Annotated in this window: 52 protein-coding genes and 1 other RNA gene (1 of these 53 running past the window's edge); 32 read left to right on the top strand and 21 right to left on the bottom strand. The window is 70.6% G+C overall.

The genetic code is table 11. The annotated features are described in order from the left end of the window. Window positions 1–759, top strand: the 3' portion of a protein-coding gene (locus EV193_RS00265) for a right-handed parallel beta-helix repeat-containing protein (protein ID WP_165401152.1). The gene continues 450 nt to the left of window position 1, outside the view; 759 of the gene's 1,209 nt are visible here — the last part of the coding sequence; its start codon lies off the left edge, out of view; the stop codon is at window positions 757–759. 57 nt (window positions 760–816) lie between these two features. After that, window positions 817–2,643: a serine/threonine-protein kinase gene (locus tag EV193_RS00260; protein WP_130341897.1), complete on the top strand. Its 1,827-nt coding sequence runs from the start codon at window positions 817–819 to the stop codon at window positions 2,641–2,643. 396 nt (window positions 2,644–3,039) lie between these two features. On the opposite strand, the gene EV193_RS00255 is transcribed toward EV193_RS00260, so the two are convergent. The 3 genes from EV193_RS00255 to EV193_RS00245 are packed head-to-tail and all read right to left on the bottom strand — an operon-like array spanning window position 3,040 to window position 9,919. After that, entirely contained in the window at window positions 3,040–7,131 is a 4,092-nt protein-coding gene (locus tag EV193_RS00255) for a TIGR02680 family protein (protein ID WP_242613061.1), read from the bottom strand. After that, a complete protein-coding gene (locus EV193_RS00250) occupies window positions 7,128–8,375 on the bottom strand; it encodes a TIGR02678 family protein (protein ID WP_130341896.1) in 1,248 nt (415 codons plus the stop codon). The genes EV193_RS00255 and EV193_RS00250 overlap by 4 nt, the downstream gene beginning before the upstream one ends. Further along, a complete protein-coding gene (locus tag EV193_RS00245; protein ID WP_130341895.1) occupies window positions 8,375–9,919 on the bottom strand; it encodes a DUF2397 domain-containing protein in 1,545 nt (514 codons plus the stop codon). Before EV193_RS00245 ends, EV193_RS00250 begins: the two co-directional genes overlap by 1 nt. A gap of 68 nt (window positions 9,920–9,987) precedes the next feature. Here EV193_RS00245 and EV193_RS00240 point away from each other — a divergent pair, with 68 nt between their 5' ends. Continuing rightward, window positions 9,988–10,941, top strand: a complete 954-nt coding sequence (locus tag EV193_RS00240; protein ID WP_130341894.1) for a cobalamin biosynthesis protein — start codon at window positions 9,988–9,990, stop codon at window positions 10,939–10,941. 150 nt (window positions 10,942–11,091) lie between these two features. Here EV193_RS00240 and EV193_RS00235 read toward each other — a convergent pair whose 3' ends face one another. Together EV193_RS00235 and EV193_RS00230 are read right to left on the bottom strand one after the other, a co-directional pair. After that, window positions 11,092–11,481, bottom strand: coding sequence for a hypothetical protein (locus EV193_RS00235; RefSeq protein ID WP_130341893.1), 390 nt, complete (start codon window positions 11,479–11,481; stop codon window positions 11,092–11,094). Next, the gene (locus tag EV193_RS00230) at window positions 11,478–11,918 is read right to left on the bottom strand and encodes a MarR family winged helix-turn-helix transcriptional regulator (RefSeq protein WP_130341892.1); all 441 of its coding nucleotides are present in this window, start codon (window positions 11,916–11,918) and stop codon (window positions 11,478–11,480) included. The genes EV193_RS00235 and EV193_RS00230 overlap by 4 nt, the downstream gene beginning before the upstream one ends. An 84-nt stretch (window positions 11,919–12,002) precedes the next feature. Between EV193_RS00230 and EV193_RS00225 the strand changes: the two genes are divergently transcribed. Next, a complete protein-coding gene (locus tag EV193_RS00225; protein WP_130341891.1) occupies window positions 12,003–12,395 on the top strand; it encodes a nuclear transport factor 2 family protein in 393 nt (130 codons plus the stop codon). Between the two features lie 69 nt (window positions 12,396–12,464). Beyond that, entirely contained in the window at window positions 12,465–14,759 is a 2,295-nt protein-coding gene (locus tag EV193_RS00220) for a patatin-like phospholipase domain-containing protein (RefSeq protein ID WP_242613060.1), read from the top strand. On the opposite strand, the gene EV193_RS00215 is transcribed toward EV193_RS00220, so the two are convergent. The 3 genes from EV193_RS00215 to EV193_RS00205 form a co-directional block, all read right to left on the bottom strand. Beyond that, the gene (locus tag EV193_RS00215) at window positions 14,760–15,578 is read right to left on the bottom strand and encodes an SURF1 family cytochrome oxidase biogenesis protein (RefSeq protein ID WP_130341890.1); all 819 of its coding nucleotides are present in this window, start codon (window positions 15,576–15,578) and stop codon (window positions 14,760–14,762) included. A 190-nt stretch (window positions 15,579–15,768) separates the two neighbouring features. Continuing rightward, window positions 15,769–16,635, bottom strand: a complete 867-nt coding sequence (locus EV193_RS00210; RefSeq protein ID WP_130341889.1) for a fructosamine kinase family protein — start codon at window positions 16,633–16,635, stop codon at window positions 15,769–15,771. Beyond that, on the bottom strand, window positions 16,632–17,108 hold the full coding sequence (locus EV193_RS00205) for a low molecular weight protein-tyrosine-phosphatase (protein ID WP_130342810.1): 477 nt from the start codon (window positions 17,106–17,108) through the stop codon (window positions 16,632–16,634). The genes EV193_RS00210 and EV193_RS00205 overlap by 4 nt, the downstream gene beginning before the upstream one ends. Before the next feature lie 76 nt (window positions 17,109–17,184). On the opposite strand from EV193_RS00205, the gene EV193_RS00200 reads away from it, so the two are divergent. From EV193_RS00200 to EV193_RS00110, 19 genes are all read left to right on the top strand, one after another. After that, window positions 17,185–17,781 (top strand): superoxide dismutase family protein, encoded by a 597-nt coding sequence (locus tag EV193_RS00200; RefSeq protein ID WP_130341888.1) that lies wholly within the window; start codon window positions 17,185–17,187, stop codon window positions 17,779–17,781. Beyond that, the gene (gene cobC, locus EV193_RS00195; protein ID WP_130341887.1) at window positions 17,781–18,827 is read left to right on the top strand and encodes an Rv2231c family histidinol phosphate aminotransferase CobC; all 1,047 of its coding nucleotides are present in this window, start codon (window positions 17,781–17,783) and stop codon (window positions 18,825–18,827) included. Before EV193_RS00200 ends, cobC begins: the two co-directional genes overlap by 1 nt. A 32-nt stretch (window positions 18,828–18,859) precedes the next feature. After that, complete coding sequence (locus EV193_RS00190; RefSeq protein ID WP_130341886.1) at window positions 18,860–19,627, top strand: VOC family protein; 768 nt, start codon at window positions 18,860–18,862, stop codon at window positions 19,625–19,627. A gap of 16 nt (window positions 19,628–19,643) precedes the next feature. Continuing rightward, window positions 19,644–20,495, top strand: a complete 852-nt coding sequence (locus EV193_RS00185) for a Nif3-like dinuclear metal center hexameric protein (protein ID WP_130341885.1) — start codon at window positions 19,644–19,646, stop codon at window positions 20,493–20,495. Continuing rightward, window positions 20,492–21,229, top strand: a complete 738-nt coding sequence (locus EV193_RS00180) for a zinc ribbon domain-containing protein (RefSeq protein ID WP_130341884.1) — start codon at window positions 20,492–20,494, stop codon at window positions 21,227–21,229. The genes EV193_RS00185 and EV193_RS00180 overlap by 4 nt, the downstream gene beginning before the upstream one ends. A 2-nt stretch (window positions 21,230–21,231) precedes the next feature. Further along, window positions 21,232–22,350, top strand: coding sequence for a bifunctional RNase H/acid phosphatase (locus tag EV193_RS00175; protein WP_130342809.1), 1,119 nt, complete (start codon window positions 21,232–21,234; stop codon window positions 22,348–22,350). An 18-nt stretch (window positions 22,351–22,368) separates the two neighbouring features. Next, an RNA gene (gene rnpB, locus EV193_RS00170) (RNase P RNA component class A) lies at window positions 22,369–22,746 on the top strand. 447 nt (window positions 22,747–23,193) lie between these two features. Next, window positions 23,194–23,478, top strand: coding sequence for a hypothetical protein (locus EV193_RS00165; protein ID WP_130341883.1), 285 nt, complete (start codon window positions 23,194–23,196; stop codon window positions 23,476–23,478). A 21-nt stretch (window positions 23,479–23,499) separates the two neighbouring features. Further along, a complete protein-coding gene (locus EV193_RS00160; RefSeq protein WP_130341882.1) occupies window positions 23,500–23,949 on the top strand; it encodes a hypothetical protein in 450 nt (149 codons plus the stop codon). A 142-nt stretch (window positions 23,950–24,091) separates the two neighbouring features. Beyond that, a complete protein-coding gene (locus tag EV193_RS00155) occupies window positions 24,092–26,947 on the top strand; it encodes an ATP-binding protein (RefSeq protein ID WP_130341881.1) in 2,856 nt (951 codons plus the stop codon). Continuing rightward, window positions 26,944–28,998, top strand: a complete 2,055-nt coding sequence (locus EV193_RS00150) for a magnesium transporter (protein WP_130341880.1) — start codon at window positions 26,944–26,946, stop codon at window positions 28,996–28,998. The genes EV193_RS00155 and EV193_RS00150 overlap by 4 nt, the downstream gene beginning before the upstream one ends. A gap of 11 nt (window positions 28,999–29,009) precedes the next feature. Continuing rightward, the gene (locus EV193_RS00145; protein ID WP_130341879.1) at window positions 29,010–29,627 is read left to right on the top strand and encodes a hypothetical protein; all 618 of its coding nucleotides are present in this window, start codon (window positions 29,010–29,012) and stop codon (window positions 29,625–29,627) included. Between the two features lies 1 nt (window position 29,628). Continuing rightward, a complete protein-coding gene (locus EV193_RS00140; protein ID WP_130341878.1) occupies window positions 29,629–30,636 on the top strand; it encodes a C40 family peptidase in 1,008 nt (335 codons plus the stop codon). A 13-nt stretch (window positions 30,637–30,649) separates the two neighbouring features. Continuing rightward, window positions 30,650–31,102 carry a hypothetical protein gene (locus tag EV193_RS00135; RefSeq protein ID WP_242613059.1) on the top strand — a complete coding sequence of 151 codons (453 nt, stop codon included), beginning with the start codon at window positions 30,650–30,652 and terminating at the stop codon, window positions 31,100–31,102. Between the two features lie 49 nt (window positions 31,103–31,151). Then, window positions 31,152–31,349 (top strand): hypothetical protein, encoded by a 198-nt coding sequence (locus EV193_RS00130; RefSeq protein ID WP_130341877.1) that lies wholly within the window; start codon window positions 31,152–31,154, stop codon window positions 31,347–31,349. 23 nt (window positions 31,350–31,372) lie between these two features. Further along, entirely contained in the window at window positions 31,373–32,773 is a 1,401-nt protein-coding gene (locus EV193_RS00125; RefSeq protein WP_130342807.1) for an RNB domain-containing ribonuclease, read from the top strand. Window positions 32,774–32,785: 12 nt separating this feature from the next. Continuing rightward, window positions 32,786–33,454 carry an NADPH-dependent F420 reductase gene (gene npdG, locus EV193_RS00120; RefSeq protein WP_130341876.1) on the top strand — a complete coding sequence of 223 codons (669 nt, stop codon included), beginning with the start codon at window positions 32,786–32,788 and terminating at the stop codon, window positions 33,452–33,454. Then, window positions 33,426–33,824, top strand: coding sequence for a DUF4326 domain-containing protein (locus EV193_RS00115; RefSeq protein WP_130341875.1), 399 nt, complete (start codon window positions 33,426–33,428; stop codon window positions 33,822–33,824). The genes npdG and EV193_RS00115 overlap by 29 nt, the downstream gene beginning before the upstream one ends. Continuing rightward, a complete protein-coding gene (locus EV193_RS00110; protein WP_423202113.1) occupies window positions 33,814–34,614 on the top strand; it encodes a helical backbone metal receptor in 801 nt (266 codons plus the stop codon). Before EV193_RS00115 ends, EV193_RS00110 begins: the two co-directional genes overlap by 11 nt. Here the strand turns inward: EV193_RS00110 and pip are convergent. Then, on the bottom strand, window positions 34,594–35,556 hold the full coding sequence (gene pip, locus EV193_RS00105; RefSeq protein ID WP_130341874.1) for a prolyl aminopeptidase: 963 nt from the start codon (window positions 35,554–35,556) through the stop codon (window positions 34,594–34,596). The two genes, EV193_RS00110 and pip, sit on opposite strands and share 21 nt — an antisense overlap. A gap of 34 nt (window positions 35,557–35,590) precedes the next feature. On the opposite strand from pip, the gene EV193_RS00100 reads away from it, so the two are divergent. Continuing rightward, entirely contained in the window at window positions 35,591–36,526 is a 936-nt protein-coding gene (locus tag EV193_RS00100; protein WP_130341873.1) for a glutathione S-transferase family protein, read from the top strand. Here EV193_RS00100 and EV193_RS00095 read toward each other — a convergent pair whose 3' ends face one another. The 4 genes from EV193_RS00095 to EV193_RS00080 all read right to left on the bottom strand — a co-directional run bounded on the left by EV193_RS00095 (window position 36,527) and on the right by EV193_RS00080 (window position 40,806). Further along, complete coding sequence (locus tag EV193_RS00095) at window positions 36,527–36,889, bottom strand: DUF6086 family protein (RefSeq protein WP_130341872.1); 363 nt, start codon at window positions 36,887–36,889, stop codon at window positions 36,527–36,529. Window positions 36,890–36,956: 67 nt separating this feature from the next. Then, complete coding sequence (panB, locus tag EV193_RS00090; RefSeq protein ID WP_207222441.1) at window positions 36,957–37,847, bottom strand: 3-methyl-2-oxobutanoate hydroxymethyltransferase; 891 nt, start codon at window positions 37,845–37,847, stop codon at window positions 36,957–36,959. A gap of 197 nt (window positions 37,848–38,044) precedes the next feature. Continuing rightward, the gene (locus tag EV193_RS00085) at window positions 38,045–39,052 is read right to left on the bottom strand and encodes a hypothetical protein (RefSeq protein WP_130341871.1); all 1,008 of its coding nucleotides are present in this window, start codon (window positions 39,050–39,052) and stop codon (window positions 38,045–38,047) included. A 26-nt stretch (window positions 39,053–39,078) separates the two neighbouring features. Next, window positions 39,079–40,806, bottom strand: a complete 1,728-nt coding sequence (locus EV193_RS00080) for an NAD+ synthase (protein WP_130341870.1) — start codon at window positions 40,804–40,806, stop codon at window positions 39,079–39,081. Window positions 40,807–40,901: 95 nt separating this feature from the next. On the opposite strand from EV193_RS00080, the gene EV193_RS00075 reads away from it, so the two are divergent. Further along, window positions 40,902–42,488: an alpha/beta hydrolase gene (locus EV193_RS00075; RefSeq protein ID WP_242613058.1), complete on the top strand. Its 1,587-nt coding sequence runs from the start codon at window positions 40,902–40,904 to the stop codon at window positions 42,486–42,488. A gap of 62 nt (window positions 42,489–42,550) precedes the next feature. After that, entirely contained in the window at window positions 42,551–44,131 is a 1,581-nt protein-coding gene (locus EV193_RS00070; RefSeq protein WP_130341869.1) for an alpha/beta hydrolase, read from the top strand. Here the strand turns inward: EV193_RS00070 and EV193_RS00065 are convergent. The 5 genes from EV193_RS00065 to EV193_RS00045 all read right to left on the bottom strand — a co-directional run bounded on the left by EV193_RS00065 (window position 44,128) and on the right by EV193_RS00045 (window position 47,518). Further along, entirely contained in the window at window positions 44,128–44,343 is a 216-nt protein-coding gene (locus EV193_RS00065) for a hypothetical protein (RefSeq protein WP_207222440.1), read from the bottom strand. The genes EV193_RS00070 and EV193_RS00065 overlap by 4 nt on opposite strands. After that, entirely contained in the window at window positions 44,343–44,537 is a 195-nt protein-coding gene (locus EV193_RS00060) for a hypothetical protein (RefSeq protein ID WP_130341867.1), read from the bottom strand. The genes EV193_RS00065 and EV193_RS00060 overlap by 1 nt, the downstream gene beginning before the upstream one ends. A gap of 125 nt (window positions 44,538–44,662) precedes the next feature. After that, entirely contained in the window at window positions 44,663–46,171 is a 1,509-nt protein-coding gene (locus EV193_RS00055) for an MFS transporter (RefSeq protein ID WP_278044151.1), read from the bottom strand. A 49-nt stretch (window positions 46,172–46,220) separates the two neighbouring features. Then, window positions 46,221–46,919, bottom strand: coding sequence for an LppX_LprAFG lipoprotein (locus EV193_RS00050; RefSeq protein ID WP_130341865.1), 699 nt, complete (start codon window positions 46,917–46,919; stop codon window positions 46,221–46,223). A 56-nt stretch (window positions 46,920–46,975) separates the two neighbouring features. Next, window positions 46,976–47,518, bottom strand: a complete 543-nt coding sequence (locus EV193_RS00045; protein WP_130341864.1) for a TetR/AcrR family transcriptional regulator — start codon at window positions 47,516–47,518, stop codon at window positions 46,976–46,978. A 67-nt stretch (window positions 47,519–47,585) separates the two neighbouring features. On the opposite strand from EV193_RS00045, the gene EV193_RS00040 reads away from it, so the two are divergent. Both EV193_RS00040 and EV193_RS00035 read left to right on the top strand, forming a co-directional pair. After that, window positions 47,586–48,383, top strand: coding sequence for an SDR family NAD(P)-dependent oxidoreductase (locus EV193_RS00040; RefSeq protein ID WP_130341863.1), 798 nt, complete (start codon window positions 47,586–47,588; stop codon window positions 48,381–48,383). Then, window positions 48,380–48,868 (top strand): nitroreductase/quinone reductase family protein, encoded by a 489-nt coding sequence (locus EV193_RS00035; protein WP_130341862.1) that lies wholly within the window; start codon window positions 48,380–48,382, stop codon window positions 48,866–48,868. Before EV193_RS00040 ends, EV193_RS00035 begins: the two co-directional genes overlap by 4 nt. Here the strand turns inward: EV193_RS00035 and EV193_RS00030 are convergent. After that, window positions 48,837–49,796: a GlxA family transcriptional regulator gene (locus EV193_RS00030; protein ID WP_130341861.1), complete on the bottom strand. Its 960-nt coding sequence runs from the start codon at window positions 49,794–49,796 to the stop codon at window positions 48,837–48,839. The genes EV193_RS00035 and EV193_RS00030 overlap by 32 nt on opposite strands. A 116-nt stretch (window positions 49,797–49,912) precedes the next feature. Here EV193_RS00030 and EV193_RS00025 point away from each other — a divergent pair, with 116 nt between their 5' ends. Beyond that, the gene (locus tag EV193_RS00025) at window positions 49,913–51,187 is read left to right on the top strand and encodes an MFS transporter (protein WP_130342803.1); all 1,275 of its coding nucleotides are present in this window, start codon (window positions 49,913–49,915) and stop codon (window positions 51,185–51,187) included. On the opposite strand, the gene EV193_RS00020 is transcribed toward EV193_RS00025, so the two are convergent. Continuing rightward, window positions 51,124–51,360: an antitoxin gene (locus EV193_RS00020; protein WP_130341860.1), complete on the bottom strand. Its 237-nt coding sequence runs from the start codon at window positions 51,358–51,360 to the stop codon at window positions 51,124–51,126. The genes EV193_RS00025 and EV193_RS00020 overlap by 64 nt on opposite strands. A gap of 118 nt (window positions 51,361–51,478) precedes the next feature. Here EV193_RS00020 and glnA point away from each other — a divergent pair, with 118 nt between their 5' ends. Further along, window positions 51,479–52,822: a type I glutamate--ammonia ligase gene (gene glnA / locus EV193_RS00015; protein WP_130341859.1), complete on the top strand. Its 1,344-nt coding sequence runs from the start codon at window positions 51,479–51,481 to the stop codon at window positions 52,820–52,822. 176 nt (window positions 52,823–52,998) lie between these two features. On the opposite strand, the gene EV193_RS00010 is transcribed toward glnA, so the two are convergent. After that, window positions 52,999–53,571 carry a TIGR03086 family metal-binding protein gene (locus EV193_RS00010; protein WP_130341858.1) on the bottom strand — a complete coding sequence of 191 codons (573 nt, stop codon included), beginning with the start codon at window positions 53,569–53,571 and terminating at the stop codon, window positions 52,999–53,001. Window positions 53,572–53,754: 183 nt separating this feature from the next. Between EV193_RS00010 and EV193_RS00005 the strand changes: the two genes are divergently transcribed. Beyond that, the gene (locus EV193_RS00005) at window positions 53,755–56,955 is read left to right on the top strand and encodes an FkbM family methyltransferase (protein ID WP_130341857.1); all 3,201 of its coding nucleotides are present in this window, start codon (window positions 53,755–53,757) and stop codon (window positions 56,953–56,955) included. Window positions 56,956–57,374 lie beyond the last annotated feature (419 nt).

Below are 57,374 nucleotides of genomic sequence, written 5' to 3'. Positions count from 1 at the left end.
CTACTCGGCACGTCCAGGGTGCTGGTGGACGGCTGCGAGATCCAGGGCACCAACGCGGAGGGTACCGGCGCCGATCACGAGGCGCTGAGCATCGGCTCCGGCTCGAGCGACGTCGAGGTCAGGCGCTGCGCCGTGCACGACAACGGCGAAGAGGGAATCGACGTCAAGGACAACGCCGAGGCCAGGGCGAGGATTCACGACAACAAGCTGTGGAACAACCGTGGGCCGAACATCTACGTGGCGTCCTCGTCCTTCGTGGACGTCTACAACAACGTGGTCAGCGCCGCGTTGCACGAGACGAAGCCGGGCATTCTGGTGGGCGTCGAGGACTATTCGGAAATCAAGAAGGTCGACAATCTCAAGGTGTACAACAACGTGTCGCACGGAAACGCCCAGGCGGGCCTTGCCTTCTGGGTCCAGTCCAGCGGGACGATGTCCAACATCCAGATCGTGAACAACACCTTCCACGGCAACCGCAGCGGCTCGATCGCGTTCGGCGACGAGACCTACTCCGGGGAGAACATCCTGCGCAACAACATCTATGGCGAGGGGGACTCGGTCGCCCACGGTGATTTCGTCAGCGACCACAACACCGTGGGCGATCCGGGTTTCGTGGATCCGGCGGCCGGCGACTTCCGGTTGAAGGACGGATCGAGCGCGATCGACACGGGCAGCGGATCGGCCGCACCGGCCTTCGATCTGGACAACAAGCCCCGTCCCGCGGGCGGCGGTCACGACATCGGGGCCTACGAACGGTGACCGTCGAGTCCTGATCGTTGCGTCATCGGGCGTGCGCTCTCGATAACATCCCTCCCCGTGCCGGAAGACAGGATCGTCGCGGGCCGGTACCGACTGCACGACCGGATCGGTGCGGGCGGGATGGGCTCGGTGTGGCGTGCCACCGACCAGGAACTCGGGCGGGTGGTCGCGCTCAAGCGGTCACACGCCGGCGACAACGGCCAGATCAGGCGTGAGGCGCGGATCGGCGCCGGCCTGCACCACCCGAACGTGATCACCACATTCGACGTGGTGAGCGATGGTGAGGACCGCTGGCTGGTCCTGGAGTTCCTGCCGTCCCGGAGCCTCGCCACCGTCGTGGAGACCGGCGGGCCGCTGTCGCCTGACGCGGCCGCCTCCGTCGGTGCGCAGATCGCGGGGGCGCTGGCGGCGATGCACGAGCGGGGCATCGTGCATCAGGACATCAAGCCGGACAACATCCTGGTGACCGAGGATGGCACGGCGAAGCTCACCGACCTCGGGATCGCCCGCTGGGCCGAGGTGACGATCACCAGCAGCGGACATCCCGGCGGCACGCCCGGATTCGTGGCACCCGAGGTCGCCGACGGGTACGCCCCGGAGGCGTCGGCGGACGTGTTCTCCCTCGGCGCGACGCTGTACGCCGCCGTGGAGGGCCACTCACCCTGGGGTACCGGCGCGGACGGTCCCTACGCGCAACTGCGCCGAGCCGCCGAGGGCACGGTGGACGCGACGAGCCGCGCCGGCGTGCTCGAGCCGGTCCTGGCGGAACTGTTGGGGAAGGACCCGGCCGTACGCCCGACGGCGCGGGGCGCCAAGACCCTGCTCGAGGAGATCACCGGCGAATCCAGTTCCCTGGTGCCGCTGCCGACCCCGCGACGGCGATCGCGGCGGTCGCGTGTGCTGGCCGGAATCGTCGGGGTGGCGCTGATCGCCGTGATCGCCCTGGTGGCCGTGCTGGTCTCCCGGAACTCGGACTCGACCGCGGCCGGGCCACCGGCGACAGCCGATCTGCTCGGCAACGAGCGAACCGCCGACCCGTGCTCGCTGTTCGAGCGTTCGGCGTTGGTGCGGTTCGGAATCCAGGTGTACGAGGAGCCGGTCGACGGGGAGTTCAACACGTGCCGGCTCATCATCAAGGAAACACAGGACAACAGCGATCTCGTCGGGGTCAAAATCGAACTCGCCCGTGCACCGAAATATCCGGTCGCGAAACACGTCCCCGGTGAACTCGGGCCGGTTCAGTACGACGAGCAGCGAGACGACATGTGTAAGAGGACGATCCCGTTGCCGGACGGCAAAGAGGTTGTCATCGTGTCCTACCTGTTTCCCAACAATCGTTCGGCGCCGTTGTGTGGGATCGCCGACGCCGCGTCGAGCCCCGCGTACCTGAAGCTGGTCGACGCGCGCCAGAAAGGGCAGATTCCCCGTCGCGCGGTCGCCTTTCCCGGTGACTCGTTCGCTAACATCACCACCTGCGACCTGCTGCGATCCGACGAGCTGGCGCCGGTAGTGGGGCGGCACGACGACGGTGAATCGACATTCGGCGACTGGTCCTGCGAATGGGACGGGCCTCAGGCCAACGTCGAGATTCGCGCTTTCCGTGACTGGCAGCCGGACGCCGACGAGCAGATCGAGAAAATCCGGCTCGGTGCCCGCGAGGCCGAAGTGGAGTCGCATACGGCGGGTCCGGGTGCCGGTGAGCGGGACGAATGCGAGATTCAGATCATTGGCCGCAAGTACGAACAGAACACCGTCGTCAACGACGACTGGCAGGAAGAGATCGGCGTCTCGGTCAAGCCGGACGTCAAAGGCGCGATGAACCGGGAGAAACTGTGCGGCATCGCGAAGGATCTCGCGAAACGCGTCGCCGACCGCCTGCGCTGACCGCCCGACGCGGGGTGCACAGCGCGGAACTCACCGGTGCAGAACGCGGAACTCGCGGGTGCACAGCGCGGGACTCGCGGGTGCGGGGCGCGGGACTCGCGAGTGCCAAGCAGCCGCACCTTAGGGGAACGGGACGCAACTCAGCCCCGGTGACGACGGCACGGCACCGTGCGCTGGAAGGTACCCATTACTGGGAAATGCCGGGGAGGCGGTCGAGCCTCGCGGGTGCACAGCGCGGGACTCGCCGATGCACAGCGCGGGACTCGCGGTGCCAAGCAGCCGCACCTTAGGGGAACTTGACGGGATCGAGCCCGCCGAATCCCGGCGCACCGGGCGGGATTTAGCCCGCTGAATCACCTTTTGGCGTTTGTCAAGCGGTTTTCGAGCTTCGCGAGGTTAGGGGTCGTCGCGGTCCAGGGCGGCGCCGTCCCAGGTCGTGTGGGTGCAGGCCACGCCCCGACCTGATTTCGGCCGCAGGACGTCGTAGATGTGCATCCGGGGAATGTGCTCCGAGACACCCCACCCGCTCGGCCAGGTGATGACCCAGTCCATGTCCAGGTCCACCAGCAGCGACAGCATCCGGGCGATGGTCGGATCGTCGAGCCGCTCGAACGCCTCGTCCAGCAGGACCAGCCGCAGCGGCGACGACTCACCGTCCGCCGAGATCGCGCCATAAAACGCAGCGGCGGCGGCGAACAATGTCACGTACGAGATCAGCCGGGTCTCACCCGAGGAGAGCTGCCGCAGCCGGCGTGACCGGGGTTTCCCGTCCGGCCCGTGATCCCGCACCCGCACGGTGAACGCGAACCACGACCGATAGTCGAGCGCCCGCGCCAGGATCTCCGTGTAGCCCGAGTTCGCCGAATCCCGCTCGGCCTCGATCAGCTCGGTGAACACCTGCTGCAGCCGCGCGTCCTGCTTCTCGTTGCGCTCCGAGAACGGCATGCGGATCAGCTTCAACGCCTCGACCGTCGAGTCGTCGAGCCACGCGCCCGGCCGCCACTCCAACTGCACGTGCACGCCCTGGCTGGACCGCGCCGAGTCCAGCACGTCGTTCATCCGCCGGCACAGGTCCTCGGCGACCGCGATCTGCCCGGCCAGCCGATCCGCCAGCTCTCGGACCAGGTGCAACGCGAAGATCCCTTGGTACTGCTCGGAAAGGAAGCCGCGCCGCTCGTCCAGCGCCTCGGCCACCCGCCGCCCGGCGACCGCCACCGGCGCGGGCCCGTCCTCGGCGGACACGGTCACGGTCAACAGGCCGGCGTGCCGCTCCGGCAGCACGTTGTGCGTGCCGGCCAGCGAGGACTGCAACGCCGCCAGCTTGGTCAGCACCGCCTCCTCCTTGGGCAGCTTCTTTCCTTCCGCCACACCGGTTTTCAGCAGTTCGAAGGCCTCGTCAGGCTCGGCCGGCCGCTCGTCGGGGACGGCCGCCTCCCACACGCCCGGCGCCGCCAGCGCCGCACCGAACGCGCGCGTCGCCGCCTCGGCCGACGCCTGTTTGTCGCCCATCTCGCCGGAGCGCGTGTCGAGCAGCGTCTGCGACTTGACCACCTGGTTGGACAGCTCGGTGGCCGCCCGCCGTGCCGCCGGCAGCTCCTCGCGCGCGGCCCGGCGCTCCCGCTCCATCGATTTCAGCCGCTCCGCCAGCTCCTCGGCCTGGCCGCCGATCGACGTGCTCAGCTCCGCCAGTCCGGCCGATTCCCGTTGGTAGGCAAGACATTTGTCGTCCGCGACCCGCTCGGCGGCCTCCCGGTCGTCCACCGCCGCGTTGTGATCGTGCAGCGCGTCCACCAAATCCGACACCGTGCCGGCGCACCGCTTGCCCAGCGCGTCGCGCAACCGCTCGGCCGACGCGCGGGCGGTGGCCGCCGCCCGGTTGGCACGCTGCAGGGTGTCGCTGTCCTCGGTCAGGCCGGCCGCCGCCGAGTCCTGCGTCAGCTCGGTGCGCATCGCGGCGAGCCGACCCTGCGCGGCCTCGTGCTCGGCCCGCAGTCGCTCCGCCCGGCCGAGCGACTCCTCGGCGAGCGTGACCGCGTTGTCGGCCGCCACCCGCGCGCCGATCAGCTCGCGGTCGTCGGGGAACGCCTCCAGGTGCGCCTCCCACTCCTGCACGGTCGCGGTGTGCGTGGCCAGCGCCCGCTCCGCCCGCTCCTGCTCGGTGCGCAGGCCCTCCAGCGCTGAGGCCAGCTCGTCGACGGCCCGCTTTCGCGCCGCCTCCCGCGCGCCGGCACCCAGGTACTCCGCGTCCGCCTTGGTCATCGCGCCGTGCAGCACCCCGGCCCGCCACGACCCGTCGGCACGCAGCACGAGCCCCGGTCCATCATCGAGAAACACGTTGCGCAGCAAGCGATCCACGACCTCGACCGGCACCGGCGAGCCCGGCTCGACGGCCGGCTTCAACACCTCGGACAGCGGCCGTCCGGACGCCGACCCGTCCGGCACGCCGGCCAGGATGTCGGCCAGTACCGGGTCGGGCACCGAGCCGTCCGCGTTCACCCACGCGTTCAACAGGCCGCTGGACTCGCAGGCCGCCTCCAGCCCGGCGCGCTGCTCGGCGGTGACTTTGCCGGTGAAGTCGACCAGCCGGTAGAACGGCGCGCCGGACGCGGAATCCCGTGGTGCGCTGGCGAAAGCGGGTCGAGTCGGCACCGCGTGGGTGCCGCCGCCGCGCAGCTCGATCAGCGACGCCTCGGTCTCCTTGATCCGCCCGAGCAGCTCGTCCAGCGACTGTCGCGCGCCCAGCGACGACTGGCGCAGCGAGGTCAGGTGTGGGGTGGCCCAGCGCCGCGCCTCGTCCCGCGCGGTGCGGGTGGCGTCGGGGGAGGCGAGTACGTCGGCCACGGTCGGTGGCTGCGGCGGCCGCGCGCCGTCCGTGAACGGCCCGCCGGCCACCCACCGGACCGCCCGCTCGTGCCACACGTCCGCGGCGACCTCCAGCCGCTGACGTGCCTCGTTGCGCCGGCCGGCACCCTCCGTCGCGGCGAGCTGCGCGTCGCGCGCCTTGCCGCGCAGGCCGTCCAGCCGCTGCGTGTCGGCCTCCAACTTGCGCGACCGCTCGTGCAGCGACAACGCCAGCGTCGCCCGTTCCCCGGCGACCCGTGCCGCCTCACCGGCTCGGGTACCGGCCTCGGCGATCGCCTCGGCGAGGTCGTCCGGCGCCAGCTCCGGCGGCATCCGCCGCTGCACCTCGAGCGGCTCGGCCTCCGGGTCCGGCTTGGCCCGCACCCGATCCGCCGACGAACGCGGAACCGCTTGCGGCGCAACGGGAATCTCCGGGCACAGCGACCCGTCCAGGCCCGCGGTGGCCAGACCGTCCGATGTGGACTCGGCCAGTTCGCCCGCGTCGGCCAGGTCGCCGCCGAGCCGGCGCAGCACGGTCAGCACGGTCTCCACCGCGCGATCGGTGTGGTTGCGCTGGGTGCTCGCCGTGTCCAGCGCGCTGGTCGCCGCGTCGCGTGCGGCCTCGACCAGCCGCTCCCGCTCGCGCAGGTCGTTGAGCCCCTGGTAGGCCGGCAGCGACTTGAGCGAGTCGATCGTCGCTTCCAGCTCGTCGTCGCGCTCCTCCAGTTGGCGCACGTGCGCGTCGGCCTTGTCCAGCTTCCCGGTGTCACTGGTCAGCTTCCCGGTCAGCCGGGTGATCTCCGCGTGTGCACTGTCCACAGTGGACCGTGCGGCGTCGGCCCGCGCGCCGACCGAGTGCAGCGCGCCGAGCGCGTAGCCGGAGTAGCCGTCCAGGAACGCGCGCATCGCGGTGTCGGCCGAGGACAGCCGGGAGATGTTCTCCCTGATCGACTCCAGGTCCTCGAACGACGTGGCGAGCTGCTCGATCACGCCGAAATCCAAGGGCGGCAACGCATCCGAGAGAATCTGCTCCAGCTGCCCGTCCTGCACCTTGAGCCCGATGTCCGGGTTGCGCAGGGTCCGCTGCAGGTGCAGCAGGTCGCCGTACCGGCCGCCGGGCACGCCGTACACGGTCTCGGCGACCTTCGCGCGGAACGCCTGCTCGTCGAACATCCGGTCCGCGCCGACCTCGTCGCGCAGCGCGGCCGGGCCGAGCGGCACCCGGTCCGGCGTGGCCAGGTGGACGTCGATGCCGATCCGGGACGGCGTGACGAACCGCCACGAGTCGCTGATCTGCTGCGAGGTGGCCGACGCCTTCACGCCGATCCCGCAGGTCAGGTACTCGTCGCCGTCGGTACCGGCCCGGTGCAGCTCGATCCACGCGTAGCCGATCCGGTTCGGCCCGCCCTCGTAGTCGTCCAGCATCAGCCGGCGGATCGACACGGTGTTGGCGCCCTTGGAGCCGAGGTGCCGCAGGTCGCCGTCCAGGCACAGCGGCAGCAGCAGCTCCAGGGTGCGGGACTTGCCGGAGCCGTTGGTGCCCTGGAAGATCGCGCGCCCGCCGGAGAAGTCGAACGTCTGCTCGCGGTACTGCCAGATGTTGACCACGCCGCCGCGGTGCAGGCGCCAGCGTTGTATCGCGCTCACGTGTCATCCTTCTCGTCGAACAGGGACCAGCCCGGCTGCGCGTCCGCGGGGGACGGCGGGGAAACCGTTGTGGCACCAGGGGTTTCGTCGGGCTGGGGCAGCCAGCGGTGCGCCGCCGGGCTGAGCAGGTAGCCGTCGTCGTCGGGTGTGAGCAACTGGAGCCGGCCGAGCAGTGCGACCACCTCGGCGGCCAGCGCGTCGACGTCCTCGGTGGCCTGGCGCGACCATGCCGTGGGGTAGTCCTCGACGAGCCGCCGGCAGATCTCGCGCAGGGTCGCCTCGGAGATCGGGATCCGCCCATCGGGCCGGCCGCGCGATTCCTCGGCCTCCTCGTCGTAGGGCACCTCGTAGGACGCGATCAGCTCGGGCAGCGCGAGCAGTGATATCCGTGCGACGGTCCCGGTCGACGGGAACACCACGTCGGTCAGGTACTCCTCCGGATCGGTCACCGCGATGCCCTCGGCGCGGGTCTCGGTGATCAGTCCGAAGCAGCGGTCCAACAGCACGGATTCCTTGCGCTGCACGCGAAGCAGCCAGTCGGCGTGTTCGTCGGGGAGGTCCGCGTGCAGCACCACCGGGTCCTCGATCAGCCGCCGCCGGACGGCGTGTTCCACGCTTCCGGTGGCCGCCGCCCGCTCGATCAACTCGTCGGCGGTGCTCGCGTCGGCCAGTGGACCGGCGAGCAACTGGCCCAGCAGATCGGTGTGCACGGTGATCAACGCCTCGGCCGGTGCTTCGGCGGTCAGGCCGGCCACCGTCCCGTCGGTCTCGGAGATCACGCCGAGCTGCACGAGGTGCCGCAGCGCCGTGGTGAGCGCGCGCCGGTCGGCCAGGTCGTCGGTGATCTCGACGCCGGCCTCCGTCGCGGCGGACCGGATGTCGGCCACCAGCCGGGACAGCAGCACCTGCGCGCCCACGCCGGTCAGCGCGGCCATGGTGAGCGCGACGTACGCGTACGCGCGCGGCGACAGGCCCGTCGCGCCGCGAGTCGCGTCCGGACCCGGGCCCGCCTTGTACAGCCGGGCGAACCGGCGCTCCACCACGAGCCGGTAGCCCAGCAGCGACGCGAACAGCTCCTGCAGGACCGCGCGATGCCGGTACACCAGGGACAGCAGATCGCCGTCCGGCCCGCCCGGCCGCAGCAGCGGGCGACGCAGCAGTACCCGCGCGCAGCGCACCACGTTGGCCGCGTCGATGTCCGGCAGATCGGCCAGAACGTCCACAGTGGACAGTCGTCTCGCCATCAGCGCGCGCCCTTCGTGGTGACGCGGTCGATGTCCACCGCGGTGTCGCGCAGGGTCAGCGTGCCGGCGCTGCTCCTGATCACCGTGGTGCGGCCTTCCTCAGGGGTGAGCGACAGTTGCAGCCCGCGCACCTGGTCGGTGGCCGCGCCCGGCTCGGTGACGCCCTCACGCTGCGCCATGGCCAGCGTCAGCAGCTCGCACAGCGCGCCGAGCGCCTCGCCGGAAAGCGTTGCGCCGTCGAGGTTCTCCGACGCGGCGGCCAGCTCGTCGGCAGCAGCCGTGCGCCGCGCGTCGGCTTCCCGCGCCTCGGCCAGCAGGCCCTGCTCGGTCATCGGGTCGTCCATGATCCGCGAGGTGCGCCCGCGCGCGCCCCGGTCGCCGCGACCGCGCACGCTGACCGTCACGTCGATCGCCGGGCCGTCCGCCCACGGCGTGTGCTCGTCGTCGCCGTCGTGCTCGGGTGAGGGGAGCAGGTTGCGCGCGGAGTACAGGCCGAACGCGGCCGCGTAGATCGCGTGCGCCTCGTCCTGGGTCGCCTGCCCGAGCCAGCCGGCCAGCTTGATCAGCTCGGTGCGGCGATTCGGCAGCAGCCCGCCGCCGGTGCTCGCGCGCTTCACCGAGGCGAGCAGCGCGCCGATCGCGCGGGTCGTCGCCTCCCGCAGCGCCGTGACCTGGCTCGGGTTGCCCGGCCGGTCCACGAACCAGTCGGTCAGCTCCTGCCAGTCGCTGTGCGTGCGGCCTCGGGTGCGCTCCACCGTCTCGTCCAACGGCTCGCTCGGGCTCAGCAGCCGCAGCAGCTCCACGCGGGCGCCGGCCAGGTCGGCCAGCCGCCTGGCGATCGCCGGCGTGTGCCGCAGCACATCCTCCACGACAAGCTGGATGTACTCCACCAAGAGATTGCGGAAGCCGGAGATCTCCTGTGCGCCGAGGTGATGGCGGTTGAGTACCTGGCCGAGGTAGGCGTAGAAATCGCGGACCGTGGAGGCCAGCTCGGCGTGCTGCAGGAACAGTGTGGTGACCCGTTCGGCGAGCAGCTCGCGGGCGCGCCGGGCGGTGTTGGACAGCGGTGCCTCCGAGTCGCGGATCGCCGCCGCGGCAAGGGTTTCGCCCAGTTCGGACAGTCCGCGCTCGATCGCCGGGAGCAGCTCTCGGGACACCTCGCGCGCGCCCTCGGGCACCCGGAGCAGCTCGTCCACGTCCCGCTGGACGCGGACGGCGAGCTTGCTCACCTGGTAGCGGATGCTGCCCTGCTGGAACTCGGCGATGCTCGCGGCGATCGTCTCGCGGCGGCCGGCGACCAGGTTGCCCCAGTCCTTGAGCTGGCGGAGCCTCGCCAGCACGTTGTCCACATCGGACTCGCCGGGGTCGATGCGCCCGGCCCGCTCGTCGGCGGCCAGCGCGGAGGCGACCTCGCCGGGGGACAGGTCGGCGAGCAGCGTGGAGGTGAACAGCCGCATGATCGCGAGGTAGGTCCGGTGATGCTCGCGCGGCTGGAGATAGGCATAGAGCTGCAGCCGAGCGTCTGCCTGTTCCTCGGACTCCACGACGGCCCAGCCTAGATGGTTGAGATACGGTGCTCGCCAGGGGTGTTGGCAGGCGGGGAGGTCGGGTTTTGACAGTCGCGCGGGCGATCGGTCTGCTGGTCGGCGTCGCTGCCGACGTGTTCCTGGGGGATCCGAAACGTCGTCATCCGGTGGCCGGGTTCGGTGCCGCGTCGTCGCGCCTCGAGGCGGTCACCTACCGGGACGGCAAGCTCCAGGGCGCGGTGCACGCGGCGCTGCTCACCGGCGGCACCGTGCTGCTCGGAGTGGCCGCCGAGCGCGCGGGCCACGGGCGCCCGCTGCTGCGCACGGCGACCACGGCCGCGGCCACCTGGGTGGTGCTCGGCGGCTCGTCGCTGGCCGAGGAGGGCGCCGCGATCGGCGCCGAGTTGGACGCGGGTGACCTGGGCGCGGCCCGCGAGCGGCTGCCGCACCTGTGCGGGCGCGATCCGGCCACGCTGGACGCCACGGGGCTGGCCCGCGCGACCGTCGAGTCGGTCGCGGAGAACACCTCCGACGCCGTGGTGGCACCGCTGTTCTGGGGCGCCGTCGCCGGTGTGCCCGGGCTGCTCGGCTACCGCGCGGTGAACACCCTGGACGCGATGATCGGCCACCGCTCGCCGCGCTACCGACGGTTCGGCTGGGCCGCCGCGCGCGCCGACGACCTGGCGAACCTGGTGCCGGCGCGGATCACCGCGGGGCTCACCGTGGGCAGCGCGCCGGTGGTCGGCGGCTCGGCCCGCGAGGCGTGGCACGCGTGGCGGCGCGACGCGGCGGCGCACCCGAGTCCGAACGCGGGACGGGTGGAGGCGGCGTTCGCCGGCGCGCTGGAGACTCGGCTCGGCGGGCGCACCGTGTACGCGCACGGCGTTGAGGAGCGCCCGGTCCTCGGCACCGGCCGCAGCCCGGACGCCGGCCACGTGACCAGGGCGGTCGAGCTGTCCCGGCTCGTCGGCGGACTGGCCGGAGTGCTGTCCGCCGTCCTCGCGCTGATCTTCGGCCGCCGCAGGCGCACCCGCCCCTGACCTCGCGAGTCCCGCGCCCTGCATCGGCGAGTCCCGCGCTGTGCATCGGTGAGTTCCGCGCCCTGCACCCCGCGAGTCCCGCGCCCCGCACCCGTGAGTCCCGCGCCCTGCACCCGCGAGTTCCGCGTTCTGCATCGGTGAGTTCCGCGCTCAGGACGCCGGTGTCACGCGCCACCCGCCGTCGTGGCGGACCTCGAACAGGTCACCGGCGCCGTACGCGATCGCCGTGGCCATCGCGGCCGAGGCGCGCACGGCTGTCGGCTCGGTGTCCACCAGGCTGATGATCACCCGAGCCAGGTGAACCGTGTGCCCGTCGACGGTGAAACCGTTGTCCCGCAACAGGTTCACCATCTCGGACGCGCCGGCCAGTGCGGCGTCCACCTCGGCCGGGTCGGAGCCGGGCTGGGCCGACGCCCGATCGTCCGGCGCGACCGACCACACCACCCGAGCCGCGCCGGACGTCCGTTCCCGGCGCACGTGCACGTGGGCGAAGTGGCCGACACCGCCGACCTGCCGCTTGATCAGACAGTCGCCGGTCATCCGCCGTGATCGACCAGCTTGGCCAGCAGGCGCAGCAGTTGCTGACGCTCCCGGTCCGACAGCGGCTCCAGTACGGCGTCCTGGATTCCGCCGACCACGTCGTCGAGTCGCTTGAGGTGCCGCGAACCCGCGCGGGTCAGGGTGATCACGTTGCGCCGCCGGTCGTTCTCGTCCGGCCGGCGCTCCACCAGGTTCGCGGCCGCCATCTCGTTGATCGCCGCGACCACGTCACTGCGGTCGATGCCGCACCGGCGCCCGAGTTCGGCCTGGCTGGACGGCCCGTGCTCGTCCAGCGCGGCGAGCAGCAGGTAGTGGTAGCCGCGAGAGTCGGCCGCGGCGAAGCCGTCGGCGAGCAGCCTGCCCGCGCGCTCCGCCGCCATCTTGATCAACCACGTCGGCGCGTTCCTGAGTCGGGCCACGCCGTCGCCGCGATGCATGGAATCGAGGGTAGCGGTTTGGCGGGCTCTTCGATTATCGTTGGAATCACCAATATTGGTATAACCAACGAATGGAGTGCGCGGATGAACGACCTCGCCGACCGTGTGGAGCTGTCCGATCTGGTGAACCGGCTCGGACGGTGGCTGGACGACAAGGAGTTCGACGACCCGACGCTGGTGACCGCCGACATCACCGCGTCGACCCCGAACGGGGATGCCCGTGGTGTCGCGGAAGTGGCGGCACTGGCCAGCGCCGCTCACCCGCCGAACGTCCAGACGCACCACCTGATCACCAACCCGGTGATCGACCTCGACGGCGATCGCGCGGTGGTGCGCGCCAACGTGATCGCCGTGTTCGACGACGGCGACAAGCCTCAGCTGACCGGTGGCCGGTACCGGTTCGAAACCACCCGAACGGGGTCAGGGTGGAAGTTGAGCCGTCTCGAGGTCCAGCCAAGGTGGCGTTTCGGTACTTAACGTGTAACCCCTGGTGACTACCCGGTCGATCACCCACTAGTGTCGAACAGCGCCAATGGGGAGGTCGCCATGACTGGGGAACAGGATCCGCATGCCGCGCTCAGAGGGCTGCGGCTGACCGAGGATTCCAAGTATCGCAAGGGTTTCACGCACGACTGGGTGCGCCTGCCACCGAATGAGGCGGACCGCCGCTCGGCCGAGGCGCCGGAGACCTACCGGCTGTACGCGAACACCTCCTGCGATCTGACCATGCGCGGCGGCACGACCAGCGGCGTGATCTACCCGCTGGCCGTGTGCGCGCTGGCCGAGCGGTACGTGTTCCGATCGGTCGGCGGCGCGTCGGCCGGCGCCATCGCGGCCTCGGTCACCGCCGCCGCCGAGTTCGGGCGGTTCGTCGAGGAGCCGGAGAACCTGCCGGAGGGAGCGGTCCGGCCCGGGTTCAGCGGGCTGGCCAGCGTCGTCGAGTGGCTGTCCGCGGACGGCGACGGCTCGCGCTGGCGGCTGGCGCAGTTGTTCCAGCCGTCGGCCGCGCAGAGCAGGGCCTACCGCGTGGTGACCGCCTCGATGCAGGACAAGGCGGCAACCGGGCGCGGCAAGCTCGCCTCGATCGTGGCCGCGCTGCTGGCCGCGGTGACCCCGCTGGCCAACGTCGCGCTGCTCGTGCTGTTCCTCGCGTGGCTGGTCGGACCCCTTGTGCAGCAACGGTTTCTGATGCCCACCGGAGTGTGGGACAGTCTCGACGCGGGCCTGCGGATCGGGCTCGGCGCGGCCGTGATCGCGTTCGCCGTGGTGGCCACCGTGTGGACGCTGCGGATCTCCGCGCGGCTGCTGCCCAGAGCCACGGCGGCACTGTGCTTCCCGCTCGTCGGCGCGCTGGCCGGCATGTTCTGGTGGTCCGGCGGCGACGGGCACGAGGCGTCGGCGTACGCCTGGGTCGTGTCCGCCGCGGCCGGCGCGCTGTGGTGGCTCGCGTTCACGTTCCTCGCCGTCGCGGTGTACGCGGCGGTCTACGGCAAGGCGACCTGGCCGATGCTGGCCGACGGGCGGCGGTTCCGGTTCGGGCTGATCCCCGGCGCCGAGCCGTACCAGGCGACCTGGGTCGACCGGCTCGCCGGCATGGCGACCTCGACCGGCGTGCCGCCGTTGTCGATCTGGCTGGCCGACGTGATCGACGACCTCGCCGGCCTGCCCCGCGACGAGAACGGCCGGCACACCAGGGCGCTCACGTTCGGCGACCTGTGGTGCGGGCCGACCCCGCAGGAGGGCGCGGTAGCGCTTGACGGCGACTGCCCGTCCGGCGAGCGCGTGATCAACCTCGCGCTGATGACCACCGACCTGTCCGGCGGGCGGCCCTACCGGCTGCCGTTCCTCACCGCGGACGGCGAGGACGAGCAGTGGCAGCTGTGCCGGGAATGCCTGCGCAACCTCGTGCCGGACCGGATTATCGACCAGATGATCGGAGCATCTACCGGCGGCACGACCGCGTTCACCTGTCCCACGCATCCCGACCAGACGCTGCACCGGTTGCCGCAGCCGTGGGAGATGCCGGTCCTGCTCGCCACCAGGATGAGCCTCGCGCTGCCCGGGCTGATTTGCGCGGTTCCGTTGTGCCGCAACGGAAAGGTGCACTGGTTCTCCGACGGCGGGATCACCAGCAACTTCCCGATCCACTTCTTCGACACGCTGCTGCCGCGCTGGCCGACGTTCGGACTGAACCTGCAGCCGTACCCGCCCGACGGCCCCCGGCTGGACGTGCTGCTGCCGAAACAGGACGCGACGCCGTCGGCGCACCCATGGGACGACGTCGGCGGCGGTATGGGTGGGTTCGTCGGCGCGATCCTGAACACCTTTCTCGGCTGGCGCGACACCATGCAGGCCGCGCTGCCCGGTTTTCGCGGACGGATCGCGAACGTGCGGCAGAAGCCGGGCGAGGGCGGCACCAACCTGTTCATGACGCCGGACACGATCGCCCGGCTCGCGCTGCGCGGGCACGAGGCCGGCACCCAACTGCGGGAGCGGTTCACCTCGATCGGCGCCGACGGCGAGGCGGACACCTTCACCCAGACCGACCGGTACCGGTGGATCCGAATGCGGATCGCCATGCGGGAGTACGGGCAGTTGGCGCGCCAGGCCGACGCGCGCGCCCCGCTCTACCGGCATCTGGCGGAGAACTACCAGGTGCCCGAGGAACTGTCGGACTGGTTCCGGTCGGCTCCCGGTGCGTGGCCCGCGGGGGATCCGCACGCGGCGGAGATCATCGGCGTGTTCGACGGTCTCGGCGACATGGCCACGACCACGTTGTCGGAGAACTTCGACGGGACCTCGCCGATCGATCCGGTATTGCGGTTGACCGCGCCGGAATGATCACGCTCGCTGGTGCGACTCGGCTTCCTTCTCGGCCGCCTCGTCTTCGGCGACCAGTTCGGCCACCGACCGCCTGCGGCTCTGCGTCTGGTTCTGTTCCGCCAGAACTCCACCGGGCCGGATCTCCCGCCAGGTGAAGTACAGCCACGCGAGCAACGCCATCGTGCCGAACGCGAGCCACTGCAGCGCGTAGGACAGGAAAGGCCCAGCGTCCAACTGCGGCAGCGGCATCGGTCCGAGCACGCCCGGCGAGCCGCTCTCCAACTGCAGGTACCCGGGCCGGATGTGCAGGCTCGTCGCGCGGCCGACCGTGCGTGAGTCCACCGCGTGCACCTGCCGGTGTCCGTCGGTGGTCGCGTCGGAGAAGGCGTCGCGCCCCTGTGGATCGGTCTCGTCCGGGCGCACCCGTCCGGTCAGCTCGACCTGCCCGGCCGGCGGCCCGGCGAACCGCGGCACGTGCACGCCCTCGGCCGGGCGCAGGAAGCCTCGGTCGATCAGCACCAGCGTGCCGTCGGTCGTCCGGAACGGGGTGAGCACCTCGAACGCCGCCACGCCGTCCACCGTGCGCAGTCGCGCGACGGCCTGTGCGGCCGGCAGGTACTCGCCGGTGACGCGCACCCGCTTCCACTCCGGCAGCCCGGGGGCGAGCGCGACAGGATCGGCGGTCATCGAGCTGGTCAGCGCGTCGTTGCTGACCTTGCGCTCGTCGTGCCGGCGGAACTGCCACGGCGCGAGCAGGGTGTAGCACGCGATGGCGAACAGCAGCACCACCAGCGTCAACGCCAGCCACCCTGGCCGCAGCAACGACTTCAACCGCACGACACCACCGTAGGCCGTGTCCGATGGATCTCGGTCGATGGGCTTCGTGATCGAGGTGGTTCCTGGCAAGGCGGAGGGCAAGGCTCGTACTGGGCTGTACTCGCCTTGTCCGACAACGCGGCCAGGGGCCGCCTCGGCGCGGAGACCGCGACCATGGATCCGTGGGACACGGCCTGAGCCGCGGGCCAGGTCACGCCACCCGCAGGGCTGCCCTGGCCGCCGCGACGGCCGATCTCGCGTAGCCCCCGCCGAACAACACGGTGTGCACCAGCAGCGGGAACAACTGGTGCAGCGGCACCCGTTCGCGCCACCCGTCGGCCAGCGGCACCGCCTCGTCGTAGGCGGCGAGCACCCGGTCCAGGTGCGCGCACCCGAACAGCGCCAGCATCGCCAGATCCGACTCCCGGTGCCCGCCGTGCGCCGCGGGGTCGATCAGCCAGGCGCGGCCGTCCGCCGCCCACAGCACGTTCCCGTTCCACAGGTCGCCGTGCAGGCGGCTCGGCGATTCCCGTTGCCCGGCAAGGGAATCCAGCTTCGCGCACACCTCGTCGAGCACGGCCGCGTCGTCGGCCTCGAGCGACCCGGCGTCCACGGCGGACCGCACGTACGGCGCGATCCGGTGCTCGGCGAACCACGCCGGCCAGTCCTCGCCGGTGTCGTTGCGCATCGGCGCGAGGCCGATCCACGCGTCGACCGGCCCGCCGGGTGGAGCAGCGCCGAACGTGGGCGCGCCCGTCGCGTGCAGTGCGGCGAGGCGGCGTCCGAGGTCCTCCGCGGCCGGCGCGCTGGACCGGCCGGGCTCCACCTGGTCCATGATCAACCACTCGTGGTCGTGCCCGCGCACCTGTGGCACCGGCGGGCCGTCCGGCTCGGCCAGCCACTCCAGCGACGCCACCTCGGCGAGCACCGCGCTCGGCTCGTCGTGCCGCTTGGCCACGACGGTGCCGCCGCAGGCCAGGTCCACCTCGATCACGTGGCCGCCGATCGCCTGGGCGCCGTCGGTGGCGAGGCCGGTCAGCTGGGCCGCCGCCGTGCGTGCCTGCGCGATCCGGCTCATGGCGTGACGCGCTCGCGCACCCAGGTGAGCAGTGCCGGGCACGCCGCCTCGATCATCTCCATCACCTCGGCGAACCCGTCGCGGTGGCCGTAGTACGGGTCGGGCACGTTCAGGTCCTTGCCCGCCGCCGGGTCGAACGACCGGAACATCCGCACCCGCTCGACGTCGCCGCCCTGGTGGTCGAGCAGGTCGCGCAGCGCCTCATCGTGGCCGGAGTCCATGGCCAGCAGCAGATCCGCGGACAGGTGGTCCTCGTCCACCTGTGCCGCCCGGTGCTCGGTCGGGTAGCCGTGGTCGGCCAGCGTCTTCGCCGCGCGCCGGTCGGCCGGCTGCCCGGCATGCCACGGCCCGATCCCGGCGCTGGACACCCGCACCTTGTCGGCCAGGTCGGCGCGCCGCAGATGCTCGGTGAACACCAGCGCGGCCATGGGGGACCGGCAGATGTTCCCGGTGCAGACGAAGCAGATGTGCAACACCCGGTCAGCTTAGAGTGACCTCCCGACCAACGGCGGATGGGTGACCACGGCGACGATCCGGTATGAAGCAGGTATGCAGCGGACCTCAGCAGTTCTGATCGCCACTGCCGCGCTCGCCGCTCTGCTCGCCGGATGCGGTGACGATCAGGCCCAGTCGCCACCGCCGTCCCCGACCAGCGCGCCCGCCGGCGGATTCACCGCCAAGGCCGGCGGAACCTTAGCTCCCTTCACCCCCGGGGCGAAGGCCGTCGGCTACATTCCCGGGCTTGCCCCGGCCCAGGCCAGCGGTGAGGCCACCATGACGGCGTCGGCCACCGGAGTGGTCACCGACCTGTCGGTCACCGGCTTGCTGCCCAACCGGCAATACGGCGCGCACGCGCACGTGAAGCCGTGCGGCGCGAAGGGCGACGACGCCGGCCCGCACTTCCAGTTCAAGGCGGACCCGGTGACGCCGTCGGTGGACCCGGCCTACGCCAACCCGCGCAACGAGATCTGGCTCGACTTCGGCACCGACGCGTCCGGCAAGGCCACTGTGAAGTCCACCGTGGACTGGCAGCTGACCGACCGTCGGCCGGGTTCGATCGTGATCCACGAGACGCACACGCACACCGAGGTGGGCAAAGCCGGCACGGCCGGTGGCAGAGTCGCCTGCCTTACGCTCACCTCTTGATGGACGATGCCCTTCTGCGCCACCACGGCGACGTGGATGCCGAGCCGGGACTGCTCGACTTCGCGGTGAACGTGCTCGGTACGCGCCCGCCGGACTGGCTGCGGGAGCGGCTGGTGCGCGCGCTCGACCGGCTTGGCCGCTACCCGTCCGCGCACGAGGACGAGGTGGCGCGCGCCACGGCGGCCGCGCGGCACGGTCGGCCGGCGGACGAGGTGCTGGTGCTCGCCGGCGCGTCGGAGGGGTTCGCGCTGCTGCCGACGCTGCGCCCGAAACTGGCGGCGGTTGTGCACCCGTCGTTCACCGAGCCCGAGGTTTCGTTGCGGGACAACGGAATCCCGGTGCACCGGGTGTCCACTGTGGACGGCTATGCGCTGGAGCCGTCGGTGGTGCCCGATGCCGCCGACATGGTGGTGCTGGGCAACCCGACCAACCCCACGTCGGTGCTGCATCCCGCCGAGACCGTCCGCGCGCTGGCCCGGCCGGGGCGGGTGCTCGTGGTGGACGAGGCGTTCATGGACGCGGTGCCGGGGGAGTCGGAATCGCTGGCCGGCGCGCGGGACGTGCCCGGGCTGCTGGTGATCCGCAGCCTCACCAAGACCTGGGCGCTCGCCGGGCTGCGCGCCGGCTACGCGCTCGGTGACGCGTCGCTGCTGCGGGCGCTGGCCGCGCGCCGGCCGGCATGGCCGATCGGGACGCTGGTGCTGGAAGCGGTGACGGCCTGCTGCGAGCCGCCCGCGCTCGCGGAGTCGGCCGCGCTGGTCCGGGAGTGCGGGCGGCACCGGGACGCCATGGTCGAGGCGTTGAGTGCGATCGACGGTCTCGAGGTGCACCTGCCGGCCAGTGCGCCGTACCTGCTGCTGCGGGTGCCCGGCGACGGCGAGCTGGTGCGGAAGTCGTTGCGGCACAAGGGGATCGCCGTTCGGCGAGGTGACACGTTCCCTGGCCTCGGGCCCGATCACATTCGGGTGGCGGTGCGGCCGCCGCGGGAAGTGGAGCGGCTGGTCGCGGCTCTGCGAGCGGTCGAGAATGTCGGACACGGCGGTTAGTCTCGCCGCACCTTCGACCGCGGGAGAGCGCGATGAGCTACGTCACCGAGAACCAGCCGAACGGCACCCCGACCTGGATCGACCTCGGTGTCCCGGACATCGATCGCGCGCTGGAGTTCTACGGTGCGCTGTTCGGCTGGGAGTTCGAGAAGGGCCCGGCGGAGTACGGCTCGTACACGATGTGCCGGCACAACGGGAAGCGGGCGGCCGCGATCTCGCAGAACGCCGAGCCGGGCGAGGGGACCTGGTGGAACATGTACGTCGCCGCCGACGACTGTGACGCCACGGCCAAGCGTGTGGTCGACGCGGGCGGCACCCTGGTGATCGAGCCCATGGACATCATGGACCAGGGCCGGATGGCAATCGCCAAGGATCCGACCGGCGCGCAGTTCGGCCTGTGGCAGGGGCGCGCGCACCTCGGCTGCGAGATCGTGAACGAGCCGAACGCGCTCGTGCGCAACGACCTCGTCACGCCGAATCCCGGACCGGCACGCGAGTTTTACGCCACCGTCTTCGACTACACGCTGGACGCCAACCCTGACATGCCGGAGTTCGACTTCACGTTCCTTCGCCTGCCAGCCGGCAACGAGATCGGCGGGATCATGGGCAACCCGGAGGCTCCCTCGTCCCGGTGGGAGACGCTGTTCGAGGTCGCCGACACCGACGAGACCGTGGCGCGCGCCCGAGCGGCCGGCGGAACCGCGACCGATCCCGAGGACACGGTCTACGTGCGCCAGTCGCAGATCACCGACCCCTTCGGCACCCCGTTCACGGTCGGCACGAGGACCACGGAGTGGTGAAACTACGCTGAGCCGGGTGCCCACCAGCGTTGCCGATGTGATCGACGTCCTCGAGACGGCCTACCCACCCGAGCTCGCCGAGTCCTGGGACGCGGTCGGGCTCGTGTGCGGCGATCCGGGAGACACCGTCAACGACATCCTGGTCTGCGTCGATCCCGTCGAGTCCACAGTGGACGAGGCACTTTCCCTTGGCGCACAACTGATCGTGGCGCATCACCCCTTGCTGTTGCGTGGCGTGCACGGTGTGCCGGCGAACACCGTCAAGGGTTCGCTGGTGCACCGACTGGTGCGCGCTGGTGCCGCGTTGTTCTGCGCGCACACCAACGCCGACTCGGCCTCGCCCGGTGTGTCCGACGCGCTGGCGGCAGCACTCGGGCTCACCGTCATCTCGCCGCTCGTGCCGAACGAGGACGGCCGCACCGGCATCGGACGGATCTGCGAGCTGCCCGAGCCGGAGCCGTTCGCGTCGTTCCTGCGCCGGGTCGCCGACGCGTTGCCGGTGACCGAGGGCGGGGTGCGCGGCGCCGGTGACCCCAACCGTCCGATCAGGACGGTCGCGGTGTCCGGCGGCGCCGGCGACTCCTACCTCGACAACGCCGTGCGCGCCGGTGTGGACGCCTACGTCACCGCCGACCTGCGACACCATCCGGCGAGCGAGCACCTGGCCGGCGGTGTCTCCGGTGGTGTCGCCGCGCCCGCGCTCGTGGACGTCGCGCACTGGGCGAGCGAGTGGCCGTGGTGCGAGCAGGCGGCGAGCGTCCTGCGTACCGCACTCGGGGGTACGGTCGGTGTTCACGTGTCGCGCCGACGCACCGACCCCTGGACCGTGCGGGCAGCCGCGAGCAGACCGGAGGATGAGAACGAGTGAAAGCCGATCCCGCCGCCCAGCGTCGCCTGCTCGAGCTGGCCGAGGTCGACACCGCACTGGCCCGCGTCGAGCACCGCAGGCGCACCCTGCCCGAGCTCGCGGAGATCGATGAGGCGACCAAGGCCGTGCAGGCCCGGCGGGACGCCCAGGTGGCCGCGCAGACCACGCTCACCGATCTGGACCGCGAGGTGAAGCGCCAGGAGCGGGAGATCGACGCCGTCCGCGCACGCGAGGACAAGGACAAGGCGCTGCTCGACGCCGGCACGCTGCCCGCCAAGCAGTTGACCGACCTGGAGCACGAGCTGGCCACCCTGCAGCGCCGCCAGTCCGCTCTGGAGGACGACCTGCTCGAGCTGATGGAGCGGCGCGAGGCCGTCGAGCTGGACGGCAAGCACGCCGAGGTCGAGCTGGACAAGGCCGAGCAGACCCTTGCCGACGCCACCAAGCGCCGCGACGAGGCGATGGCCGACCTGGAGACCACGTACGCGCGCCGGACGGCCGAGCGCGCCGATCTCACCGGCGTGATCACCGAGCAGTTGCTCGGCGAGTACGAGCGGATTCGGAAGAACCGGGGAACGGGTGCCGCCCTGCTGCGCGCCCGGCAGTGCGGCGCGTGCCGGATGGAGATCAACCGCAACGCGATCGCCACGATCAAGGAGACCGCCGCCGACCAGGTCGTGTACTGCGAGGAGTGCGGCGTGATCCTGGTGCGGACGGGAGAGTCCGGCCTGTGAAGGTGAGGATCGAGGCGGACGGCGGGTCGCGCGGTAACCCCGGTCCGGCCGGCTACGGCGCGGTGGTGTTCGACGCCGGCAGTGGAGCGGTGCTGGCCGAGGCCGCCGAGGGCATCGGTATCGCCACCAACAACGTCGCCGAGTACCAGGGCCTGATCGCCGGACTGACCGAGGCGCGGGACCTGGGCGCCACCGAGGTCGACGTGCGGATGGACTCCAAGCTCGTCGTCGAGCAGATGTGCGGACGCTGGAAGGTCAAGCACCCGGCCATGCAGCCGCTGGCGCTCCAGGCGCAGCGACTGGCCCGCTCGTTCGAGCGGATCTCGTATTCGTGGATCCCGCGTGCCGAGAACGCGCACGCCGACCGGCTCGCCAACGAGGCGATGGACGCGCAGGCCGGGGTGCCGCCCAAGGGAAAAGCACGCGCGGCTGAGCCCCCACCGGCGTCTCAGCCCGGCACCACGGACAGGGCGAGGCCGACCAGTTGGACCGGCGCGCGCGGCGAGCCGACCAAGATCCTCCTGCTGCGGCACGGCCAGACCCCGATGTCGGTGCAGCGCCGCTACTCCGGCCGCGACGACGTGCGGCTCACCGATCATGGGCGGGGCCAAGCCGCGGCCGCCGCCCGGCGGATCGCCGCCATGGACGGCGTGGACGCGTCCACACCGATCGTCAGCTCGCCGCTGAGCCGCGCCCAGGACACGGCCGGCGCGCTCGCCGAGGCCACCGGCGGCACGATCGAGCTCCACGAGGCGCTGATCGAGACCGACTTCGGCACGTGGGAGGGGCTCACGTTCGCCGAGGCGGCCGAGCGTGACCCGGAGACGCACCGCAGATGGCTCGCCGACCCGTCGGTGCCGCCGCCGGACGGGGAGAGCTTCGACGCGGTGCACCGCAGGGTGCGCAAGGCGCGCGACGAGCTGATCGCCCGCTACGGCGGCCGCACGCTGGTCGTGGTCAGCCACGTGACGCCGATCAAGTCGCTGCTGCGGATGGGCCTGGACGTCGGGCCCTCGCTGCTGTTCCGACTGCACCTGGACCTCGCTTCGCTGTCGATCGTGGAGTTCTATCCGGACGGCAACGCGTCCGTGCGCCTGGTCAACGACATCTCCCACCTGTAGTTAGACTCACCAAGCGGACGAGTCGGCAGGGCGACCGCAGTGGGCAGTGCCGTTGGCGCTGGCGATTGAGGAAAGTCCGGACTCCGCAGGGCAGGGTGGTTGTTAACGGCAACCCGGGGCGACCCGCGGGACAGTGCCACAGAGAACAGACCGCCTGGTGCAAGCCAGGTAAGGGTGAAACGGTGGTGTAAGAGACCACCAGCACCCCGGGTGACCGGGGTGGCTCGGTAAACCCCACCCGGAGCAAGGCCAAGAGGGAGCCGCACGCGGCTCCTGCGCAGGCGATCGAGGGCGGCCCGCCCGAGTCTGCGGGTAGGCCGCACGAGCCCGTCGGCGACGGCGGGCCAAGATGGATGGTCGCCTGAGACAGAATCCGGCTTACGGCCGGCTCGTCCGCCCTCTCGGCGATGGCCAGCCTGGCGATCATGTCGGTCGCGAAGTATGTTGTCGAACATGTGTTCGAGACTACGTCAGGCGACGGTGGAGTGGGGCCGCTCGGTCACACGTTCCGCCGATCGGGTTAAGTTCTTCCGCGCAACCATCAGCCTTCCCAACGTGACTTGTCACACCTACGGTGAACGACGGCTGGACGTGCGTGATGAAACCGGTTGGCTAATGCGCAGATCGGGTGGTCATAACGCATGACCAGGGTCCGACGCACGATGATGTGTGTGGTCAGATGTCGCACAACGCGCGTGGGAGGGCTCCTTGACGATCAACGGAACGCACCGTTACCACTACACCTCGTGAACCAGTCATGTTCTACTCGATAGGCACAGCACAGACCGGCCGCGCGGCAGCGCCCCGAAACGCTCCGTCGTTGCCCGCACTTGGGAGTACGAGATGACCTCGTTGATCCTCCAGACCCTGGCGCAGCAGCCGCCACCTCAGCCAGGAACTGAGGTGTCCACCGGCGGTCTGCAGAGCTGGATCCTGGACAACCTGATTCCGCTCCTGCTTCTCGTGGTCGCCCTGCTGCTGCTCTGGCTCGGCGGCGGGAAGGGTGACAACGCCGGGGTCATGCGCCGGCTCGGCGGCGTGATCGTCGCGCTCGCGATCATCGGCCTCGCTGTGACCACGAACGCAGGAAAGAACATCGGCGCCTGGATCGCCGGGCTGTTCACCTGACCCAGGGCCCGGTGATCACGCGTGCGGATACGCACTGACGACGACGTGTACCGCGTCGACGCGGTATGGCTCGGCCCACCCAAGGCCACCTTCCCGTGGCGAGCCCGCTATGTGGCATGGGGCGTCGGCGCCGTGATGTTCCTCGTCGTACTCACCGTCGAGCGGCAGCTCGGCGTCAGCTTCGGCTTCTTCAGCACCGCGTGGGCACTGGTCATCGCGATCGTGCTCACCCGGATCATCTGTGCGCGGATCAGCCACGAGCGGCCGCTCGGGCCCGTGATGACCATGTGGGCGCGGGAGCTCAGCGCACCCCGCGAAACCCCGAGCGGCACCGGAGGAGCGGTCAGCGCGGCCCGCATCCGGGTGAGATCAGAACTGCCGCGCTCCACCGACCGGCGCCGATCCCGGCGCGCGACACAGCATCGACACGCACCAACCAGGGAGGTCGCCGGTGTTCGGCCGCCGACGTAAGCGCGAACAGCTCGACCCGTTCGCGCAAGGTCCGCCCGGTGCCCAGCCAGGCACCGGGCAGCCGGCTCACCCGGCGGGCCCTCCCGGTGGTTCCCGCGGTGAACTCGTACCCCGGCCCCCGGTACCCCAGGGTCGGCCGCCCATGCCGCCGCCTCCACCGCGGGGCAAGCCGCCGAAGGCCAAGCGCGCCCGCAAGCGCGGCCAGCGGCTACCCGGTGAGGCCGCCATCCCGAGCTACACGCCGTCGATCGAGGCGCGCAGCATCGACGGACACCTGCTGCGCACCGGCGCCGAGGTGTACGCCTGGTACAGGCTCGCGCCGCAGCGCTGGTCGTTCCGGTCGGACTCGCAGCGGCAGGACCTGATCGCCGCCATCGCCGGCCAGTACGCCGAACTGCACGGCCGCTGGCTGCACCTGCGCGTCACCACCCGCCCGTATCCGATCCGGATGTGGGCCGAGGCGCACGTGCACAACGCGGTGAACCGGCTGCCGGACAGCCAGGGCGCGCTGAGCTTCGACGACTACCTGATCGGCGAACAGCAGCAGCTGATGGGCCGCTCGATGGCCGAGAAGGAGGTCTACCTCGGCGTCCAGGTGCAGGTCCGCAACGTGATGGACCGCGCGGTCGAGCGGGTCGCCCCGGTGCTGCGCAGGGTGTTCCCGGACGCCGTGGACGCTGAGCTGGTCGCGCTGGAGAGCGAGGTGGAGCACCTCGACCAGGTGATCGGCTCCGCCGGCCTGGACGGGCGTCCGGTCACGGCCGAGGAGATGTCCTGGCTGATGCACCGCTCCTGCTCGCTCGGGCTGCCGGCGCCGCGCAACCTGCCGGCCGTGCCCGGTGCCGCCTGGGAGCCGGAGGACCTGGCCAGCTTCACCGACGCGGCCGACTTCCACTCCGAGCCGTACTCGCCGACGGTCACCGTGCGCGGGCGCACCGGCTCCAACGCCGGCGTCTCCCGGCACGTCGCGGTGCTCACCGTCGGGCAGATGCACGGCCTGCAGATCCCCGAGATCGATGACCCGTGGGTGCAGCGGGCCGACCGGCTGCCCGCCGCGGTGGAGTGGTCCGCCCGCATCTACGTGCGCCGGCCGGAGGAGGTGCAGGGCGAGCTGCAGCGGCAGATGAACAAGGTCCGCTCGCAGGTGCGCCACTACACCGACGAGCACGAGCTGGAGCCGCCCCAGTCACTGGCCCGCCAGGCGTCCCGGGTGCTGGAGATCGACGACGAGATGACCTCCGGCTTCACCGCGCTGGCCACCAGGGTGCGCTCCTGGTGGCGGCTCGCGGTGTCCGGCCCGACCGAGAAGGACGCGCTGCGTCTGGCCCAGCAGCTGCTCGACCTGTACAAGCCCAAGATCGCGATCGAGCATCCGGAGGCGCAGTACTCGCTGGCCCGCGAGTTCATCCCGGGCGAACCGCTGTCCAACGGCGCGTACCTGCGGCGCGGCTCGGTCGTGTGGGCGGCCGCCTCGGTGCCGACCGCCACCGCCGAGGTGGGCGACCGGCGCGGCATCCTGCTCGGCGAGACCGTCACGGCGACCCGCCGGCCGGTGGCCTGGGACCCGTGGATGGCGCAGGAGATCCGCGACTCGTCCGGCCTCACCGCGATGGTGGCGGGCCTGGGTGGCGGCAAGTCGTTCCTCGGCGGCGGCATCGTGTACAAGACGCTGCGCGCCGGCGCGCACTGGACCGTGCTCGACCCGTCCGGCCCGCTGTCCCGGCTGTGCGACCTGCCCGAACTGCGGCCGTACGCGCGGCCGATCAACCTGCTCAACGCCCAGCCGGGCATCCTGAACCCGTACCGCGTGGTGGCCGAGCCGCTGCTCGAGCACTTCCTGGACGAGGACGACCCGGAGCGGGCGTGGCGGCGGGAGAAGGCCATGGCGGCGGCCACCCGCCGGCGGCTCGTGCTGGACGTGCTGTCCGGCCTGCTGCCCTACGAGGTGGCGCGCCTGCCGCAGACCAGGATCGTGCTGCTGCGCGCGGTGCGGACCGTCGGCGGTCGGGTGGACGCGAACCCGGGCATGGTGTTCGAGGCGCTGCGCCGCGACGCCTCCGAGCACCACGAGCACGCCACGATCGTCGCCGACTTCCTCGACGAGATGCGCGAGCGGATGTCGCTGCTGATCCCCGAGCACGACGCCGACCCGTACGACGAGGCGCGCGACGACCGGCTGACCGTGCTCACCATGGCGGGTCTGACGCTGCCCAAGGACGCGGGCCGGGAGCACTGGACCGACGCCGAGGCGCTGGGCGTGGAGATGCTCAACCTGGCCGCGTGGCTCACCCAGCGGTCGATCTACGAGCGGCCCAAGGACGTGCGCAAGGGCGTGTGGATCGACGAGGCGTTCTTCCTGTCCGAGGTGCCGACCGGCCGGGTGCTGATGAACCGGTTCGCTCGTGACTCCCGAAAGTGGAACGTCCGGGTGCTGCTGTCGTCTCAGATTCCCGCGGACTTCCTGCGCATCCAGGGGTTCGTCTCACTGTTGGACTCGGTGTTCGTCGGGCGGCTGGACGACGAGCCGGCGCAGGCGGACGCGCTGCGGCTGCTGAAGGTACCGGTGGGGGTCGGCTACGAGCAGGTGGTCGCGTCGTTGGGCCGGCGGCCGGGCGTGCAGCGCGGCGGGGTCGAGCGGGACCTCGCACCGCGCCAGTTCGTGTTCGGTGACGGTGCCGGCGGGGTGGAGCGGATCAGGGTCGACTTCTCCGGCCCGCACCTCGATCACCTGCGCACGGTCATGGACACCACGCCGGACGCGATGCGCGACAGCGGGGGCGACACCGAGAGGGCGACCGCTGGTGGCACCGAGCAGACCGCGCCGGTCGTGCCGGAGCCGCCCGATGACCCCGAGGCCGAGGCGGACTTCGAGCTGGCCGCCGACATGGAGCTCGGGCTGACCGAGGAGCAGATCGCCGAACAGCCGCCGGCCGAGCGGACCGGCGGCGACTCGGACGGCAAGGACAAGCGCGGCCGTGGCAGGGAAGACGCCGCATGATCACGGTGCTGGTGGTGGTCGCCGCCGCGCTCCTTTACCGGGCGCGGCGGCGGAGGAGACGTGACCCTGCGCGCACGAACCGTTCCCCACGGTTCAGGTCGCTGCTTGCCGTCATCGCGATCATCGGCCTGCACACCTTCATCGGAGCCACTCCGGCACTCGCCCAGGAATGCGGCACCGCTCCCAACCCCGAACGCCCCGGCTCCGGCATGGTCGGCGCCCTCGACCCGGCCATCGGCAACGGCGAGAAAGACAGTCCCTACCTCATTTACGGCTACGCCGGAATGGTGTGGAATGTCTACGACGACAACTGTGTGTTGTCGAAGAGTGTCACCGATCCGAACGCGACTATTGACACCTGGGCGGGCAACGAGCTCTTCAATATAGGGAAGAACGTTGTCGGTGCGACGAACTCGCTACATTACACACTTCTTGACGGCGGCGTTCTAGGCGGTCTCAACCATCAGATCGGCCAAGTTGCGAGCGCGGTTTTCGACAACGTGTACATGCAGATGTTCGGCCTGGTGATGCTGATTCTGGCCATTCTGCTGTTCAGGCACATCTGGCGCGGTGACCTGGCCACGATTAGTAAGCGGACGCTGTTTGCCCTGGGGGGCATGTGGCTCGCGGCTTCGACAATGCTTCTCGTCAACAACTACACACGTATCGACAATTTCATCGTTGACACAACGAATGCGATCCAAGGTGGGTTCGTCGATCCGGCAAGCCCGAGGTTCCCGCAGCATGTTCTGCCGGCCGACCTGCACAATCGTGTCGTCTATGACAACTGGTTGCGGGGCGAGTTCGGCAAGCCGGATGACGCGAAGGCGGTCGAATTCGGCCGCCGGTTGCTGGACGCGCAAGCGTGGACGCGCGACGATGTCATCACCGGTCGTGACGCCGACCAGGCAAAAATGGACGCGAAGAAGGCCGAGTACAAGCAGATAGCGACCCAACTGGGGCCGGCGACCGGGTATTTCAAAGGTACCGATGGGAGCCGGACCGGCTCCGGCCTGCTGGCGATGCTGCAGAGCTTCGTCTATGCACTCTTCCAACTGCTCGCCAAGCTTGCGGTTCTACTGGCGCAAGTGCTTCTGCGGGTGCTGACGCTCGCGGCTCCGGTACTCGGCCTGCTGGCCATGCTCCACCATGACGTCCTGCGGCGAGTAGGGAGAGCTGCCGGTGCGGTAATCCTGAACGTGCTCGTACTCGCTGTCCTCGCCGGAATTCACTTCAAGTTCCTGCAGCTGATTTTCTCGCCGACGTCGCAGCTTTCACTGCTGACCCAGATGCTGCTCGCCGGGTTGGTGACGCTGATCTTCTTCTTCGTCGGGAAGCCGATGCGGCGCATGTGGCAGATGCTGGAGATGTCGGTCTCCGCGACGGGCGCGAGCATGCCGGCGAGCGGCGGGTTGTTCTCGCGGTTCCGGAAGAAGAAGGGCAACGAGCCCACGCCGCAGGACGAGTTCTGGGAGCACGTGCGCGACGGCGAAGCGGACGGGACCGCGCCGAGGCCGCAGGTCAGGCGCCCGCGGCCGGAGGCGTCGCACCCGGTCGCCGCGACCGCCGAGCGCCTCGACACCCGGCAGAACCTGGGCGGTTACCCGGGCGGGCCCGGCCTCGCCGTCCGGACACCGGCGGGCGCGTTGCCGCCGGCCGGAGGTGCCGCGGGGATCGGCGCGCGACCCGACCTGAACCCGGCGCTCGGCCCCGGCGATCGGGTTTCACACGGAGGGATCGTGCGCGCCACGGCCAGTCGCGTGACCGACACCGTGCCGGTCGCCGACCGGGGCTGGGACCGCGGTGAGGACGCGGTCGTGGTCGCGTCGCACATCACGCCGCCGCGCCGCGACGGCGGATCACGCCGCGAGTACATGGAGCCGTCACCCGCGCAGCCGCCGCCGAGGCCGGCCGACAGCGAGGTGGTCGCCGGCCGCCCGGTCCACGTGGTCTACCGACCGTCCCGAGGGCTCGAGGTGCGCGACCGCACGGCGCAGCGCCGCATGGACTTGCGCGATGGCCCCCGTGACACCGACGCCGTGATCCGCTGAGGGGAGGGGAGATGCCGATCCGCACGAACCGAGGCAGAGCGGCCGTGTACCGCCGTCTCTGGGGCTGGCCGATGCGTTCACCGAGGCACCTGGTGATCACGGTCTTCCTGCTGGCCGTGATCGTCACCGCGATCGGGATCATGCTGCCGAAGCTGCTCGACTCCGGGAGCAACCAGCCGGCCGCCGGCACGCCGACCGGTGCCGGACAGCCGTCGTCGACCCAGGCGCAGGGCACCCAGCCGGGGGCGACCACCCCCGGGGCGACCAGCCCGCTGCCCACCCGGCTCCCGCCACCGCAGCCGCAGCTCGTCACCGCCCCGACCGACCCGCAGGCGCTGGAGATCGCCACCAAGTGGGCGCAGGCCTGGGTGACGCACCCGCAGGGCATCACCAACGCGCAGTGGGTGGCCGCGCTGCGGCCCTACATGCTGGAGGAACAGCTCGGTCCGATGTCCAAGGTGGAGCCGGCCAACGTGCCGGCGACGGCGCTCACCGGGCCGGCCGTGGTGAAGTCGTCCTACACCACCGAGATGCGCCTCGAACAGCCCACCGACGGCGGCGTGATCGCCATCGACCTGATCAAGACGCCCCAGGGATGGCGCGTCGGGCACTACGACAAGGTGTCCTGAGATGCGCACCGCGGTCATCGTCGGCGTCGTGGTGGCGGCATTCTTCGCTCTCGTGTTGACCACCGGCGCGATCTCCACCGTGATCACCAACGATCAGGAGGCGGACGCGGCGAACGTGGAGAACATGAGCTGCAACGCCGCGGTCGGACCGGCGACCACGACGTCGGCTGAGGGCGGCGCGGGTGCGGCGGCCAACCTCAACACCGACCAGCGCCGCATCGTCCAGCTGATCATCGACGTCGGCAAGCAGCGCCAGCTCCCGCCGCGCGCCTGGCAGGTCGCGATCCAGGCCGGCATGACCGAGTCCGGCCTGCGCAACCTCAACTACGGCGACCGCGACTCGCTGGGCATCTTCCAGATGCGGCCCTCGATGGGCTGGGGCAGCGTCGCCGAGGTCACCGACCCGGTGTACCAGGTCAACAAGTTCTACAACGTGCTGCAGACCGTCTCCGGCTGGGAGCAGCAGCGTCCCGGCGAGTCCGCGCAGGATGTCGAGCGTTCGGCCTTCCCCGACCGGTATCACCGGTGGGAGTCGATGGCCTCGCACCTGATCGGCAACATCGGCCAGATCGCCGACCCGACCGGCTGCGGTGAGGGTGTCGGGAACCTGCTGCCGGCGCCGACCAGGGCCGCGGGGGGCGCGATGCAGTGGGCACTCGGCCAGCAGGGCAAGCCGTACGTGTGGGGCGCGCCGACCAACCAGCAGGACTCCTACGACTGCTCCAGCCTGATGGTGCAGGCCTACCGCTCCTCGGGCATCGCGCTGCCGAGGACCTCGCGCGAGCAGTTCAAGGCCGGCGCGATGCTGCCGGTGCGCCAGGCGCAGCCGGGTGACCTGCTGTTCTGGGCCTACGACCAGAGCAACCCGGCGACCATTCATCACGTCGCGATGTACCTCGGTGACGGCAAGATCGTGGAGGCGCAGCAGACCGGCGTTCCGGTGCACATCCGGCCGGTCAAGTTCGACGAGAGCGAGCTGGTCGCCCAGGCCGTTCGACCGGGAGTGTGAGAAGGAGTCGCCCATGAACATGTTCAACCAGAGTCCGATCCCGCGGCCGGGTGGCCCGCCGACGTCGAGCCGCCCGATCGCGGACTATCTGGCCGGCGAGCACCCCGGCACCACGCCGGACTATGTGGTGCTGCCGAAGTCGCTGGCCGACGGCATGCCGTTGCCGTGGCAGAACCAGATGACACAGCTGCTGGCCGAGTTCCATCAGGCGTTCGCGCACCTGTCCTGGCCGGTGTACCGGGTGGTGCCGTCGCGCTACGAGCGGCTGGTCGACCTGGACGAGGAGCAGTTAGCCGAGGTGGGCTGCATCGTCGAGATCGACACCGACGGCGAACTGGTCTACCGCGACCGCGCCGGCCGCAGGATTGAAGACCCCGAGCACACCGAGGTGCTCGTCTCCTGCCTCGACCCGATTCCGAAGCAGGGCAACCAGGCGGCGGGGGTGCCGGGCCAGTTCAGCAGATGACATGCGTGCGCACGCATGCGAGGCTCGGTGCGTGACTGAGGCTCGATATGTGACTGAAGATGGCAATCCCGATCCCGGCTGGTACTTCTGCATGAAGCACAACACGGTCGAGCACGGCGACATCTGCCGCGCGGCCGACCGGCTGGGGCCCTACCCCGACGAGGCGACCGCGTCCCGCGCCCTGGAGATCGCCCGCGAACGCACCGAAGCCGCCGACAAGGCCGATCGCGAGTGGGAGGAAGGCTGAGCGGCTAGGGTGCCACTGTGTCTATGGTGATCCGCACCGATGGGGCGGGCGTCGACTTCTCGGACATCCGGACCGAGTTCGGGCTGCCGGCGGATTTCGCGCGGCCCGTGCTCGTCGAGGCCGAGCAGGCCGTGTCTGGTGGCGCCGCCGGTGACCGCGAGGACGCCACGGCGTTGCCGATGGTCACCATCGACCCGCCCGGCTCCAAGGACCTTGATCAGGCCGTGGCGATCGAGCAGACGAGTACCGGTTTCGTCGTGCACTACGCCATCGCCGACCTCGGCGCGTTCGTGCTTCCCGGCGGCGCGCTGGACGACGAGGTCCGCAAGCGCGGCCAGACGCTGTACCTGCCGGACGGCAATGTGCCGCTGCACCCGACCGTGCTGTCCGAGGGGGCCGCGAGCCTGCTGCCCGACCAGGTGCGGCCCGCCGTGCTGTGGACCATCGACTGTGACTCCGCCGGCGAGCCGACCAGCGCGCGGGTGCGCCGGGCGCTGATCAGGTCGGTCGCGCAGCTCGACTACGAGTCGGTGCAGGCCAGCGTGGACGCGGGCAATCCACATCCGGCGATCGCCGCGCTGCCCGCGTTCGGCCGGCTGCGCCGCGAGCACGCCGTGCAGCGCGGCGCGGTCGAGCTGCAACTGCCCGAGCAGGAGGTCGAGCCGGACGGCGACGGCTGGAAGCTCGTCGTTCGCGCGCGTACCGAGGTGGACGCCTGGAACGCGGAGATCTCCCTGCTCACCGGCATGACGGCGGCCAGGATGATGCTGGACGCCGGGGTCGGAGTGCTGCGCACGCTGCCCGACCCGGACAACGGCGCGGTGGAGTGGCTGCGCCGCTCGGCGAAGTCGCTGGGCATCGACTGGCCGAGGGAGACGAAGGGCGCCCAACTGCTCGCCGGGCTGGATCCGAGCCGGCCGGAGTCGCTGGCGCTGTTCATGGACGCCACACGGCTGCTGCGCGGAGCCGGCTACACCGTGTTCGACGGCGGCGCGCCCGAGTTGACCACGCACGCCGGGGTGGCCGCGTCCTACGCGCACGTGACCGCGCCACTGCGCCGGCTGGTCGACCGGTTCGGCACCGAGATCTGCCTGGCCGCCTCGGCCGGCACCGAGATCCCCGACTGGGTGCGCCAGGCGCTGCCGGCCCTGCCCGGACTGATGGAGGGCTCCGACACGCTGGCCAACAAGGTGGAGCGGGCCTGCCTCGACCAGGTGGAGGCGTGGGTGCTCACGGACCGGGTGGGCCAGGAGTTCGACGCGATGGTGCTGCGCGCGGAGAACGGCAACGCCGACGTGTTCCTCACCGACCCGCCGGTGATCGCGAAGTGCGCCGGGGAGAACTTCACGGAAGGTGAGCGGGTGCGGGTACGGCTGACGCAGGCGGACAGCGTTCGGCGCAAGGTCGCGTTCGACAAGGTGTAAGAGGAGAGTCGCGTGACAGAGGTGTCCAACCTGACCGTCGGGGTGCTCGGCGGCACCGGTCCGCAGGGGCGCGGGCTCGCGCTGCGCTGGGCGAAGGCCGGCCTGCGGGTGGTGATCGGTTCACGCAAGGCCGAGCGCGCCGAGGACGCCGCCGCCGAGCTGCGTGACCTCGCCGGCGTGTCGCACGTGACCGGCGAGGACAACGCCTCCTGCGCCGCCGAGGCCGACATCGTGCTGGTCGCGGTGCCGTGGGACGGGCACGGCACGCTGCTGGAGAGCCTGCGCGAGCCACTGGCCGGCAAGATCGTCATCGACTGCGTGAACCCGCTCGGGTTCGACAAGCAGGGGCCGTACGCGTTGGCCGTGGAGGAGGGCAGCGCGGCCCAGCAGGCCGAGGCGCTGCTGCCCGGGTCGCGGGTGACCGCCGCGTTCCACCACGTCTCGGCCGTGCTGCTGGCCGACCTGAACGTGGCCGAGGTGGACACCGACGTGCTGGTGCTCGGCGACGACCGGGAGGCCACCGACCTGGTGCGCGGCTTGGCGGACGTGGTTCCGGGCATGCGCGGGATCTACGGTGGCCGGCTGCGCAACGCGCACCAGGTGGAAGCCCTGACCGCCAACCTGATCGCCGTCAACCGGCGGTACAAGGCCCATGCCGGACTTCGAATCACCGACGTCTGACTGGTCGGCCGCCGAACGGGAACTCGCCGAGCGGGCGTCCGCCGGCGAGACCGTGGTGGTCAACGTGCGCAAGTCCGGCCCGCACAAGCACCTCATGCCGTGGCTCGTCGAGGAGGGCCTGATCGTCTACATCGGACACTCGGGCAACCGGCACTCGTGGCCGGAGTCGGACTTCGCCAACCCGTTCGTCGCGCAGCGCCAGGACCGCGATCTGATGATCACCAAGTACCGGGAATGGCTTGTGGGACAACGGGATCTGCTCGACCGGCTGCGCGCCGGTGAGCTGACCGGGAAGGCACTCGGCTGCTGGTGCGCGCCACTGCCGTGTCACGGTGACGTGCTGGTCGAGGAGATCGATCGTGTGGCGTGAGGGCCTGGAGGACGATCTCGGCGAGCCGGTGCCGCTGCGCGGGGAGCCGGCGCGGGTGGTGAGCCTGGTGCCGTCGCTGACCGAGGCCGTGGCGGTCTCGGCGCCCGGATTGCTCGCCGGCGCGACCGACTACTGCACCCATCCGTCCACTTTGGACGTTCCGAGGGTCGGCGGGTCGAAGTACCCGACCGTGGACGCGGTGCTCGACCTCGACCCGGACCTGGTGATCGCGAACTCCGAGGAGAACCGTCCCGAGGACGTGGAAGCCTTGCGTGCCAACGGGATCCCGGTGTGGGTGACCGCCGCGCCGGCGAGTGTCCCGAATGGACTGGCCTCAGTGCGCCGGCTGCTCACCCAGGGTCTCGGGCTCGATGAGCCGGGCTGGCTGGTGGCCGCCGAGGAGTCCTGGCGGGACACCGAGCCGATTTGGGCGACCGCGATCGTGCCGGTGTGGCGGCGGCCCTGGGTGGTGGTCGGCCGGGACACCTTCGCCGGCGACGTGCTGGCCAGGCTGGGCGTGGCCAACGCCTACGCCGAGCACGAGGACCGCTATCCGCGGCCGAGGCTGGACGAGCTGAACGCGTTGCTACACAACGGTTCCGCGAATCTGGTCGTGCTGCCGGACGAGCCGTACGAGTTCACCGGGGAGGACGGCCCGGAGGCGTTCGCCGGATCGCCGTGCGCGCTGGTCAACGGCCGGCTGCTCACCTGGTACGGACCGTCCCTTGTGGACGCTCGGGCGGAGTTGGCCGCAGCGCTACGACCTGGATCACCGGTGGTCGCGCAGTAGGTCGGTCGCCTCGCGCAGGTGCTCGCTGATCCCGGGGTCGGAGACCGCGTGACCGGCCGCGTGCACGAGAGTGAGCTGGATGCCGGGCCACGCGTTGTACAGGTCCCACGCGGTGATCGGCGGCGTGACCACGTCGTAGCGGCCCTGCACGATGACCGCCGGAATGCCCTCCAGCTTGCCGGCGTCCCTGATCAGCTGATCCGGCTCCAGCCACCCGTCGTTGACGAAGTAGTGCAGCGCGATCCTGGCGAACGACACCGCGAACTCGGGTTCGTTGTAGACCGACACCGCCGTGGGGCGCAGCGAGACGGTCGCGCCCTCCCAGCGGCTCCACGCCGCGGCGGCGCGCGCGGACAGCTCCGGGTCCTCGCCGAACACCATCCGGTGGTACGCGCCGAGCAGGTCGTGGCGCTCGTCCTCGGGCACCAGCGCCACGAAGTCGGCCCAGGCGTCCGGGAAGAGGTTGGCCGCGCCGCCCCGGTAGATCCAGTCCAGCTCGCTGCCGCGCAGCGCGAACACGCCGCGCAGCACCATGTCGGTGACCCGGTCCGGGTGCGTCTGGCCGTAGGCGAGTGCGAGCGTGGCGCCCCACGAGCCGCCGAACAGCGACCAGCGGTCGATGCCGAGGTGCTCGCGCAGCTTCTCCATGTCGGCGACCAGGTGCCAGGTGGTGTTGGTGGCGAGCTGTTCGGCGGTCAGCGTGCTGACATGCGGGGTGCTCCTGCCGGCGCCGCGCTGGTCGAACAGCACGATCCGGTACGCCTCGGGGTCGAAGTGCCTGCGCTGCATGGAGTTCGTGCCGGAGCCGGGTCCGCCGTGCAGCACCACGACCGGCTTGCCGTCCGGATTGCCGCTGACCTCCCAGCAGATCCGCTGCCCGTCACCGACGTCCAGCATGCCCTGCTCGTGCGGTTCGATCGGCGGGTAGAAGGGCGCGTCCATGGGCACACTCTGCCAAACTGGCTAGCCTCGGGGCATGGATACCGCGCAGTTCGGCAAGGAGACCTCGCGCACGGGGGAGTGGGTGCGCCAGGCGAACCGCTTCACCGACCGGATCACGGCGGACGGATCGTCCGGGCACCGCGCCGAGCCGGGCCGGTACCGGCTGGTGGTGTCGCTGTCCTGTCCGTGGGCGCACCGGTCGATCATCGTGCGGCGGCTGCTCGGTCTCGACGACGCGATCTCGATGGCGGTGGTGGACCCGATCCGCGACGAGCGCGGGTGGCGGTTCACCCTCGACCCGGACGGGCGCGATCCGGTGCTGGGCATCGAGTACCTGTCCGAGGCGTATCTGGCCGGCGATCCGTCCTACTCCGGCCGGGTCACCGTGCCGTCCATTGTGGACACCCACACCGGCAAGGTGATCACGAACGACTACCCGCGGATCACGCTGGACCTGTCGACCGAGTGGCGGGAGTTCCACCGGTCCGACGCGCCGGACCTCTACCCGGAGCACCTGCGCGAGGAGATCGACGCGGTCAACGATCCGGTGTTCCGCAACGTGAACAACGGCGTGTACCGGTGCGGGTTCGCGACCTCGCAGGAGGCATACGAAGCGGCGTACGGCGACTTGTTCGCCGAGTTGGACCGGCTGTCCGAGCGCCTGGAGAACCGGCGCTACCTGGTCGGGGACACCATCACCGAGGCGGACGTGCGGTTGTTCACGACGTTGGTGCGGTTCGACGCAGTGTACCACGGGCACTTCAAATGCAACCGGAACAAGCTGTCCGAGATGCCGGTGTTGTGGGCCTACGCCCGCGACCTGTTCCAGACGCCCGGGTTCGGCGAGACCGTCGACTTCGACCACATCAAGCGGCACTACTACGTCACGCACGAGAAGATCAATCCGACTGGGATCGTGCCGGCCGGGCCGGACCCGTCGGGCTGGCACACCCCGCACGGCCGTAGCTGATCAGAGTCGCGGGAGTGAGCCGAGGAATTCCTTGGTGTCACTGAGGAATCGGCGCTGCTCGTCGTCCTCGGGCTCGATCGCGCGGCCGGCGCGCTCGAGCATGATCAGCGACGGCTGGAGTACGCCGGCAAGCAGCAGCCGGGCGACGTCGTGGTGGGAGCGGAAGTACTCGGCGAACAGTCGGGCGGTGAACGCCTCGAACGCGTCGAGGTCGATCGAGTACATGTCGGCGGCGACGGCGCGCAGGCCGGCGTCGATACCGAACACCTCGGCGAGGCTCGTCACACCGGCGACGTAGAGCCGGCCGACGCGCAGCGCCGGGCTCCACACGGTGTCGTCACCGACATCGAACACGTAGCTCATATGCGCGCCTCCGGTGAGTGAGTGCTCACCCCTAGGGTAGTGAACACTCACTCACCGGGCGTCGAAATCAGTGGAACACGTGCTGAGGAGCGGGGAACTCCCGGTGTCGCACCTCGTTCGCGAACTGCTCGGCCGCGCCCTGCAGCACGCCGGCCATGTCGGCGTACCGCTTGACGAACCGAGGCGCCTTGCCGCGCCGGAGGCCGGCCATGTCCTGCCAGACGAGTACCTGCGCGTCGCAGTCCGGCCCGGCGCCGATGCCGACCGTGGGGATCTTCATCTCGTAGGTGACCCGCTTGGCCACCTCGGCCGGCACCATCTCCATGACCACCGCGAACGCACCCGCCTCCTGCAGCGCGAGCGCGTCGGCCACGACCTCGTCACCGCTGTCGCCGCGGCCCTGCACCCGGTATCCGCCGAGGTTGTGCTCGCTCTGCGGGGTGAACCCGATGTGGCCCATGACCGGTACGCCGGCCGTGGTGAGCGCCTTGACGTGCGGCGCGAACGCGCGCCCGCCCTCCAGCTTCACCGCGTGCGCCTGCGACTCCTTCATGAACCGCACGGCCGTGGCGAGCGCCTGTTCGGGCGAGAGCTGGTACGAGCCGAACGGCAGGTCGGCCACCACGAGCGAGCGCTTGACCGAGCGGGTGACCGCCCTGACCAGCGGGATCAGCTCGTCGACCGTCACCGGCAGTGAGGTCTCGTACCCGTACACGTTGTTCGACGCGGAGTCGCCGACGAGCAGCACCGGAATGCCGGCCTCGTCGAACAGTTCTGCGGTGTACTGGTCGTAAGCGGTGAGCATGGGCCACGGCTCGCCGCGGCCCTTCAGCTCGAGCAGATGATGGATGCGGACCCGCTTGGCCGGCTTGGCGCTGGCGGCGGCTGGTCCGGTCCCGTAAGGCGCGGCCACTTCGGCGGCCTGGCTGCCCTCGGGCATGACGGATTCTGTGGACATCGTTGTCGACCACCTTCCCTCGAAGCCCGCGTACTGCGGGTCTCCGGGTACGTGCGGAGGTTTACCAAGAAAGCGTGACACCACACCGGGTTCCTGGCACCACGATGCGACGACCGTCACAAGGCCCTCGAGCGTTGTCCGAGCCGGCAGCGGCGTCGCACCCTGGCCGTGTCGGCCTGGCCATGGCGGACGCTCGATCACCATCGCAGGGTGTACAGGGCTCGGTCTTCGGGGTCGTCCACCAGTACCGCGACCATGTCGGTGCCGGGGCACGACACGGCGGCCGTGATCTCGTAGGGCCGTTGGTACGCGGTCACGACATGGAGCGAATCCGGCGAGAGGAGCGCGAACCCTCGGTTCGTGCCGACGACGATGCGGCCGGTCGAGTCCTCCCCGAGAACCCTGACCGCCGACGGCGGTGCGGGTACGCGGCGCCGAACCTCCATGGTGTCGGCGTCGAGCACGACGATCTCGTCCGTGTCCACCCAGAACCCGAGGTCGGGATCGGTGCCGTCGTCTGGCCCGGCGAGCATCACGATGGGTGCGCCGGGCACCGGTGTCTCACCGGCGCGGACCGGCCGAACCTCGCGCCGCTCGCCGACCAGCGCGACGATCCGATCGCCGGCCAGACGTGCGTCCGTCCCATGGGGAACCTGGTAGCGGCGGACTACCTTCGCGGCGGAGACGTCGACGTCGCACGCGCCGCCGTGGTGGAGGCCGAGGAACCGCATGTGTCCGTTCGGCAAGGGGACGGCCAGGTGAGCGCCAGGCATCGCGAGGCGTTTGACACGTGAACCGTCGGAGGCGGACACCAGGAGAAGCGACTTGCTCATTCGATGGCTGATGCCGAGCAGCCCGTGTCCGACGTCGAAGAGTTCCGCCTGGTACTTCCCGATGCCCTTGCGAGTGACGTCGGTGATCCTGGGTCGCGGTTCGAGCTCCAACCTGCCGAGCCCGTAGGTCGCGAGCACCCAGGGTCTCGGGTCCTCGGCGTCGGACGCGAACACCGCCGCGCGGAGATCACCTGGCATGGCAGTGCCGCGAACGGTGGCACCGGTGTTCAGATCGACGACGCACCACGGACATCGGGAACCGTTGCTCGGCAAGCTCAACAGGACCGATGCGGTGCCGGGCATCGGGATCAGCGCGGTGCCGTATCCCCAGCCGTATGTGTACGCCTTGATCGGCAGGGCGAATCGGTTCACCGCTAACGGGACCGAGCCGCCACCGTTCACCGTGCGCCCTCGCGCCAGGCGTTGGTGATCGGGAGCCGGCGGTCGCGGCCGAACGCCTTGAAGCTGATCTTCGTGCCCGGCGGGTACTGGCGCCGTTTGTACTCGGCCTTGTCGACCATCCGCAGCACCTTGTCGATCAGCTCGGCGGGGAAGCCGGCGGCGATCAGGTCGGCGTAGCCGCGATCGCCCTCCACGTAGTCGTCGAGGATGTCGTCGAGCAGTTCGTACGGCGGCAGCGAGTCAGTGTCCAGTTGGTCCGGTCGCAGCTCGGCCGACGGTGCCTTGGTGATCGAGTTCTCCGGGATCGGCGGGCGCTCGCCGCGCTTCTCCGCCTCCAGGTTGCGCCACCGCGCCAGCTCCCACACCAGCGTCTTCGGCACGTCCTTGATCGGCGCGTACCCGCCGACCGCGTCGCCGTAGATGGTGGAGTAGCCGACCGCGAGCTCGGTCTTGTTTCCGGTCGCCAGCACCAGGTGACCGTCCTGATTGGACAGTGCCATCAGCGTGACGCCCCGGCACCGCGCCTGCACGTTCTCCTCGGCCAAACCGTGTAGCCCCAACGGTTTCACGAACGCGTCGACCATGTCGGCGATCGGCCGTGTCTGGTAGTGCAGCCCGGTGCGCTCGGCGAGGTCGTCGGCGTCGGTGCGCGAGTGCTCCGAGGAGTACACCGACGGCATGGACACGCCGTGCACCGCGTCGGCGCCCAGCGCGTCCACCGCGAGCGCGGCGCACACCGCGGAGTCGATGCCGCCGGACAGGCCGAGCACCACGCTGCGGAACCCGTTCTTGTGCACGTAGTCGCGCAGCCCGGTGACCAGCGCCGACCACACCTCGGCCTCGTCGGACAGCGGCTCGGCGATGCTCGGCGGCAGGGCGACCGGGTAGGCCGGCACCGGCTCGTCGCCGAGCACGTGCCGGGTGACCGTGAACTCGCCGATCCGCCCGGACATCGCGCGCCACCGCGCGTTGCCCGCCAGCTCCAGGTCCACCACCAGCAGGTGCTCGACGAACTGCGGCGCGCGGGCGAGCAGGGTGCCGTCCTCGGCGACCGCGAACGAGTCGCCGTCGAACACCAGCTCGTCCTGCCCGCCGACCAGGTTCGTGTACACCAGCGGCGCGCCTGCCTCGGCCGCGCGCCGGGCGACCAGCGGCAGCCGCACGTCGTCCTTGTCCCGCTCGTAGGGTGACGCGTTCGGTGACACGACGAGGTCGACGCCGGCCTCGCCGAGCGCGGCGATCGGCCCGCCGTCCTGCCACAGGTCCTCGCAGATCACCATGCCGATCTCCAGGCCGCCGAGCCGGAAGATCTCCAGCGTGGAGCCGGGCTTGAAGTAGCGCCGCTCGTCGAACACGCCGTAGTTGGGCAGATGGTGCTTGAACTGGCGGGCGATCACCTTGCCGCGCTGCAGCACCGCGGCGGCGTTGCGCGGACCGACCTCGTCGGCGTCCAGATAGCCGACGACGCAGGCGAGGTTGCCGCAGCCGACGGCGTCCAGGCGCTTGGCCAGGTCGGCGATCGTCCGGCCGGACGCCGAGGAGAACGACTCGCGCAGGGCGAGGTCCTCGACGGGGTAGCCGTTCAGCGCCAGCTCGGGGAACACGACCAGCGCGGCACCCGCCTCGGCGGCCTTCTTGGCCCATTCGACGACCAGTGCCGTATTGCCCTCCAGGTCGCCGACGGTGGCGTTGACCTGGGCGAGGGCGATCCGAAGCTGTGCCATGACGTCATCCTCCCTCAAGTTTTCGCCTCCGGGGCGAAAATGTGGTGCAGGAGTCACCTTAGCGGGCCTGGTGTACACACTGGCAGGATCGCCGGGTGAAGAGAATCCTCGGCGCACTCGCAGTGCTCGCCCTGGCACTGACCGCGTGCACCGGCGACCCGGAGACCGGGCCCGCCCAGCCGCCGGCCGCGGAGCAGCGCGGCCCGGCCGGCCCGGTGCCCGCCGGCCTCGAGCGCTTCTACGGACAGCCTCTGACCTGGGAAGACTGTGCCGGCTACGCGCGCACGTCCAACGCGCGGCAGGCGTTCGCCGCGGGCGGGCTGCGCTGCGCGCGACTGACCGTGCCGCTCGACTACGCCAACCCATCGGGTGACACGATCACGCTCGGCCTGCTGCGCCGCTCGGCGCTGGACGGCGGCCGGCGGATCGGCGCGCTGGTGACCAACCCGGGCGGCCCCGGCGGGTCGGGCATGGTCAGCGCGGCGATGATGGCCGAGAAGGACAAGGACTCGGAGCTGGCCAAGCGGTTCGACCTGGTGGGCTTCGACCCGCGCGGGGTGGGTGCGAGCGACCCGCAGGTCCGCTGCCTGACCGACCAGGAGCGGGACGCGGAGCGCGCCGAGGACGACGAGCTGGACACCTCGCCGCAGGGCGTGGCCAAGCAGGAGGCCGACAGTCGCGCGTTCGCACAGCGCTGTGCCGAGCGCACGCCGAAGGGCGTGGCGATGCTGGCCAACATGGGCTCGCGGGACGTCGCGCGGGACATGGACGTGCTGCGTTCGACGCTGGGCGAGCAGAAGCTGACCTACCTCGGCTACTCCTACGGGACGCGCCTTGGCAGCACCTACGCCGAGGCGTTCCCGGGCAACGTGCGCGCGATGGTGCTGGACGGCGCGCAGGACCCGAACCAGGACCTGGTCGATGACCTGGTGGCCCAGGGGAAGGGCTTCGGGCAGGCCTTCGACGCGTTCGTCCAGTGGTGCGTGCAGCGCCAGGACTGCGCGCTCGGCAAGGACCGGCGCCGGGCCACCTCGGCGTTCCACGAGCTGGTCCGCCCGCTCGCGGGGCGTCCGATCGAGGTGGGTGAGGGGCGACGACTGTCCTATTCGGACGCGATGACCGGCGTCATGCAGGCGCTGTACTCCCAGCAGTACTGGGAGCCGCTGAACAGCGGGCTGGTCGAGCTGAAGCGGAACCGGGCGACCACCTTGATGTTGCTCGCGGACAGCTACCTGGAGCGGGACGAGGGCGGGCGCTACGCCACGACGCACGACGCGTTCGCCGCGATCCACTGCGTGGACGACCCGAGGGTGACCGACCGCGCGGTGATCATGGAGGCGCAGCGCCGGTACAAGCAGGCCGCGCCGTTCACCGACGACGGGCGTGGGCTGAACCCGGCGCTTGACCCGTGCGCGTTCTGGCCGGCGCCGAACACGAGCATGCCGCACCTGCCGAAGATCGCGGGCCTGCCGCCGGTCCTGGTGGTGTCCACGACCGGTGACCCGGCGACGCCGTACGACGCCGGGGTGCAGCTGGCTCGCGCGCTCGGCGGTGGGCTGCTCACCTTCGAGGCGACCCAGCACACGGCGTTTCTGGTGCAGGACAACAAGTGTGTGGACGACGCGGGTATCGGGTACCTGGTCGACCTGCGCCTGCCGCCACCGAACACCCGCTGCCGGTAACGAATCGCGCACGCCGCGCGAAAGGTCGGTTCGTGGGGATTATCCGATCTTGTGCCGTGGTCATGTGTGTGCTGTTGGCCGCCGCCGGCTGCACGGGGGACGCACCGGCGAGTCAACCGTCCACCTCGACACCGTCGAGCCCAGCCGCGCCCGCGGCACCGCCGCCGCCACCTCCGGTCGGTGAGGCCAACCCGGCGCTGACGCCGTTCTACCGGCAGGCGCTGGTGTGGGGCCCGTGCACGTCGTATGGGCACGACAAGGCTGAGCGGGACACGCTGTCCAAGCCGGACGTGGACTGCGCGAAGCTGCGGGTGCCGCTGGACTACGCCAAGCCGGAGGGGCGGGTCGCGGAGATCGCCCTGCTGCGTCGCAAGGCGACCGAGCCGGCGCGGCGAGTCGGGGCGTTGGTGGTCAACCCCGGCGGGCCGGGCAGCGCCGGAACGTCGATGGCGTACGGAATGGGCGGGCTCGCCGGCAAGAGTCCGCTCATCGCCCGTTTCGACGTCGTCGGGTTCGATCCGCGTGGCGTCGGCGCGAGCACTCCCGCGGTGAAGTGCGCGACCGATGTCGAACGCGACGCCGACCGGTTGCTGCCGGCGCCGACGCTCGCGCAGGAGGACGTCGAGCGGTACGAGCGCCGCAACGCGGAGCTGGCGGCGCGGTGTGGCGAGCGTGCCGGGATGGACGTACTCGCCAATGTGGGAACCCGTGATGTGGCACGGGATCTGGACGTGCTGCGCGCCGCGCTGGGTGAGCCGAAACTGACCTTCCTCGGGACCTCCTATGGCACCCACCTCGGCTCCGTGTACGCCGAGGCGTACCCGGACAAGGTGCGCGCGATGGTGCTCGACGGCGCGGTGGACCCGACAACGGATCCGGTCGATCGTCTCGGTCTGCAGCTGGTCGGGTTTCGCAAGGCGTTCGACGCGTTCACGCAGTGGTGCGCGGCTCAGCGGGCCTGTGTCTTCAAGCGGTCGAAGGCCGCGCCGACCGACCAGATCCAGGAACTGGTCAACAAGCTGCGGGCCAAACCGATGACGGTGGGCAAGCGGAAGCTGTCCGGCACGGACGTGACGCTGGCCGTGATCAAGGGGTTGTACGCGAAGTCGCGGTGGGAGGACCTGAACGCGGGTCTGCTGCGCGGGTTCGCCGGAAACGGCGAGATCCTGCTGTGGTTGACCGACCAGTACCAGGCGCGTCGGGAGGACGGTTCGTACGCCTCGTTGTTCGACGTCTACCACGCGGTGCGCTGCGTCGACCGTCCCGCGATCAAGGACAAGGCGGACCTCGCGCGCCGGTACGCGGAGATCAGCCGCCAGGTCGGCGTCGACTTCCTGGACGACGACGAGCCGCTGGTGCCCGCGTTGGACCGCTGTGCGTTCTGGCCGGCGCCGCCGACCGGTACGCCACACCTGCCCAAGGTCGCCGGTCTGCCGCAGGTGCTGGTGATCTCGAGTACCGGTGATCCCGCGACACCGCACGAGAACGGCGTGAAGCTGGCCGGCGCGCTCAACGCCGTGCTGCTCACCGTGGAGTCGCCCGATCACGGGTCGTTCCTCGACGGTAACCCGTGCGTGGACGACGCCGGTGCGGCTTACCTGATCGACCTGAGGCTCCCGCCCCCGAACACCAGGTGTCGTTAGACGCTCCTCTCGTCCAGCTTGTACTTGGCCCTGGTTTTCAGTGCGCTGGCGCGCATCTCTCGGGCGAACTCCAGCCGCTCAAGCAGCATTTCGCGGTGCATCTCGTGCCCGGACTCCAGTCCGGCCGTGCATTCAGAGATTGTCCTGTTGGCGCTGCGAAGGTTGCGCGTCGTCATCCAGTCGAGTTCTTCCTCAGTCTCCGCGAGGTTCATCATGATCTCCGTTCAGGTCTTGGTGGCTCGGGATACCCGAGGCGCTCATCGATGCGTCCGAGGTCGTAGCGGCAGTCCTCTATCTGCTCGATTAGATCGTGCATGCCCGTCCGGTAATGGGCGAGGAGTTCGTGCTTGCGTTGGACATCAGCGGTCAGCTTGATGCGGTGGAAGGCGTCGTGCTCGTTGTCCATGATCACCTCCTCGTGAATGGGGAGCGCGGGCCGTCGCGAGCGAGATTACCGGCGGAGGCGGACACTCAGGCGGGTGAAACCGTGGCCTGTGGACAACTCGGAGGATGTGGATAACTCGGTGGCACTCAAGGAGATTCGCGGCGGGCGCCGACGAACGCGGCGACCACCGCGCCGGCAAGGCACACCACCGCGGTGATGCCGAAGATCTCCCGGTACTCGGTCAGCAGGGCACCGTCCACTTTGGACCGGTACTCCAGCAGCGCCGCGTCGAACGCCGCGCGCGTCGGATAGAACGGCGGCAGCGGTGTGTTCAGGTTCGCGGTCAGCTCGTGGAACCGGTGCAGCCCGAACGCCGACAGCGCCGCCACCCCGACGAGCATGCCGGTCATCCGCGCCACCACGACCGCCGCCGAGGCGATCCCGTGCTGCGTCGCCGGCACCACCCGCAGCACGGCCGACGACAGCGGAGCGATCACCAGCCCCAGCCCCAGTCCGGCCAGCGCGAGATCCACGTCCAGCCGGGACACCGTGAACAGCCCGAGGTCGTAGCGCGCCTCGAACAGCGCGCGCGGCCAGCCGGAGATCAACTGGTACGCCACGGCGGCGAGCAGCAGCCCACCCGCGGCCACCCACGCCTCGCCGAACCGCCCGGCCAGCCACCCGCCGAGCAGCGCGCCCACCGGCAGCGCGACCAGGAACCGCAGCAGCATCAGCACACTGCCGGTGCGGTCCTGGCCGAGCAGGGTCTGCGCGAACAATTCCACGTCCACGAGCGTCACCATCAGCGCGGCACCGGCGGCCAGGCTCGCCCCGAGCGCGGCCATGAACCGTCCCATGTGGACACCCGACGGGTCCACCAGCTTGGTGCGCGCCCGCAGCTCCCAGATCACGAACGCCACCAGCGCCACGCCCGCGCCGATCAGCACCGGCACACCCCAGGACGGCAGCGCCGCGTGTTGCGGATCGGGGTTGTACAGCCCGACGGTGATCAGCCCGAGTGTCACCGCGAGCAGCGCGCCGCCGGTCACGTCGATCTTCGCCGGCGGGCCGGTGGGGCGCGCCCGCCGCGGCACCGTCAGCTGCACGGCGACCATGGCCAGCACCGCCAGCGGCACGTTCACCCAGAACACGCCGCGCCACCCGGCGATCTCGAACGTGTCGACCCAGAACGCGAGTCCGGCGAGCGCCACGCCGTAGAGCGGGCCGAGCACCGAGCCCAGTTCCTGCGCCGCGCCGACCGCGCCGAGCACGGTGGATCGTCGCGGGCCCGGCCACAGGTCGGCGGCCAGCGCCATGGTCACCGGCAGCAGCGCGCCGCTGGCCACGCCCTGCACGACCCGCCCGACCACGAGCATCGGGACGTCGTCGGCGATCGCGGTGAGCACCGAGCCGGCGACGAATCCGGCGAGGCACACCTGCAGCAGCAGCTTGCGCCCGAACCGGTCGGAGGCCTGCCCGAGCAGCGGCATGGCGGCGATGTAGCCGAGCAGGTATCCGGTGACGATCGGCGTGATCCGCTCCAGCCGGTTCACCGGGACGGCGAGATCGCGCACGATGTCGCCGAGGATGCTGACCACCACATAGGTGTCCAGCGCGCCGAGCAACACCGCGAGCCCGCCGGCCCCGATGGCCACCCACCGTCCACGTTGGACTGTCGCAAGTGGACGATCGTCGACCACGGGGCTACGCCGGCGGGGTGACGGTCACCGGCTTGTCCACGTCGGACAGTTCCATCTCGACCATGGACGCGCCCGCGCCGTCGCGCTCCGGTGGGAGCTGGAACCAGGCGCGCACCGGTTGGTGCTTGCCGTCCTCGCGCAGCCAGAACTTGATGTCCACGTCGGTGGTGATCCCGGGTACCAGCGGCGACACCACGTCCTTGGTGACCTTGCCGGACACCCGGTAGGTGTCGATGCCCATGACCTTCTCGCGCGCCTCGGTCTTCGGGCTGGTGATGCTGGCGAGCACCTTGGCGATCCCCTGGTCGGGGTTCAGGATCACGCTGGGGTCGTAGATGCTGGCGCCCATCGAGGCCGGCAGCTCCTGGAAGTCACCGGTCGGGCCCTTGAGGTACAGCTTCTTGTCGACCAGCACGAACTCCGCCTCGATCAGCGAGCCGCCGAAGTCGACCTTGGCCTTGCCCTTCGCGCCACCTTCACGGTTGAGATCACCCTCGGCGTTCTGCACCGTCACGCCGGGGATCTTCCCGTTGACCTGGAGCTTGAAGTGCGCGCTGGACATGCCGCGGGTCGCCTCGGCCGCGTCGCGCAGCAGCGCCGCGCCGTCCGGCAGCGGCCCGCTGGTGTCCGGCTCGGAGTCGCAGCCGGCGAGCACTCCCGCGGTGAGTGCGAGTACGCCGAGCAGAATTCGCCGCTGGATCATGCGTGGATAGTATTCCCGTCCGCCTGAGACGGGCGCGCCCGTGGCCAGGTTGTTGCTCAGCGTTCGTCGCCGAGCAAGGCCGCCAGCGCGAATTCGAGGTGTCGGTCGCGTTCCTCGTGCGGGAGCCGCCGGCCGAGCAGCCCTTCCGCGAAGATCAGCACCGCGTCGACGACCCGCTCCAGCCGTTCGGGCTCGACGGTGGGTGCCAGTGCCTCGCGCAGGCCTCGCTGGAACCGCTGGTGGATGTCCGCCAGGAGGGTCGCCGCCACCTGTTCGGTGGCCGAGAGTTGTTGCAGAGCAAGGTAGATCTCGCAGACGCCGTCCAGCCGGTCCACGCCCCAGCGGATCCGGCCGATCGCACCGCCGTCGCTCGGCGGGCCGGCGAACATCTCGGCGAACACCCGCTCGCACGCCGCCACGAACAGGTCCGCGCGGGACGGGAAGTACCAGTAGACCGCGGCGCGGGCGAGCCCGAGGTCCTTGGCGACCCGGTTGATCGACAGCTCCTCGTAGCCGCCGGCGCGCACCAGCCGCACGGCGTGTTCGAGAATCTCCTCGACCTTCTCCTCGCGCTCGAGCTCGGCGCGTTTTCGTGGCATTCGGCCCTCCGTATGCCGACGATCGTAGCGTCTTGACAGGGTGTCTAGAACTTCTTATGTTGACACCATGTCAAGACGAACGTGGAACGTCGCACTCGTGACCGGCGCGTCGCGCGGGATCGGCGAGCGGTTCGCCCGCCAACTCGCCGAAACCGGCACTGATCTCGTCCTCGTCGCCCGCGACGCCGAACGGTTGGAGCAGGTGGCCAAGGACATCCGTGACCAGCACGGCGTCCAGGTCGAGGTGTTGGCCGCCGACCTCACCGACGCCGCCGGTCTCGGCAGAGTCGAGGCGCGCCTGCACGACGGAGTCGACCTGCTGGTCAACAACGCCGGCGCGGCCACCATGGGCGGCTTCCTCGCGCTGCCGGTCGAGCGGGCCGTCGCGTCGGTCGACCTCAACGTGACCCCGCTAGTTCGGCTCACCCACGCCGCACTCGGCGCGATGGTCGCCGCCGGTCGTGGTGCGGTGATCAACGTCTCCTCGATCGCCGGGTTGCAGCCGACCTCCGGCCTGTCCGCCTACGCGGGCACCAAGGCGTTCGTGAACAGCTTCTCCGAGGCGGTGCACGAGGAGGTCCGCGGCACCGGAGTCACGGTCACCACCGTGCTGCCCGGCTTCATCCGCACCGACATGTCGGCCGCCATGACCGAGCTGAACGCGCTGCCGTCGTTCCTGTGGCTGACCCCGGACGTGGTGGCGGCCGCCGGGTTGCGCGCGGCCCGGCGCGGGCGACCGGTCGTGGTGCCGAGCCTGCGGTTCAAGGCGATCGTCGTCTGGCTGGCCCTGCTGCCGCGGTCGGTCAAACGGCGGGCCTCCGGTGCGGGCACCCGCCGCCGCATGCGATCGGCGCGGCCGGCATGAGCCGCACGACGTTCAGCGGCCGCGCCGCCAACCTCCTGTCCACCCGGTTCGGGGCCGTCGCCCGCGCGCTGTCCCGGGTGCACGAGCGGCTGTACACCCGGTTCGGCGGGACGCGTTTCGGGCGGTACATGGGCCGTCCGGTCGTCCGGCTGACCGTGCGCGGCAGAGTTTCCGGCGAGCCGCGGTCGGTGTTGCTGATGCTCGTGCGCGACGGCGACGACCTGCTGGTGTGCGGGTCCAACGGCGGCAATCCCCAGGCGCCCAACTGGTGGCGCAATCTCGTCGCGGCCGGCGAGGGCGAGGTGCGGGTCGTCGGCGAGCGCTGGCCGGTGACCGCGCGCGTGGTGACCGACGCCGAGGAGCACGCGCGGCGTTGGGCGCGACTCGTGGCCGTCTACCCCGATTTCCACAGCTACCAGGCGCTGGCCGGGCGGCGGCTCCCGATCGCCGTGCTCAGCCGGCGCGGAACGTCCGCCGGTAGGTGAGTGGTGCGACGCCGATCGACGCGCGCAGGTGTGCGCGCAGAGACGCCGCCGTGCCGAGACCGGCCGCCGAGGCGACCGCGTCCACCGGCAGGTCGGTCGACTCCAGCAGGTGCCGCGCGTGGTCGACGCGCTGCCTGGTCAGCCATCGGCCCGGTGACATGCCGGTCTCGGCGGAGAACCTGCGGCTGAACGTGCGCACGCTCATCCGCGCGTGCGCGGCCATGTCGGCCAGGTCGATCGGCTCGGACAGGCGGGTCAGTGCCCACGCCCGGGTGGCCGCCGTGCCCTCCGCGCCCGGCTCGGGCAGCGGCCGCTCGATGAACTGCGACTGGCCGCCGTCCCGCCACGGCGGCACCACGCAGTAGCGGGCCGCGCCGTTGGCCACCTCGCTGCCGTGGTCGGACCGGATCAGGTGCAGGCACAGGTCCACGCCGGCGCCGAGCCCGGCGGAGGTGAGCACGTCGCCGTCGTCGACCCAGAGCACGTCCTCGTTCATCAGCACGTTCGGGTACAGCCGGCGGAAGTCGCCGGCCATCGCCCAGTGCGTGGTGGCCGGCCGTCCGTCCAGCACACCGGCCGCGCCGAGCACGAACGCGCCGGTGCAGATCGACATCAGCCGGGTGCCCGGCCGGATCAGCGCGAGCATGTCGGCGATCGCGTCGGGCAGCGTGCCCTCGTAGCGCGGACCGGGCACGCGGGTGCCGGGAATGATCACCGTGTCGGCCTCGGCCAGCACGTCGACGTCGTGGCTCGGCGTGATGGCGTAGCCGAACAGGCTGGTCACCGGCTCGCGGCCCGGCCCGCAGACCACCACGTCGTAGAGCCGCCGGCCGTCGGTGTCCTTGGCCGCGCCGAGCACGGTCGGCGGGATCGTCAGGTCGTAGCCGACCACGGGGGCCAGGGCCAGCACGGCGACGCGATGAGCCATGGCCAGATCCTTGCACATATTGGCGTTCTTGCCACTCGTGCGTCTTCGGGCGATCACGCACGCTGATCGCCGTGACTCAACTCGAAGATCGAACGCGGCCCCGAACAAGGCCCCGGATCCACCGCGCCTGGGTGATCGCCGCCGTGGCCTTCGTCACACTAATCGGCGCGGCCGGATTCCGTTCCGTGCCAAGCGTTCTGATCGATCCGCTGCACCACGAGTTCGGTTGGTCCCGGGCCACGATCTCCGCCGCCGTGTCGATCAACCTGCTGCTGTTCGGCCTGATCTCGCCGTTCGCCGCGGCGCTGATGGACCGGTTCGGCATGCGCCGCGTGGTCTCCTGCGCGCTGGTGCTGGTCGCCGCCGGCAGCGGGTTCACCGTGTTCATGACCGAGGCGTGGCAGTTGCTGCTGTGCTGGGGCTTCCTCGTCGGCGTGGGCACCGGATCGATGTCCATGGCTTTCGTCGCCACGGTCACCAGCCGCTGGTTCGTCGCCCGCCGCGGCCTGGTCTCCGGCGTGCTGACCGCCGCCGGTGCCACCGGGCAGTTGGTCTTCCTGCCGCTGGTCGCCTCGCTCGCCGCCGCCCACGGCTGGCGCACGCCGTCGATCATCGTGGCGCTCGCCGCGCTGGCGGTCGTGCCGCTGGTGATCCTGTGGCTGCGCGATCACCCGAGCGACGTCGGCACCACCGCGTACGGCGCGACCGAGGTCCAGGCGCCCGCGACCGCCACCGGCTCCAGTGCGGGGCGGGCGGTCCGGGTGCTCGCCGACGCCGCGCGCACGCCCACGTTCTGGTTGCTGGCCGGCGGGTTCGCGATCTGCGGAATGTCCACCAACGGCCTGGTCGGCACGCACTTCGTCAGCGCCGCGCACGACCACGGCATGCCGCACACCACCGCGGCCGGCCTGCTCGCGCTGATCGGGATCTTCGACGTGGCCGGCACGATCTTCTCCGGCTGGCTCACCGACCGGGTCGACGCGCGGCTGCTGCTGGCCGGCTACTACACGCTGCGTGGGCTGTCGCTGCTGATCCTGCCGTCGCTGTTCGAGCCGCACGTGCAGCCGAGCATGTGGGTGTTCGTGATCTTCTACGGGCTGGACTGGATCGCCACTGTGCCGCCGACCGTCGCCCTGTGCCGCGACCGGTTCGGCATGAGCGGGCCGATCGTGTTCGGCTGGGTGTTCGCGTCACACCAGGTCGGGGCGGCGCTGGCGGCGGTCGGCGCCGGTGGGATCCGGGACGCGCACGGCAACTACGACCTCGCCTGGTACCTCGCCGGCGGGTTGTGCCTGATCGCCGCGCTGATGTCGGCCTCCGTGCCTCGTCAGACCCTGCCGTCGGACCTGCCGTCTGACCTGCCATCCGGGCGGCCTCGGGTGGCCGACTGAACCTTGCGCACGGCGTCGTCGATCTTGTCGTGGTACTTGCCCTTGGTGCGCTTGTCCACGAACGCGGCGGCGCGCTGGGTGGCCTTCTGAACCTTGTCCGGGTGCTTGCGCGCGTACCGGCGACCGGCTTCGGCCGCGGTGGTCAAGGCGGTGAGCTTGCGCATGAACGCCATCGGTGTGCCTCCTGCTGTCGGTTGTCTGCTCAACGCGCGGGCGGGTGTGACGGGTTCCCGCGCCTCGAACGGGTGTCGCGCAACACGGCGTTAACACGTCATGCATAGGGTGCCGGACATGGACCGCCAGCAGGAGTTCGTACTGCGCACGCTCGAGGAGCGCGACATCCGGTTCGTCCGGCTCTGGTTCACCGACGTGCTGGGGTTCCTCAAGTCGGTGGCCGTGGCGCCGGCCGAGCTGGAGGGCGCGTTCGCCGACGGCATCGGTTTCGACGGCTCGGCGATCGAGGGCTTCGCCCGCGTGTACGAGTCCGACATGATCGCGCGCCCCGACCCGGCCACCTTCCAGGTGCTGCCGTGGGAGACGCCGGAGGGCGACCCGTACTCGGCGCGTATGTTCTGCGACATCACGATGCCGGACGGTTCGGCGTCCTGGGCGGACCCGCGGCACGTGCTGCGCCGCACCCTGTCGAGGGCCAGCGAGGCCGGCTTCACCTGCTACGTGCACCCGGAGATCGAGTTCTTCCTGCTCTCCGAGGTGCACGAGGACGGCCGCGAGCCGGTGCCGGCCGACAACGGCGGCTTCTTCGACCAGGCCAGCCACGCCACCGCGACGCACTTCCGCCGGCACGCCATCGAGGCGCTGGAGGCGATGGGCATCTCGGTGGAGTTCAGCCACCACGAGGGCGCGCCGGGCCAGCAGGAGATCGACCTGCGCTACGCGGACGCGCTGACCATGGCGGACAACGTGATGACGTTCCGGTACGTGGTCAAGGAGGTCGCGCTCACCGACGGTGTGCGCGCGTCGTTCATGCCCAAGCCGTTCTCCGACCAGCCGGGCTCCGGCATGCACACGCACTTCAGTCTCTTCGAGGGCGATCGCAACGCGTTCTACGACAGCGAGGATCCCTACGAGCTGTCCGGGACCGGCAAGGCGTTCGTCGCCGGAATCCTGCACCACGCGAAGGAGATCTCCGCGGTCACCAACCAGTGGGTGAACTCCTACAAGCGGTTGATCGTCGGGGGAGAGGCGCCGACGGTGGTCTGCTGGGGGCACGCGAACCGCTCCGCGCTGGTGCGGGTGCCGATGTATTCGCCGGGCAAGGCGTCCTCGCGCCGGGTGGAGATCCGCTCGGTGGACTCGGCGTGCAACCCGTACCTCGCCTACGCGGTGATCCTGGCCGCCGGGTTGAAGGGCGTGACGGAGAACTACGAGCTGCCGCCCGCCGCCGAGGACGACGTGTGGTCGCTCACCGACTCCGAGCGGCGCGCGGCCGGGTACGCGAATCTGCCGCAGAACCTCGGCGAGGCGCTCGCCGAGTTGGAGAATTCCGAATTGCTGGCCGAGACGCTCGGCGAGCACGTGTACGACTTCTTCCTGCGCAACAAGCGCACCGAGTGGGATTCCTACCGGCGCAGTGTCACGCCCTACGAACTGCGCACGCTCCTGCCCCTGCTCTAGCGCCCAGGGTTCACCAACAACGATCCGAACTTGACAACCGCACCGGCACCCCCATGCGTACTTTAGCCCGCTAAAGTACGCCGGCCACGGAGAAAGCCCAGGTCAGCCATGATCAACAAGTGGCACGAAACGTGAAGGTGATGCACGTAAGACCACGGGTGGCGATGCGGTCACATTCACGGTTGATCAACGCGCCCCTGTGTCCAGGCCGGTGATCGGCCCAGGGCGGCGACGAGCTGATCGGTGGCGCTGGCGGTGTCGGTGATCGGGACGGGGGCGCCGTAGATCGGGCCGCGCAGTGGGCCGGTCGTGGGAATCGCCGTGGCGATCGGCAGCGCCAGTTCCAGTAGGTCGGCCGGCAACTCCGGGTCGCGGCCGAGCGCTGTGGTCAGATCCCACCGGTGCGTCAGCATGTCCGCGAAGTGCACGGACAGCACCTGGTCGGCCGGCCACCGCGAGCCGAGCATTGGAAGGTAGATGTCGATGTCGGGCATGCCGTCGGTGGCGAAGGCGGCGAGCCAGCGGTCGACGGCCTGGCCGAACGCCCGTCGCGGGTCGGTGTCGAGCGTGACCGGTTCGTCCAAGATCAGTGTGGAGATCGCCTCGTGCTCGGTGTTCATGTGCTCGATGAGATCGCGAACGGTCCACCCGGCGCACGGCGTCGGCGCGGCCATGTCGGCGTCGCGCAGGGCCGTCACGATCTCGCGCAGGCCGTCCAGGGCGCGGCGATCGAGGTCTCGGATGTCCATGCCGTGAATTTAGCATACGAACGTTCGCTAATGTCTGTCCATTGTGGACGATGTGAGATTCGTCCGATACCCGATCGGAGTCGGTATTCGTGGTGATCATGAACGGCGAGTCGCCGAAGATCACTCGTACGGTGTCGTGGCGATCGTCGCGTTGCTCCGCCCGGGCCGATAGCTTTGCGCGCCGTGGCTGACGAACCGGTGAGCGCGCTGTCCGCGTGCACGATTACGACATGCGACGGCTATCCGGCGGCCCGGGTGACCGCCGCTTCATTCCTGGAACATCACCCTGGCTCCAGATTCGTCACCCTCCTGGTGGACGCGGAGCAGGGTGAACCGGCGATGGTCGGCCTCGGGGTATGCGGCCCGTCCACGATCGGGGTCACCGACGCCGAGCTGGCCATGCTCGCCACCGGGTACACCGCCGACGAGCTGTGCGCCGTGCTCCGGCCGCGGCTGATCGAGTGGATGCTCGGCGTGCACGGCGAAACCGTGTACCTCGAACCGTCGACGCTCGTGCTGGACACGATCGCCGCGCCGGTCGCCCGCGCGCTCGAATCCGACCCGCTGGTGCTGGTCCCGCGCGTGCTGCGGCGGCTGCCGGACGACGGACGGCGGCCGACCTCGCCGGAACTGCGCGCCGCCGGGGTGTACGACCTCGGCCTGCTCGCCGCGCGTACCGGTGTCGAGCCGTTCCTGCGTGCCTGGGCCGACCACACGCGGCGCGCGCCGGGCGCGGCGGCGACCTTCCTCGACGCGGCACCCGGCCTGGTCGACCACCGGGTGCTGCGCGATCCCGGTATCGGCGTGTCCGCGTGGAACGCACACGATCGCCCGATCGACACACTGCTGGACGGATCGTCCACTGTGGACGGTCGCCCGCTGCGGACGGTCCATCTGTCCGGCGTGGATCCGACCCGCGAGTGGCTGTTGTGCGCCGACTTCCCGGACCGGCCCCGCGTGCTGCTGTCCGAGCACCCGGTCCTCGACGAGCTGCGGACCCGGTTCGTCGACGAGCAGCTCGCCACCTCGGCACCCATGCCGACCGTCCGTTGTGGACAGTTGGCGGACGGGACCGAGCTGCCGGCGAGTCTGCGCGAGGTGTTCCGCGAGGAGTGGCACGCCGCGATCGACGACGGCCGCCCGCCGCCACCGTCCACAGTGGACATCGTGGCGTTCCGCACATGGGCGTCCGCGCCGGTGGACGATCTGCCCGGTGGGCGGCCGAGGTGGCCCGAGGCCGCCGCTGCCGGCGCCGGCGAGGTCCAGGAGCACGACCTGCGCGACCAGTTGGGTGTCTCGGTCGTCGGTCACGGGCCGCTCGCCGACGCCGTGCGCCTGGCCGCGTCGGCGTCCGGACTGCCCACCTCCGACGCGCCGGTGTACCCCGTCCTGGTGTGCTGCGGTGAACGCGCCGGCCTGCCGGGGGACCGGCACGTCGTCACCGTCGGCGAGGAGGTCGCGCACGGGGTCGACGCCGACGAGCAGTGGGTGGTGTGGAACGACGAGCGCGTGGCCGATCCGGTCGCGCACACCATGCTGCTGCCCGTCGCCGACCCGGGGGAGCGGGACGAAGCCGCCCGCGCTCGCGCCAGGAAAGCGCTGGGACTAACCGATCAGGTGATTTTCGCCGTGAGGGTGACGCCCACGGCCACCTCGTCGGCGCTGACCGTGGTGTCCGCGTTCCGGGCGGCGTTCGGCGATCGCACCGACGTCGGCCTGCTGCTGGCGGTGTCCGCGTCGACCGAGCCGGCCGGGGTGGAGCGGCTGCGGCTGATCGCCAGGGGCGATGTCCGGATCCGGGTGCTGACCGGGCGGGACGGCGACGCGCTCGACGCGACCGACTGGCTGGTCTCGTCGCACCGCGCCGAGGACCCCGGCGCCGGCAGGGAGCTGCTCGACCTGGCCCACGCGGCCGCCCGTGGCGTGCCGATCATCGCGCGCGGCGACGGCGTCGCGGCGGAGATCCTCGATCCGGGCAGTGCCGTGCTGATCAGCGACGCGATCGCCGGAGAGTCCGAAGTGGACGGTCTGGCGCAGGTGCTCGAGGAGCTGGCGGGCGATCCCGCGGTCGCGGTGAAGCTCGGCTCCATCGCGCGGGCGCACGTGCTGTCCACCCGGTCGATCGCGGCCGGTGGCGAGGAGCTGCGCGAGCGCGTCGAGCAGGGGTACCGGGCGTGGCGGTCCAGGCGCGTGGCCGATCGTGCGGAGCCGGCCCGCGATCCGCTGCAGCCGCTGCGCTCGGCCCGGCACGCGCTGCTGCGCCAGCCGGACGTGGACGTGGGTCGCCGGATGCCGATGGCGCCCGCGTTGCGCCGGGCCGTGTTGCGCGTGCTGAACCACTACGACAATCACCTGCGCACGATGTTGCGGACCATGCTGGACGGGGTCGAGCGCACCGCGGAGGAGTTGGTGCGACGCCAGGACGAGCTGTCCCGCACGCACAGCCCGACGCCCGCGGCGCCGGCCTCGGCCGAGTTGGCCGTGATCGCCGAGCGGTTGGATCGGATCGAGGAGCGGCTCGCCGCCGGTGACCCGAGGACCTCCTCGGCCACGCGGTCGGCCGATCGCGCGCTGTTGACCAGCGAGTCGCTGCGCCGGGTGGTGGTCGGGCAGTACGAACGCTCGGTCGAGGAGCCACCGGCGCAGAGCACGGTCGTGCTGTGCGACGCCGGCCTGCTCCGCCTGCCCGCCGACGACGCGCTGCTGCTGCCCGTGCTGTCCAGCAACGGGGTGGCCGAGCCGGAGATCGGGGACCTGATCGACTCGCTGATCGAGCCGGACGGCGTCTTCCTGGACGTCGGCGCGCATGTGGGATATCACACGATCCGGATCTTGGGCCGGATCGGCGCGAGCGGCGCGGTGGTGGCCGTCGAGCCGGCGAAGGACGTCGCGGAACTGTTGCGGCACAACGTATCCGTGAACCTCACGGAGTCCGTCGCCGCACACTTCGCATTGCTGGAGACGGCCGCGTGGGACGTGCACGACGCTCCCCTGTCGGTGCGCTCGGCGGTCGCGGGCGGCTGGGCGGTCCGGCACGGGGACGGCGAGACGGACACCGTGGCCGGCGTGCGTCTGGACCGGGTGCTGCCCGATGTGCCGATCGCGGCCGGACGTCGGGTGTCGGTGGTGCGCGTCGACATTCCCGGCGCGGGTCACCGAGCGCTCGGCGGGATGGTGCGGATGCTCAGGCGGGATCGGCCGAACGTCGTCTACACCCACGACGCCGATGCCATCACCGATTTGGGTGACGATTCGGCGATCGCGCTCCGCGAGTTCACGACGTGGGGCTATGAGTTGGCGAGCCTTGACGGGCGCGCGCTGTCGGTCGGCGAGCTCCTCACCGGCCGTCGAACCGTGTGGCTGCGGCCCACCACAAGGCGCTGACCAGCCGATTTGACTTTGCGATCAGCCGTGGGTAACTTTCTCTCTCGTCGCACGGAGTACCGGACGGAGCTGGTCGAGAGACTGGTTAGGCCGGTGAGAAGCCTCGAAAGCCTCTGAGGTAGACTCAGCAGGCCGAGCTTCACCCGGGTCGAGCAGGTTGACACTGCGAATCGAACCGAGTAAAGTGTTGCGGCGCTGCCTAGAAGGTTACGGACCCCCCTCGAAGGGCCTTCAAGCCCATGAGGTAACGTAGTCGGTAGGCAAAAACGCAAGACGAAATGCAATATCAGCCCTTCTACTCCGCACTAGCTTGTGTGGAATGAAGTGTGCGTGTGTTGTTTGAGAACTCAACAGTGTGCCGATGTAAGCCAGTAGAGCTTATTATGAACCCCTTTGTGGGTTCCTTTGAGGATTGACTA

This window comes from Herbihabitans rhizosphaerae, assembly GCF_004216555.1.
GTDB lineage: Bacteria > Actinomycetota > Actinomycetes > Mycobacteriales > Pseudonocardiaceae > Herbihabitans > Herbihabitans rhizosphaerae.
This window is presented reverse-complemented; position numbering and strand designations above follow the sequence as displayed.

Excerpts from the sequence above, each read along its gene's own strand:
- EV193_RS00250 (WP_130341896.1), bottom strand. The coding sequence starts at position 8,375 with ATGGCGAGACGACTGTCCACTGTGGACGTTCTGGCCGATCTGCCGGAC.
- EV193_RS00235 (WP_130341893.1), bottom strand. The coding sequence starts at position 11,481 with ATGACCGGCGACTGTCTGATCAAGCGGCAGGTCGGCGGTGTCGGCCAC.
- EV193_RS00230 (WP_130341892.1), bottom strand. The coding sequence starts at position 11,918 with ATGCATCGCGGCGACGGCGTGGCCCGACTCAGGAACGCGCCGACGTGG.
- EV193_RS00225 (WP_130341891.1), top strand. The coding sequence starts at position 12,003 with ATGAACGACCTCGCCGACCGTGTGGAGCTGTCCGATCTGGTGAACCGG.
- EV193_RS00220 (WP_242613060.1), top strand. The coding sequence starts at position 12,465 with ATGACTGGGGAACAGGATCCGCATGCCGCGCTCAGAGGGCTGCGGCTG.
- EV193_RS00210 (WP_130341889.1), bottom strand. The coding sequence starts at position 16,635 with ATGAGCCGGATCGCGCAGGCACGCACGGCGGCGGCCCAGCTGACCGGC.
- EV193_RS00200 (WP_130341888.1), top strand. The coding sequence starts at position 17,185 with ATGCAGCGGACCTCAGCAGTTCTGATCGCCACTGCCGCGCTCGCCGCT.
- cobC (WP_130341887.1), top strand. The coding sequence starts at position 17,781 with ATGGACGATGCCCTTCTGCGCCACCACGGCGACGTGGATGCCGAGCCG.
- EV193_RS00190 (WP_130341886.1), top strand. The coding sequence starts at position 18,860 with ATGAGCTACGTCACCGAGAACCAGCCGAACGGCACCCCGACCTGGATC.
- EV193_RS00165 (WP_130341883.1), top strand. The coding sequence starts at position 23,194 with ATGACCTCGTTGATCCTCCAGACCCTGGCGCAGCAGCCGCCACCTCAG.
- EV193_RS00155 (WP_130341881.1), top strand. The coding sequence starts at position 24,092 with ATGCCGCCGCCTCCACCGCGGGGCAAGCCGCCGAAGGCCAAGCGCGCC.
- EV193_RS00150 (WP_130341880.1), top strand. The coding sequence starts at position 26,944 with ATGATCACGGTGCTGGTGGTGGTCGCCGCCGCGCTCCTTTACCGGGCG.
- EV193_RS00145 (WP_130341879.1), top strand. The coding sequence starts at position 29,010 with ATGCCGATCCGCACGAACCGAGGCAGAGCGGCCGTGTACCGCCGTCTC.
- EV193_RS00140 (WP_130341878.1), top strand. The coding sequence starts at position 29,629 with ATGCGCACCGCGGTCATCGTCGGCGTCGTGGTGGCGGCATTCTTCGCT.
- EV193_RS00135 (WP_242613059.1), top strand. The coding sequence starts at position 30,650 with ATGAACATGTTCAACCAGAGTCCGATCCCGCGGCCGGGTGGCCCGCCG.
- EV193_RS00125 (WP_130342807.1), top strand. The coding sequence starts at position 31,373 with ATGGTGATCCGCACCGATGGGGCGGGCGTCGACTTCTCGGACATCCGG.
- EV193_RS00115 (WP_130341875.1), top strand. The coding sequence starts at position 33,426 with ATGCCGGACTTCGAATCACCGACGTCTGACTGGTCGGCCGCCGAACGG.
- pip (WP_130341874.1), bottom strand. The coding sequence starts at position 35,556 with ATGGACGCGCCCTTCTACCCGCCGATCGAACCGCACGAGCAGGGCATG.
- EV193_RS00100 (WP_130341873.1), top strand. The coding sequence starts at position 35,591 with ATGGATACCGCGCAGTTCGGCAAGGAGACCTCGCGCACGGGGGAGTGG.
- EV193_RS00095 (WP_130341872.1), bottom strand. The coding sequence starts at position 36,889 with ATGAGCTACGTGTTCGATGTCGGTGACGACACCGTGTGGAGCCCGGCG.
- panB (WP_207222441.1), bottom strand. The coding sequence starts at position 37,847 with ATGTCCACAGAATCCGTCATGCCCGAGGGCAGCCAGGCCGCCGAAGTG.
- EV193_RS00080 (WP_130341870.1), bottom strand. The coding sequence starts at position 40,806 with ATGGCACAGCTTCGGATCGCCCTCGCCCAGGTCAACGCCACCGTCGGC.
- EV193_RS00070 (WP_130341869.1), top strand. The coding sequence starts at position 42,551 with ATGTGTGTGCTGTTGGCCGCCGCCGGCTGCACGGGGGACGCACCGGCG.
- EV193_RS00065 (WP_207222440.1), bottom strand. The coding sequence starts at position 44,343 with ATGAACCTCGCGGAGACTGAGGAAGAACTCGACTGGATGACGACGCGC.
- EV193_RS00060 (WP_130341867.1), bottom strand. The coding sequence starts at position 44,537 with ATGGACAACGAGCACGACGCCTTCCACCGCATCAAGCTGACCGCTGAT.
- EV193_RS00050 (WP_130341865.1), bottom strand. The coding sequence starts at position 46,919 with ATGATCCAGCGGCGAATTCTGCTCGGCGTACTCGCACTCACCGCGGGA.
- EV193_RS00045 (WP_130341864.1), bottom strand. The coding sequence starts at position 47,518 with ATGCCACGAAAACGCGCCGAGCTCGAGCGCGAGGAGAAGGTCGAGGAG.
- EV193_RS00040 (WP_130341863.1), top strand. The coding sequence starts at position 47,586 with ATGTCAAGACGAACGTGGAACGTCGCACTCGTGACCGGCGCGTCGCGC.
- EV193_RS00035 (WP_130341862.1), top strand. The coding sequence starts at position 48,380 with ATGAGCCGCACGACGTTCAGCGGCCGCGCCGCCAACCTCCTGTCCACC.
- EV193_RS00030 (WP_130341861.1), bottom strand. The coding sequence starts at position 49,796 with ATGGCTCATCGCGTCGCCGTGCTGGCCCTGGCCCCCGTGGTCGGCTAC.
- EV193_RS00020 (WP_130341860.1), bottom strand. The coding sequence starts at position 51,360 with ATGGCGTTCATGCGCAAGCTCACCGCCTTGACCACCGCGGCCGAAGCC.
- glnA (WP_130341859.1), top strand. The coding sequence starts at position 51,479 with ATGGACCGCCAGCAGGAGTTCGTACTGCGCACGCTCGAGGAGCGCGAC.
- EV193_RS00010 (WP_130341858.1), bottom strand. The coding sequence starts at position 53,571 with ATGGACATCCGAGACCTCGATCGCCGCGCCCTGGACGGCCTGCGCGAG.